The sequence below is a fragment of the Geothrix mesophila genome (assembly GCF_022808835.1).
In the GTDB taxonomy this organism is placed as follows: domain Bacteria; phylum Acidobacteriota; class Holophagae; order Holophagales; family Holophagaceae; genus Geothrix; species Geothrix paludis.
On record NZ_JAKZLD010000005.1, the window covers coordinates 112181 to 169059 of the forward strand.

Annotated in this window: 44 protein-coding genes and 34 tRNA genes (1 of these 78 cut by a window edge); 68 read left to right on the top strand and 10 right to left on the bottom strand. The window is 61.7% G+C overall.

Annotated elements, in window-relative coordinates; genetic code table 11:
- The 3 genes in view from MLG87_RS14845 to pgsA are tightly spaced (at most 42 nt apart) and all read right to left on the bottom strand, a layout consistent with a single transcriptional unit that may run on beyond the window.
- Window positions 1-852, bottom strand: the 5' portion of a protein-coding gene (locus tag MLG87_RS14845; protein ID WP_243295878.1) for a pseudouridine synthase. It extends 153 nt beyond the left edge of the window; only the first 852 of its 1005 coding nucleotides appear in the window; the start codon lies at window positions 850-852; its stop codon lies beyond the left edge, outside the window.
- A gap of 42 nt (window positions 853-894) precedes the next feature.
- A complete protein-coding gene (locus tag MLG87_RS14850) occupies window positions 895-1929 on the bottom strand; it encodes an AI-2E family transporter (RefSeq protein WP_243295879.1) in 1035 nt (344 codons plus the stop codon).
- Window positions 1926-2498 (bottom strand): CDP-diacylglycerol--glycerol-3-phosphate 3-phosphatidyltransferase, encoded by a 573-nt coding sequence (gene pgsA / locus MLG87_RS14855; RefSeq protein ID WP_243295880.1) that lies wholly within the window; start codon window positions 2496-2498, stop codon window positions 1926-1928. Before pgsA ends, MLG87_RS14850 begins: the two co-directional genes overlap by 4 nt.
- Before the next feature lie 89 nt (window positions 2499-2587).
- On the opposite strand from pgsA, the gene MLG87_RS14860 reads away from it, so the two are divergent.
- From MLG87_RS14860 to MLG87_RS14870, 3 genes are read left to right on the top strand one after another with little or no spacing between them, the layout of a single operon-like run.
- Window positions 2588-2833, top strand: a complete 246-nt coding sequence (locus MLG87_RS14860) for a FeoA family protein (RefSeq protein ID WP_243295881.1) — start codon at window positions 2588-2590, stop codon at window positions 2831-2833.
- Entirely contained in the window at window positions 2833-5004 is a 2172-nt protein-coding gene (gene feoB, locus MLG87_RS14865; RefSeq protein WP_243295882.1) for a ferrous iron transport protein B, read from the top strand. The genes MLG87_RS14860 and feoB overlap by 1 nt, the downstream gene beginning before the upstream one ends.
- Before the next feature lie 7 nt (window positions 5005-5011).
- Entirely contained in the window at window positions 5012-5155 is a 144-nt protein-coding gene (locus MLG87_RS14870) for a hypothetical protein (RefSeq protein WP_243295883.1), read from the top strand.
- A gap of 6 nt (window positions 5156-5161) precedes the next feature.
- On the opposite strand, the gene MLG87_RS14875 is transcribed toward MLG87_RS14870, so the two are convergent.
- A complete protein-coding gene (locus MLG87_RS14875) occupies window positions 5162-6034 on the bottom strand; it encodes a radical SAM protein (RefSeq protein ID WP_243295884.1) in 873 nt (290 codons plus the stop codon).
- Window positions 6035-6739, bottom strand: coding sequence for a hypothetical protein (locus MLG87_RS14880; RefSeq protein ID WP_243295885.1), 705 nt, complete (start codon window positions 6737-6739; stop codon window positions 6035-6037).
- A 126-nt stretch (window positions 6740-6865) separates the two neighbouring features.
- Here MLG87_RS14880 and MLG87_RS16330 point away from each other — a divergent pair, with 126 nt between their 5' ends.
- A complete protein-coding gene (locus tag MLG87_RS16330; protein ID WP_243295886.1) occupies window positions 6866-8194 on the top strand; it encodes an NfeD family protein in 1329 nt (442 codons plus the stop codon).
- Window positions 8191-8955: a slipin family protein gene (locus MLG87_RS14890; protein WP_243295887.1), complete on the top strand. Its 765-nt coding sequence runs from the start codon at window positions 8191-8193 to the stop codon at window positions 8953-8955. The genes MLG87_RS16330 and MLG87_RS14890 overlap by 4 nt, the downstream gene beginning before the upstream one ends.
- Here the strand turns inward: MLG87_RS14890 and MLG87_RS14895 are convergent.
- Entirely contained in the window at window positions 8939-10576 is a 1638-nt protein-coding gene (locus MLG87_RS14895; protein WP_243295888.1) for a SpoIIE family protein phosphatase, read from the bottom strand. The two genes, MLG87_RS14890 and MLG87_RS14895, sit on opposite strands and share 17 nt — an antisense overlap.
- A 185-nt stretch (window positions 10577-10761) precedes the next feature.
- Here MLG87_RS14895 and MLG87_RS14900 point away from each other — a divergent pair, with 185 nt between their 5' ends.
- Together MLG87_RS14900 and MLG87_RS14905 are read left to right on the top strand one after the other, a co-directional pair.
- The gene (locus MLG87_RS14900) at window positions 10762-11370 is read left to right on the top strand and encodes a DUF2239 family protein (RefSeq protein ID WP_243295889.1); all 609 of its coding nucleotides are present in this window, start codon (window positions 10762-10764) and stop codon (window positions 11368-11370) included.
- Window positions 11371-11402: 32 nt separating this feature from the next.
- Window positions 11403-11756 carry a GIY-YIG nuclease family protein gene (locus tag MLG87_RS14905; protein ID WP_243295890.1) on the top strand — a complete coding sequence of 118 codons (354 nt, stop codon included), beginning with the start codon at window positions 11403-11405 and terminating at the stop codon, window positions 11754-11756.
- Between the two features lie 629 nt (window positions 11757-12385).
- Here MLG87_RS14905 and MLG87_RS14910 read toward each other — a convergent pair.
- Both MLG87_RS14910 and MLG87_RS14915 read right to left on the bottom strand, forming a co-directional pair.
- Window positions 12386-12841, bottom strand: a complete 456-nt coding sequence (locus tag MLG87_RS14910) for a cupin domain-containing protein (protein ID WP_243295891.1) — start codon at window positions 12839-12841, stop codon at window positions 12386-12388.
- A gap of 305 nt (window positions 12842-13146) precedes the next feature.
- A complete protein-coding gene (locus MLG87_RS14915) occupies window positions 13147-14064 on the bottom strand; it encodes a LysR family transcriptional regulator (RefSeq protein WP_243295892.1) in 918 nt (305 codons plus the stop codon).
- Between the two features lie 101 nt (window positions 14065-14165).
- Here MLG87_RS14915 and MLG87_RS14920 point away from each other — a divergent pair, with 101 nt between their 5' ends.
- Window positions 14166-15455 (top strand): MFS transporter, encoded by a 1290-nt coding sequence (locus MLG87_RS14920; RefSeq protein WP_243295893.1) that lies wholly within the window; start codon window positions 14166-14168, stop codon window positions 15453-15455.
- A gap of 705 nt (window positions 15456-16160) precedes the next feature.
- Window positions 16161-19739: an SUMF1/EgtB/PvdO family nonheme iron enzyme gene (locus MLG87_RS14925; protein ID WP_243295894.1), complete on the top strand. Its 3579-nt coding sequence runs from the start codon at window positions 16161-16163 to the stop codon at window positions 19737-19739.
- Window positions 19740-20025: 286 nt separating this feature from the next.
- Here MLG87_RS14925 and MLG87_RS14930 read toward each other — a convergent pair whose 3' ends face one another.
- Window positions 20026-20922, bottom strand: coding sequence for an SDR family oxidoreductase (locus MLG87_RS14930; protein ID WP_243295895.1), 897 nt, complete (start codon window positions 20920-20922; stop codon window positions 20026-20028).
- Window positions 20923-21048: 126 nt separating this feature from the next.
- Here MLG87_RS14930 and MLG87_RS14935 point away from each other — a divergent pair, with 126 nt between their 5' ends.
- Window positions 21049-21975 carry an AraC family transcriptional regulator gene (locus MLG87_RS14935; RefSeq protein WP_243295896.1) on the top strand — a complete coding sequence of 309 codons (927 nt, stop codon included), beginning with the start codon at window positions 21049-21051 and terminating at the stop codon, window positions 21973-21975.
- Window positions 21976-22752: 777 nt separating this feature from the next.
- Here MLG87_RS14935 and MLG87_RS14940 read toward each other — a convergent pair.
- Window positions 22753-23529 carry an AraC family transcriptional regulator gene (locus MLG87_RS14940; protein WP_243295897.1) on the bottom strand — a complete coding sequence of 259 codons (777 nt, stop codon included), beginning with the start codon at window positions 23527-23529 and terminating at the stop codon, window positions 22753-22755.
- 96 nt (window positions 23530-23625) lie between these two features.
- Between MLG87_RS14940 and MLG87_RS14945 the strand changes: the two genes are divergently transcribed.
- The 58 genes from MLG87_RS14945 (at window position 23626) to MLG87_RS15225 (ending at window position 56817) form a co-directional block, all read left to right on the top strand.
- Window positions 23626-24693 carry a DUF1501 domain-containing protein gene (locus MLG87_RS14945; RefSeq protein ID WP_243295898.1) on the top strand — a complete coding sequence of 356 codons (1068 nt, stop codon included), beginning with the start codon at window positions 23626-23628 and terminating at the stop codon, window positions 24691-24693.
- Window positions 24694-25446: 753 nt separating this feature from the next.
- Window positions 25447-25950 (top strand): DUF5681 domain-containing protein, encoded by a 504-nt coding sequence (locus MLG87_RS14950; RefSeq protein WP_243295899.1) that lies wholly within the window; start codon window positions 25447-25449, stop codon window positions 25948-25950.
- A gap of 557 nt (window positions 25951-26507) precedes the next feature.
- Window positions 26508-26583, top strand: a tRNA-Gln gene (locus tag MLG87_RS14955).
- An 11-nt stretch (window positions 26584-26594) separates the two neighbouring features.
- Window positions 26595-26668 (top strand) — tRNA-Gln (locus MLG87_RS14960).
- A 10-nt stretch (window positions 26669-26678) separates the two neighbouring features.
- A tRNA-Ser gene (locus MLG87_RS14965) sits at window positions 26679-26772 on the top strand.
- 216 nt (window positions 26773-26988) lie between these two features.
- A tRNA-Asp gene (locus MLG87_RS14970) sits at window positions 26989-27067 on the top strand.
- Between the two features lie 5 nt (window positions 27068-27072).
- Window positions 27073-27148, top strand: a tRNA-Ala gene (locus MLG87_RS14975).
- A gap of 5 nt (window positions 27149-27153) precedes the next feature.
- Window positions 27154-27228: transfer RNA gene (locus tag MLG87_RS14980), tRNA-Glu, on the top strand.
- Between the two features lie 8 nt (window positions 27229-27236).
- Window positions 27237-27313, top strand: a tRNA-Leu gene (locus tag MLG87_RS14985).
- Window positions 27314-27317: 4 nt separating this feature from the next.
- Window positions 27318-27402: transfer RNA gene (locus MLG87_RS14990), tRNA-Tyr, on the top strand.
- 2 nt (window positions 27403-27404) lie between these two features.
- Window positions 27405-27479 (top strand) — tRNA-Pro (locus tag MLG87_RS14995).
- Window positions 27480-27481: 2 nt separating this feature from the next.
- Window positions 27482-27555, top strand: a tRNA-Gly gene (locus MLG87_RS15000).
- Window positions 27556-27563: 8 nt separating this feature from the next.
- Window positions 27564-27639, top strand: a tRNA-Lys gene (locus tag MLG87_RS15005).
- A gap of 123 nt (window positions 27640-27762) precedes the next feature.
- Window positions 27763-27841, top strand: a tRNA-Leu gene (locus MLG87_RS15010).
- Between the two features lie 95 nt (window positions 27842-27936).
- Window positions 27937-28030 (top strand) — tRNA-Ser (locus MLG87_RS15015).
- A gap of 81 nt (window positions 28031-28111) precedes the next feature.
- Window positions 28112-28189: transfer RNA gene (locus MLG87_RS15020), tRNA-Ile, on the top strand.
- 86 nt (window positions 28190-28275) lie between these two features.
- A tRNA-Ser gene (locus tag MLG87_RS15025) sits at window positions 28276-28369 on the top strand.
- 1 nt (window position 28370) lies between these two features.
- Window positions 28371-28442 (top strand) — tRNA-Arg (locus tag MLG87_RS15030).
- An 11-nt stretch (window positions 28443-28453) separates the two neighbouring features.
- Window positions 28454-28530, top strand: a tRNA-Arg gene (locus tag MLG87_RS15035).
- 13 nt (window positions 28531-28543) lie between these two features.
- Window positions 28544-28618: transfer RNA gene (locus tag MLG87_RS15040), tRNA-Asn, on the top strand.
- 28 nt (window positions 28619-28646) lie between these two features.
- Window positions 28647-28720: transfer RNA gene (locus MLG87_RS15045), tRNA-His, on the top strand.
- 4 nt (window positions 28721-28724) lie between these two features.
- Window positions 28725-28803, top strand: a tRNA-Phe gene (locus tag MLG87_RS15050).
- Window position 28804: 1 nt separating this feature from the next.
- Window positions 28805-28878 (top strand) — tRNA-Arg (locus tag MLG87_RS15055).
- Between the two features lies 1 nt (window position 28879).
- Window positions 28880-28956 (top strand) — tRNA-Arg (locus MLG87_RS15060).
- Window positions 28957-28958: 2 nt separating this feature from the next.
- Window positions 28959-29034 (top strand) — tRNA-Thr (locus MLG87_RS15065).
- Window positions 29035-29037: 3 nt separating this feature from the next.
- Window positions 29038-29115 (top strand) — tRNA-Pro (locus MLG87_RS15070).
- Window position 29116: 1 nt separating this feature from the next.
- Window positions 29117-29191, top strand: a tRNA-Val gene (locus MLG87_RS15075).
- 4 nt (window positions 29192-29195) lie between these two features.
- A tRNA-Val gene (locus MLG87_RS15080) sits at window positions 29196-29270 on the top strand.
- A 1-nt stretch (window position 29271) separates the two neighbouring features.
- Window positions 29272-29347, top strand: a tRNA-Glu gene (locus MLG87_RS15085).
- A gap of 6 nt (window positions 29348-29353) precedes the next feature.
- Window positions 29354-29429 (top strand) — tRNA-Lys (locus MLG87_RS15090).
- Window positions 29430-29432: 3 nt separating this feature from the next.
- Window positions 29433-29509: transfer RNA gene (locus MLG87_RS15095), tRNA-Pro, on the top strand.
- A gap of 88 nt (window positions 29510-29597) precedes the next feature.
- Window positions 29598-30764, top strand: coding sequence for an RtcB family protein (locus MLG87_RS15100; protein WP_243295900.1), 1167 nt, complete (start codon window positions 29598-29600; stop codon window positions 30762-30764).
- 472 nt (window positions 30765-31236) lie between these two features.
- Window positions 31237-32328: a slipin family protein gene (locus MLG87_RS15105; protein WP_243295901.1), complete on the top strand. Its 1092-nt coding sequence runs from the start codon at window positions 31237-31239 to the stop codon at window positions 32326-32328.
- 48 nt (window positions 32329-32376) lie between these two features.
- Window positions 32377-32450 (top strand) — tRNA-Gly (locus MLG87_RS15110).
- Window positions 32451-32455: 5 nt separating this feature from the next.
- Window positions 32456-32532 (top strand) — tRNA-Cys (locus tag MLG87_RS15115).
- Window positions 32533-32535: 3 nt separating this feature from the next.
- Window positions 32536-32611: transfer RNA gene (locus tag MLG87_RS15120), tRNA-Thr, on the top strand.
- 33 nt (window positions 32612-32644) lie between these two features.
- A tRNA-Thr gene (locus tag MLG87_RS15125) sits at window positions 32645-32718 on the top strand.
- A 2-nt stretch (window positions 32719-32720) separates the two neighbouring features.
- Window positions 32721-32798: transfer RNA gene (locus tag MLG87_RS15130), tRNA-Leu, on the top strand.
- Window positions 32799-32811: 13 nt separating this feature from the next.
- Window positions 32812-33315, top strand: a complete 504-nt coding sequence (locus MLG87_RS15135; protein ID WP_243295902.1) for an HNH endonuclease — start codon at window positions 32812-32814, stop codon at window positions 33313-33315.
- 164 nt (window positions 33316-33479) lie between these two features.
- The gene (locus MLG87_RS15140; protein ID WP_243295903.1) at window positions 33480-34349 is read left to right on the top strand and encodes a GIY-YIG nuclease family protein; all 870 of its coding nucleotides are present in this window, start codon (window positions 33480-33482) and stop codon (window positions 34347-34349) included.
- 210 nt (window positions 34350-34559) lie between these two features.
- Window positions 34560-34946, top strand: a complete 387-nt coding sequence (locus MLG87_RS15145) for a hypothetical protein (protein ID WP_243295904.1) — start codon at window positions 34560-34562, stop codon at window positions 34944-34946.
- A gap of 2 nt (window positions 34947-34948) precedes the next feature.
- On the top strand, window positions 34949-36277 hold the full coding sequence (locus MLG87_RS15150; RefSeq protein ID WP_243295905.1) for a nucleoside 2-deoxyribosyltransferase: 1329 nt from the start codon (window positions 34949-34951) through the stop codon (window positions 36275-36277).
- Window positions 36277-36897 carry a 7-cyano-7-deazaguanine synthase gene (locus tag MLG87_RS15155; protein WP_243295906.1) on the top strand — a complete coding sequence of 207 codons (621 nt, stop codon included), beginning with the start codon at window positions 36277-36279 and terminating at the stop codon, window positions 36895-36897. Before MLG87_RS15150 ends, MLG87_RS15155 begins: the two co-directional genes overlap by 1 nt.
- Complete coding sequence (locus tag MLG87_RS15160; protein ID WP_243295907.1) at window positions 36894-37544, top strand: HhH-GDP family DNA glycosylase; 651 nt, start codon at window positions 36894-36896, stop codon at window positions 37542-37544. The genes MLG87_RS15155 and MLG87_RS15160 overlap by 4 nt, the downstream gene beginning before the upstream one ends.
- Window positions 37545-37736: 192 nt before the next feature.
- Window positions 37737-38000 (top strand): hypothetical protein, encoded by a 264-nt coding sequence (locus MLG87_RS15165; protein WP_243295908.1) that lies wholly within the window; start codon window positions 37737-37739, stop codon window positions 37998-38000.
- Window positions 37982-38638: a hypothetical protein gene (locus MLG87_RS15170; RefSeq protein ID WP_243295909.1), complete on the top strand. Its 657-nt coding sequence runs from the start codon at window positions 37982-37984 to the stop codon at window positions 38636-38638. Before MLG87_RS15165 ends, MLG87_RS15170 begins: the two co-directional genes overlap by 19 nt.
- A gap of 289 nt (window positions 38639-38927) precedes the next feature.
- The gene (locus MLG87_RS15175; RefSeq protein ID WP_243295910.1) at window positions 38928-40457 is read left to right on the top strand and encodes a protein NO VEIN domain-containing protein; all 1530 of its coding nucleotides are present in this window, start codon (window positions 38928-38930) and stop codon (window positions 40455-40457) included.
- Between the two features lie 241 nt (window positions 40458-40698).
- Window positions 40699-42027 carry a DNA methyltransferase gene (locus tag MLG87_RS15180; RefSeq protein WP_279341336.1) on the top strand — a complete coding sequence of 443 codons (1329 nt, stop codon included), beginning with the start codon at window positions 40699-40701 and terminating at the stop codon, window positions 42025-42027.
- The gene (locus MLG87_RS15185; RefSeq protein ID WP_243295912.1) at window positions 42020-42424 is read left to right on the top strand and encodes a DUF5681 domain-containing protein; all 405 of its coding nucleotides are present in this window, start codon (window positions 42020-42022) and stop codon (window positions 42422-42424) included. The genes MLG87_RS15180 and MLG87_RS15185 overlap by 8 nt, the downstream gene beginning before the upstream one ends.
- Window positions 42421-43950: a phage terminase large subunit gene (gene terL / locus MLG87_RS16335; RefSeq protein ID WP_243295913.1), complete on the top strand. Its 1530-nt coding sequence runs from the start codon at window positions 42421-42423 to the stop codon at window positions 43948-43950. The genes MLG87_RS15185 and terL overlap by 4 nt, the downstream gene beginning before the upstream one ends.
- A 153-nt stretch (window positions 43951-44103) precedes the next feature.
- Entirely contained in the window at window positions 44104-44640 is a 537-nt protein-coding gene (locus MLG87_RS15195) for a DUF2924 domain-containing protein (protein WP_243295914.1), read from the top strand.
- Window positions 44627-45925: a recombinase family protein gene (locus MLG87_RS15200; protein ID WP_243295915.1), complete on the top strand. Its 1299-nt coding sequence runs from the start codon at window positions 44627-44629 to the stop codon at window positions 45923-45925. The genes MLG87_RS15195 and MLG87_RS15200 overlap by 14 nt, the downstream gene beginning before the upstream one ends.
- Complete coding sequence (locus MLG87_RS15205) at window positions 45912-46310, top strand: hypothetical protein (RefSeq protein ID WP_243295916.1); 399 nt, start codon at window positions 45912-45914, stop codon at window positions 46308-46310. Before MLG87_RS15200 ends, MLG87_RS15205 begins: the two co-directional genes overlap by 14 nt.
- 106 nt (window positions 46311-46416) lie before the next feature.
- Window positions 46417-47583: a DNA cytosine methyltransferase gene (locus MLG87_RS15210; RefSeq protein WP_243295917.1), complete on the top strand. Its 1167-nt coding sequence runs from the start codon at window positions 46417-46419 to the stop codon at window positions 47581-47583.
- Between the two features lie 56 nt (window positions 47584-47639).
- The gene (locus MLG87_RS16390; RefSeq protein WP_425250900.1) at window positions 47640-48065 is read left to right on the top strand and encodes a very short patch repair endonuclease; all 426 of its coding nucleotides are present in this window, start codon (window positions 47640-47642) and stop codon (window positions 48063-48065) included.
- Window positions 48066-48074: 9 nt separating this feature from the next.
- Window positions 48075-51227 (top strand): DISARM system SNF2-like helicase DrmD, encoded by a 3153-nt coding sequence (gene drmD, locus MLG87_RS15215; protein ID WP_243295918.1) that lies wholly within the window; start codon window positions 48075-48077, stop codon window positions 51225-51227.
- A 2-nt stretch (window positions 51228-51229) separates the two neighbouring features.
- Window positions 51230-55615 (top strand): Eco57I restriction-modification methylase domain-containing protein, encoded by a 4386-nt coding sequence (locus MLG87_RS15220; RefSeq protein WP_243295919.1) that lies wholly within the window; start codon window positions 51230-51232, stop codon window positions 55613-55615.
- 2 nt (window positions 55616-55617) lie between these two features.
- Window positions 55618-56817, top strand: a complete 1200-nt coding sequence (locus MLG87_RS15225; protein ID WP_243295920.1) for a restriction endonuclease — start codon at window positions 55618-55620, stop codon at window positions 56815-56817.
- Window positions 56818-56879 lie beyond the last annotated feature (62 nt).

Below are 56879 nucleotides of genomic sequence, written 5' to 3' on the forward strand. Positions count from 1 at the left end.
CTTGCCCTCGGTGAGGGTCACCTTCAGCCAGGGGTTGTCGCCCTTCTCGGCGATCTCGATGTGGCAGGGCTTCAGGCGCCGCCCGCTGAGCAGGAAGCCCTCCTGAAGCTCCTTCATCAGCTCGGGCTTCGGCGTGCGGTGCACCTTCACCAGGTAGACCTTGGGGATCTCATGCTCGGGCCCCATGAGCACCTGCGCGAGGGCGCCGTCGTTGGTCATGAGCAGCAGGCCCTCGGAGTTGAAGTCGAGGCGGCCCACCGGGTAGAGGCGGCCCGGCACGCCCTTGAGCAGGGCCATGACCGTGGGCCGGCCCTGGTCGTCCTTCACGGTGGTGACGTAGCCCTTGGGCTTGTTCATGAGGATGTAGACCGGCGCCTCCTTGTGGATGGGGATGAGGTCCACGGTGATCTCGTCCCGGCGCGGATCGGCGCGGGCGCCCAGTTCGGCGACGGTCTTCCCGTTCACCTGCACGCGGCCGTCGAGGATGATCTGCTCGCAGGCCCGGCGGCTGTCGATGCCCGCAGCGGCGAGGATCTTTTGGAGGCGCTCCTGACCGGCCTGGGCAGGGCGAGGCGAAGCGCCGCCGGGGCGGGGCGCAGCGGCCTTGCGAGGGGCCTGCTTGGCCGCGGGCCGGGTCTTGTCGATGGCGGGCCTCCGCGTCGGGGCGCCGGACGCCGAGCGGCTGGCAGGGGCCGAGGTGGGGCGGGAGGCCGAGGACGGGCGGGAAGTTGAGGATGGCCGAGCCGGACCTGCGGCCGGCCGGGCTGGCGATGATGACCGGGCCGGTCTGCCGGCGGCGGGCTTGCGAGTGGCGGGCGCGGTGCGGGGCCCCTTCGGGGCGGGCTTTCTCATGGCGGCTCCTTCGGCGTCTCCCGACGCGGAAGGCCCAGTCTATCAGGCTTCCTCGCCGAACCAGGGATGGGCCCGGTAGTCCGCCAGCAGCTCCTCGGCCACCACCTTCAGCACCACCGCCAACGGCACCGCGAAGATCAACCCCAGCACACCGAACCAGAAGCCGAAGGCCGTGAGGGCCAGCAGCACCTCCAGGGGATGCAGGCGGCTGGCGCGCCCCACCCAGACGGGCGTGAAGTAGAAGGCCTCGGCCTTCTGCACGGCGATGAACACGAGGGCGAGGGTCACGAGATGTCCCGTGCGCCCTCCGTCCAGGTAGGCCAGCACCAGGGCCGGCGGGAGGGCGGTCAGGTAGGGGGAGTAGGGCACGACGTTGGACACGCCGGCCACCAGGCCCAGCAGCCAGGCGTAGGGCACGCCGAGGATCGCCAGGGCCAGCCCCTGGAGCAGGGCCATGGCCGCGGCCACGGCGGCCTGGCCGCGGATGTAGCCGCCCAGGCGCTGGTGGATGGCTCCGGCCATGCGGTCCATGCGCTCCCGGTGCCGCGGGGGGGCCAGGCTCCGGAGGCTGGCGACGAGCCGGGGGCCCTCCAGCAGCAGGTAGTAGAGGATCAGGGGCACGAGGATGAGGGCGAGCAGGTCGAGGAAGCAGCCCAGGAGGCCGCCGCCCGTGGCGCGGAGGCCGCGGAGCAGCAGTCCCGGATCCAGGCCCTCCAGGCCGCGCTCCAGGCGGGCCTGCCAGGCCGGGTGGGCCTGGAACCAGGGAAGCAGCCTCGCCTCCAGGGCCTGTTTCCAGCCCGGCAGGGAAGTGGCGAGGCGTTCGCCCTGGTCCGCCAGCCAGGGCACCAGGATCATCAACAAGCCGCCGACGGCGACCACGAAGCCGCTGAGTACCACAACCACGCTCCAGGGCCGGCCCAGGCGCCCGGTCAGGCGATCCACCAGGGGGCCCAGCAGGTAGGCCAGGACCATGGCGAAGAAGAAGGGGGCCAGGGCCCGCCGCAGCAGCCAGAGGGCCAGCAGGGCAGTCGCCGCGGCCAGGGCGAAGCGGAGGGGAATCCGGCCCCGGTCCGTCATCCCGCGGCGGCGGTCCGGGTGGCCCGCACGAAGTAGTGGATGCCGGAGGCCAGCACCAGGGCCGCCACCACCCAGTACATCTCCGGGAGGAAGGGATCCATCCAACGCCGGTAGCCCAGGGCGTTGAACAGCAGGCCCAGGGAGACGGCGACGAGTTGGGCCGCCGTGCTCACCTTGCCCAGAAGGCTGGGGTGGAACTTGCTGTCGCTGAGCCGGTCCACGGAGGCGAAGGCGTAGAAGGAGATCACCAGGTCCCGCGTGATGGCGAGCATCGCCACCCACACGGGGATGGGCGCGGTCATGCCCTGGGTGCGCCAGGCCAGGAGCACGAAGGCCGTGGTCATGAGCAGCTTGTCGGCGGCCGGATCCAGCACGGCGCCCAGGTCCGATCCCTGGTCGAAGGCCCGGGCGATGAGCCCGTCCAACAGGTCCGTGAGCCCCGCCGCCCCGAAGATGATGAAGGCCTGCCAGTGGTGTCCGTACCAGACCGCGATGGCGAAAAAGGGGATGGCCAGGATCCGCAGCAGGGTCAGTGCGTTGGGCAGGGTCAGGGGGCTGGTCGTGGGCATCGGATCCAGTTTAGACGGAGATCACATCCTTTGACTTAGACCTTGTAGCACCCTAATGGGGAGTTAGACTATGGTCTGGAGTTGAGATTATGACTCAGAATCTATCAATCCCGCTGAGCGACCTCCAGCCGGGGGACCAGGGGGAGGTGATCCAGGTCAAGGCGCAGGGTCAGATCCGTCAGCGCCTGCTGGAGATGGGCTTCATCCGGGGCGCGCGCCTGAGGGTGGAGAAGCTGGCCCCCCTGGGCGATCCCATGGAACTCGTGATCAAGGGCTACCACCTGTCGCTGCGACGGGATGAGAGCGCCTGCATCCTCGTGCACCGGGTGGCCTGATGTCCCTCACCATCGCCCTGGCGGGCAATCCCAACTGCGGGAAGACCACGCTGTTCAATGCCCTCACCGGGGCCCGCCATCACGTGGGCAACTGGCCCGGCGTCACCGTGGAACGGCGCAGCGGCGCCTTCGAGCAGGACGGCCTGACCCTGGAGGTGGTGGACCTTCCCGGGACCTACTCCCTGGCGGCCCGCAGCGAGGATGAGCGGGTCGCCGCCCAGTTCCTGGCTTCCCCGGAGGTGGACCTGGTCCTGAACGTGCTGGACGCCTCGAACCTGGAGCGCAACCTCTACCTCAGCACCCAGCTCCTGGAGCTGGGCAAGCCCGTGGCCTTCGTCCTCAACATGGTGGATGACGCCGAAAACCGGGGTGTCCACATCGACGTGGCGGCCCTGGAAACCCTGCTGGGCGGCCCGGTCATCCCCACCGTGGGCAACCGGGCCCAGGGCATTCCCGAGCTCAAGGCCCTGCTGGCGGTGCTGGCCCGCGGCGAGTCCACCCGCTGCCGCCGCATCACCGTGGACTATGGCCACGACATCGAGGGCGAGCTGGCCAAGCTCGAGACGGAGATCTGCCGCGATGAGAAGCTCGAGGCGGCCATGCCGCCCCGCTGGCTGGCCCTCCAGCTGCTGGAGAACAATGCCGAGGCCAAGCGGCGCGTGGCGGAGAGCCACGCCAGCGAAGCCATCAGCCAGCAGCTCGCGAAGAGCTTCGCCTTCCTGGAGCCCCACCTGGGCGCCGATGGCGCGACGCTGATCGCCGAGCGCCGCTACGGGTTCGCCCACGGCCTGGTGAAGGAGGTGGCCACGGCGCCGGACGAGGGCCGCACCCCCACCGCCAGGCTCGACGCGGTGCTCACCCACCGGTGGCTGGGCATCCCCATCTTCGTGGGCATCCTGGCCCTGGTCTACTCGGTGTCCTTCATCCTCGGGAAGATCCCCCAGGACTGGATCGCCGAGGGCTTCAAGGCGCTGTCGGACTTCGCCGGGGCCCACCTGCCCGCCGGCGAGCTGACCAGCCTGTTGGTGGACGGCGTGATCCCAGGCGTGAGCGCGGTGATCGTCTTCGTGCCCGTGATCATGATCCTCATGGGCTGCATCGCCTTCCTGGAGGACACGGGCTACATGGCCCGGGCGGCCTTCATCATGGACCGCCTCATGCATGTCATGGGTCTCCACGGGAAGAGCTTCATCCCCCTCATCATGGGCAGCGGCTGCAACGTACCGGCCATCCAGGCCGCCCGCACCATCGAGAGCCGGCAGGACCGTCTCATCACCATCCTCGTCACGCCACTGGTGAGCTGCTCGGCGCGCCTCCAGGTCTACATCGTCATCGCCGGGACCTTCTTCACGCCCTTCAAGGCGGCCCTGGCCATCATCGCCATGCACTTCCTGGGCCTGGGACTCGCCGTCCTCATGGGCCGCATCCTGCGCAGCGCGCTGTTCGCCGGGCCCAGCTCGCCCTTCGTGATGGAGCTGCCGCCCTACCGGTTGCCGGTCCTGAAGGCCACACTCATCCACATGTGGGAGAAGGGCTCGGTCTTCCTCACCCGCGCCGGCACGACCATCTTCGCGGGCGCCACGCTGATCTGGTTCCTCTCGCGCTATCCCGGCATCGCCAACCAGGAGTGGACCGCCCAGTACCAGGAGCAGCGGCAGGCCGTGACCGCCCTGAAGCTGCCCGGGGCCGAGGAGGAGGACCGCCTCAGGGCGCTCCAGCTGGCCCACGAGAGCCGCATCGTGAATACTAGCCTGGCCGCGCGGCTGGGCCAGAAGGCCTCCCCCCTCCTCCGGCCCATCCTCGATCCGGACCACAAGCGCGCCGAGGCCTGGAAGGATGTCATCGCCCTCACCGCCGGTTTTGTGGCCAAGGAGATCGTGGTCTCCACCATGGCGGTCATCCACCAGGCCAGCGATGAGCCGAAGCCGGGCGAGCGCCTCAGTCCGCTCCAGGTGTCCCTCCGCGACAACTCGGGCCTGAGCCCCCTCACGGCCCTGGCCTTCATGGTGTTCACGCTCATCTACACGCCCTGCCTGGGCACCGTCGCCATGATCCGCCGCGAGGCGGGCAGCTGGGGCTGGGCGGGCTTCACCATCGCCTACGGCCTGGTCCTGGGCTGGGGCTTGGCCTGGATCACCGTGGCCGCCGGCCGCGCCCTCGGCTTCGCGTGAGGTGCCCATGAACCTCCAGCTCGTCCTCGTCGCGTCTGCCGTCAGCTGGTCGGCCTTCTACTTCCTGCGGGGCGCCTACCAGGACCTGAAGGCGGGGAACGCCTGCTCCCACTGCAGCTCCGGCGGCTGTCCCGCCGCCCGGCGGCGCTGAGGGGCCTCAGAGCCCCCGCGCCCACTCGGGCCGCAGGGGCACCTTGCCTTCGAGGGCGGCGTCGATGGCGGTCAGCATGGCCTCCCGGTCCCGCGGCAGCCGACCGCCGATGGGCAGGTAGTTCGAGGCGTGGTTGGACCGGAAGACGGCGTTGCCGGGGCGGGCCTCCTCCAGGAACCAGCGCAGTTCCATCAGGAGCCCCCGCGGGTCCGGAAGCTCGAAGCGCCCCTGGTCCTCCAGCGCGGCCAGCGGCGTGTGGGGCACCACCGTCAGGGTCAGCGTGGAGAGGAAGCGGGGATCCATGGCCGTCGCCAGGCGGCCCGAGGCGCGGGCGTGGGCTTCGCTGCGGTCGCGGCCCCCGGCGCCCAGCAGGAAGATGAGGGACTGGTCCATTCCCGCCTCCCGGGCCCGGCGGGCGGCCTCGACGTGCTCCTCCGCCGTGGCCCCCTTGGCGATCCGGTGGAGGGTCACCTCGTCGCCGGATTCCGGGCCGAGGTAGAGGAGGGACAGGCCCAGCTCCCGGAGCCGCTTCAGCTCCCCGGGCGCCTTCCCCAGGAGATTGCGCGCCGTGGCATAGGTGCTGACCCGCCGCAACCGAGGGAAGGCCGCGGCCAGAGCCCGGAGGGTGGGCTCCCACCGGTCCATGGCCATGCCCAGGGGATCCCCGTCCGCCACGAAGACGTGCCGCACCTCCTCCGCAAAGCGGGCCCCGGCCTCGGCGATGTCGGTCAGCACGTCCTCCAAGGGCCGCTCCCGGTACCGCTTCCCCCGGTACATGGCGCAGTAGGTGCAGGCGTTCCAGGAACACCCCAGGGTCGCCTGGAGGATGAACGAGTCGGCCTCGCTGGGCGGGCGGAAGAGGGGCTCGTCGTAGCGCACTCAGCAGCCCCTCCGCCGGGCCTCGGACACCAAGTCCAGGGCCAGGTCCACTGGGTCCACGGGGAGGTGGGGCAGGCCGGCCACGAAGCCCGGGCGTCCCACGCGATCATCACGGGGGGCCTGCGGGCAGAGGGTCTGGAACCGCGTGGTGAGCAGGGCGAGGTTGGCCAGGGTCGCGGGGCGCATGTCCGGGCCGAGGCAGCGGTAGTCCATGGCGTGTTCATAGATCATCAGGTCCGGGTGGCCATCCCCGCGCTGGACCAGGAGGAAGGGCTCCTTGGCGTGGGTGGTGCGCTCCTCCACCTTCTCCACCTTCTTGGTCAGCAGGAGCCCTCCGCTGAGGACGGCCTTGCCCAGGTCGAAGCGCGTCTCCTTGGTCTTGATGATCTCCGTGGTGCTCTGGGTCCGGGCTCCCCGCTGCAGGAGACGGACCGCGTCCAGGAGGCACGGGTGGGTCTGGCCCTTCGTGTCCACGGCCTGGAAGCCTCCCGGCTCCCAATCAAGGCTTCGCACCACCACGCGGGTTCCGTCCGTGGGAACGGCGGAGGGTTCGGCCGCCCAGGCGAGGAATCCCTCCGCCGTCAGGGCCGCCACCAGGCTCTCGCCGTCCGGCGTGGCCCGGACGAGGATCCGAGGCAGGGTGCCCGCCAGCATGCGCGCCGCGTCCGGCAGGGCGAGGCCCGCCAGCCGTGCCGCCCGGGCCACGACCTCGGGAGCTCCAGGGATCCGACCCACCGCCACGAACATGGGACGAGTATGAGGCCGGCTGGACGAGGGGGATTAAACTTGGTGTGTTCCCGCGAGGTCGCTGTGCGAACTGGTCGCGGAAGGGTGAAATCCCCGGAGTACCAGGCGGCTTGGTTCCGCCGGGTGGCCGCCTTGGCGCTCGCCATCCTGGCCGCGCCGCTGGTGTGGGCTCCCGGGATGCCGGATCGGCGGGTCTGCGTGGCCCGGATCCAGGGCACCATCGGCCCGGCCACGGCGACCTACGTGGCGCGGGCCATCGGGGAGGCCGCGGGCCAGAAGGCCCAGTGCCTGGTCATCCAGCTCGACACGCCGGGCGGGCTCCTGGACTCCACGAAGGAGATCATCCAGAGCTTCCTGCGCTCTCCCGTGCCCACCGTCGTCTACGTCTCCCCCCAGGGCGCCTGGGCCGGCAGCGCGGGCTGCTTCATCACCATGGCGGCCGACGTGGCGGCCATGGCCCCGTCCACCAGCATCGGGGCGGCCCATCCCGTGGGGATCGGCGGGGGCGAGAAGCAGGACGAGGTGATGAAGCAGAAGCTGGAGAACTTCGCCGCCAGCTACCTGGAGGCCATCGCCGGCAAGCGGCACCGCAACATGGAATGGGCCCGGGCCTCGGTGCGCGAGAGCGCAGCCATCCCAGCGGACAAGGCCCTCGAGCTGAATGTGGTGGATCTCCTCGCGGACGACATGCCTGATCTGCTGCGGCGGCTGGATGGTCGGCAGGTCGGGGCCTGGCGGCTGGAGACGGCCGGGGCGACCGTCGTCGAGATCCCCCTGTCGATGCGGGAGCAGGCGTTCCAGACCATCGCGCATCCGCAGGTGATGCTGATCCTGATGCTGGTCGTGGTGTACGGGATCATCGGGGAGCTGACCAGCCCCGGGGCCATCCTGCCAGGCGTGGCGGGCGTGATCGCGCTCCTCCTCCTGCTGTATCTGGCCTCCGTTCTGCCGATGAACATCACGGGGCTGGCGCTGATCGCTGTGGCCCTCGTGCTGTTCACCATCGACGCCTTCGCGCCGACCCACGGGGTGCTCACGGGGGGCGGCGTGATCGCGTTCTTCCTCGGGCTGTTCATGCTGTTCGACCGGAGCGAGCCCTTCCTGCGGCTCTCGCTGATGTGGCTGGTGCCGGCCACCGTCGTGACGGCCCTGTTCTTCATCTTCGTGGCCGGCGCGGGCATCCGCGCCCAGCGCCTCCCGGCCAGGGCCGGCGCCCAGACGATGCTGGGTCGGACCGTCGCGGCCGTGGAACCGATCGACGCCTCCCGGGGGAAGGTGTTCCTCGAAGGCGAATACTGGGACGCCGTCAGCGCCGTGCCCATCGCGGCGGGGCAGGTCGTGGAGATCGTGGCGCTGAACGGTCTGACCCTGACGGTGGAACCCGTGGGGACTTCCGAGGAGGAGCGGCCATGAACGCCTACGTGATGTACCTGGGACCCTGGATCGTCGTGCTGGTGGCGCTGGGACTGATCGTCCTGCCCCAGGCGGCCCGCATCCTGCGCGAGTACGAGCGGGGCGTGATCTTCCGCTGGGGCAAGCTCCGGGGCGCCAAGGGGCCGGGCCTGATCTTCCTCATCCCCTTCATCGACCGCATGGTGCGCATGGACCTGCGCGTGGTGACCATCGACGTGCCCAAGCAGGAGGTGATGACCCGCGACAACGTCCCAGCGACGGTCGACGCCGTGGTCTACTTCCGCGTGGTGGACCCGCAGGCGGCCGTGGTCAAGGTGGAGAACTTCCTCAAGGCCTCCTCTCTGATCGCCCAGACCACGCTGCGCAGCGTGCTGGGCCAGTCGGAGCTGGACGAGCTGCTGTCGCACCGGGAGATGATCAACCTCAAGCTCCAGGAGATCATCGACCGCCAGACCGAGCCCTGGGGCGTGAAGGTGAGCACCGTGGAGGTGCGCGACGTGGTGCTGCCCGACGGCATGAAGCGCGCCATGGCCAAGCAGGCCGAAGCCGAGCGGGAGCGGCGCGCCAAGGTCGTCAACGCCGAGGGCGAGTTCCAGGCCGCCGAGAAGATGGTGCAGGCCGCTGCCATGATGGCGGAACAGCCCATCTCGCTCCAGCTGCGCTTCCTCCAGACCATGGTGGAGATCTCCAGCGAGCACAACACCACGAGCTTCATTCCGCTGCCCAGCGAGCTGTTCCGGCCCTTCATCCAGAAGAGCTAGCGGTCCGCCGCAGCAGGAGGATGGTGCGGTCGTCCGTGAAGGGGGCGCCCTTCGCGTGGGCTTCCAGATCGGCCATGAGGCCGGCGTCGATGGCATCGAGCCCGAGGGTCAGGCTCGTCCGCAGGAAGGCCTGGAGGCGATCCTCGCCGTACTCCTCGCCGTCCGGGGCCGCGGCTTCCGTGATGCCGTCGGTGTAGAGCGCCAGGAGGTCGCCGGGCTCCAGGCGGAAGGAGCCGGAGCCGTACGGCTGTCCCGGCAGCATGGCCAGGGGCAGCCCCTGGGATTCCAACGCCCGGAAGGTTCCGTCGGCGCTCACCAGGTAGCCCGGGTTGTGGCCCGCGTTCGTGTAGGTCACCTCGCCGGTGGCGGGCTCGAAGAGGAGCAGGAAGGCCGTCACGAACCGCTTCCCGTCCGTGTGCCGGGCCAGGGATCGGGAGAGGTGGAAGGCGAGATCATCCGGCGCGATGTCCCGCTCGCCGAAGGCTTCGAGGAAGGCGGAGAGGCTCGCCATGAGGAGGCCCGGTCCCAGGCCCTTCCCGCTGACGTCGGCCAGGGCCATGAGCCAGCGGCCATCTTCCCGCAGCCACCATCCGAAGAGGTCGCCGCTTACCTGCCGGCTGGGCAGGTTGTTGCCATGGAGCTCGTAGCCGGGGATCTCCGGAGGCAGGCCCGGAAGGAGGTCCTGCTGGATGTGCCTGGCCAGGTCCAGCTCCTGATCCAGGGAGCGCCGCCTCTGGGCCTCTTCCTGCATGCGGACCTGCTCCAGCTTCGCCGAGGCCAGATGGGCGAAGGTGCTGGCGAGGCCCAGGTCCTGCTCGGTGAAGGGGGCGCGCGGGGCCTTGGCGTCCAGGTAGAGCAGGCCGAGGATGGCGCCTTCGAATTCCAGGGGCGCCACGATAGCCGTGGAGATGCCGCTGAGGAGCAGGGAGGGGCTCGCGGTGCCCGCCTCGACATCCCGGAACAGCACGGCCTGCCGCCGCGCCAGGGCGGATTCCACCAGATGCGTGGAGAGGCTGATGGGGGCGTGCCCTTCGCTGGCGCGGGAGGCCACGGGTTTCAGGTTCCCGCCGGGACCCGAGAGGAGGATCGCCGCCCGCCAGGGATGGAGCTGGTTCCAGAGGTGGTCCAGCACGTGGTCGAGCAGCGTCCCAGGCGGCACATCCTTGATGAGCTCCAGGCTGAGGTCCTGGAAGTCCCGGATCACCGCCCCCATGCGGTCCGACGCGCCCGAGGGCAGCCATGTCCGCCAGGCCTCGTCGATGGGAAGGACCACGCTCGACCGGGGCGAGGATCCGCTCTCGTCGCGGAACCGGACCTCGGGACCGAGGGTTCCGCCGGTCACCCGGATGTGGACGGACCCGAGATGCACCTCATCCCCGCCGCGCAGCGGGCGGGGGGCATGGACCCGCTCGCCATTGATGAAGGTGCCGTTGCGGCTGTCCAAGTCCTCGAGGAAGGGGATGCCCCGGTGCATCACGATCCGGGCGTGGCGCCGGCTCAGGGCCCCATCGGCGATCACCACGTCGTTCTGGTGCGAGCGGCCGAAATGCCAGGCCTGGCCGTCCTCTCCCTCCAGCAGGAGCGGGTCGAGTCCCGGAACATGCAGGGTCATGGCGGCCATGGCGGCAAGGATTGTGTCCGAGTCAGCCGGCGTGCGCCATGGTGAGTTTCCAGAAGAGCCACCTTTTTTTGCGGCCACCCTCGGAATGATCTGGCAAAAATCGCTGAGATTAATTTTATACGGATGTTATTGCGTGATGATTTTAATACGGGTAATAATAGACAGAGAGGAAAGGACATCCGCCCATGCTCGATCGCTCGCTGACGCTCTGCACCGCCTTCGACGGCCCGCGCCGTATCGCCTCTGGTCCCCTGGGGCAGGTGGCCGTGGCCATAAAGGGCCGTGTGGATGGCGGCCAGGTCGGGGGCGTGGCGGGCGGCGTGGCGCCCAGTGTGCTGGTGTTCGACGATGAAACGGGCCGCGTCATCGACCTCGACCTGCGCGGGACGCCCGAGGACGTGGTCGCCCGCCTCGGCGGTCCGCAGGAGCAGGCGGAAAAGCCCCGGGGGAGGGGCCGGCCCAGGCTCGGCGTCGTGCCAAGGGAGGTCACCCTCCTCCCGAGGCACTGGGAGTGGCTCAGCGTCCAGCCCGGCGGGGCTTCGGTGGCCCTGCGCAAGCTCGTGGAGGAGGCCCGCCGGACGGGGACGGCCGGCGAGCGCAGGCGCCTGGCCCAGGAGCGCGCCTACCGCTTCATGGCGGCCCTGGCCGGTGACGCCCCTGGGTACGAGGAGGCCCTGCGGGCGCTCTACGCGGGGAACGCGGCGGCCTTCGAGACGCACATCCAGCCCTGGCCGGTGGACGTCAGGGAGCATGCCCGGAAGCTCGCGCAGGCGGCATTCGAGCCCGGGCTCTGACGGCGGGGACCTGGGAGAGGGGAGGAAAGGGCATGGACGGATCCTTCGATCGGAAAGCGGCGCTTCGGGCCTACAAGGAGCGGAAGCCGCGCCCCGGCATCTATGCGGTGCGCCACCGGGCGTCGGGCCGCGCGTGGGCCGGCGCGAACCCGAACCTCGACACCACCCGGAACGGCCTGTGGCATCAGCTGAACGAAGGACGCCACCTGGACCGCGGGCTGCAGGCGGCTTGGAACCAGCACGGCGAGGCAGCCTTCGAGTACGTCATCCTCGAGGTTATCGAAGAAGAGATGAGCCCTCTGGTTCTCAAAGAAACGCTGAAAGCCAAGAAAGTCGAGTGGGCGGCCCTCCTCGCCGAAAGCGAAGGGATCTCGGGAGATGCCTGACGGCCAGGCCGCTGAGGCGCTGAGATGTCCTTCCGCCCGGGGGGAGTGGCATCTGCTGGCTTCCGCGTTGCTCCGCTCACAGCGCGCTTTAAAGGAACTGGAGTCGCAGGCCGCACATGCCAAGCAGAATGGCGGTGGCGATAAGGGCTGAAGCTAGGCGCCCCAGACCACCACGCCATCCGCCAATCCCCTCCGCGCGCCATGGGCCAGCATGATGGCCCGCAGGCCGCTGCCCACATGAGAAAGGACGAGGAACACTGCCAGCCAATAAAGCGGGACCAGACGGATGTTCCACGCATCATGAATCAGTCCCGTGGGGGCCCCGGTGGCGAACCCCCAGTCGGAGTCGATGTTGAGGATTCTGCGGGCCTCAGTTCAGCCGAGTTGGGTGCCTGGATTCCCCCCGAGGTGCATGGCGGCGAGCAGAGCTGCGACAGGCATGAGGAAGGCCAGCAGTAGCAAGGTGGCTGGGACTAGGCCGAGCCTGCCCCCTCTGTGTTCCAGGGACGTGTGGAACCCCACGAGCGCGTATGGATAAACGAGCGCCCCGATGGGAGGGATGAACCCAATGGATCGGTTCAATGCCTCCGATAAACACCAACCTGATGCTCTTGTTTGGTTACCTTGGCTCAGACTATCCCCGCGAGGGCTGGGAGCGGCTCCACGCCCTCGGTGTGGCACCAATCCAGATAGTCCTGGCGAGCGCCGAGAGCATCCGCGACGCGGATCAGATTCCCCTCCGCATCCCGGTATTCATTCCGGCCGTTCACTTCGATGTGGACAATGCAGGGCTCATCGCCGATGGCCTCCCAACTATCCTCATTCCCCGCAGGTTCGTGAACGTACATGCCGGGGCCTACGATCTCGCCGGTATCCAGCCGCCTTGTGCCAGAAAGGTTGAATGCGTGGACCTCTCCTGTGTGGCGATGGCGGGAGATGACCGTTCCAGGTTCCAGCCGAAGCAGGAGCTGCCAACCACTGAGGTCTGGGAATATATAAATGGGTTTGAAGGACAGCCCCTCGGAGAGTGGGATCCAACCGATCTGGGTGGTGTCCACAACAGTGGTAGGCGGAACGTTGCGCATGAAGATCCTTGGGAAGTTGGACCACCGGGTCACCTCCCAAGTCTCCAGTTGTTTGGTCTAGTAAAAAGTTCCATTTTTGAAATAGCTGCTAGGCCATCTCGAAGGGCTGATTGTCCGCTGGAACCCACGTGCCGAGGCCCAGGCGAGGCAGTCGGGCGAAGCCATCCGCAGCTCGAAAATGGCTCATACGCCCGCTTCCAGGACTGCGCGCAGGCCAGGAGGAGACCTGCCGCGAGCTCACGCGCCCACCGTTGGTGGAGCCGGGTGGACCAGACTCGAGCTTTGGCTGGCTGGTTGGAGCAGAGTTAGGAATGAGGGCCCCCCACCTCGATCGATTTCGCGTAGGCAGCCACCAGCGAATCGCGAAAGTGCCTGATCGGGAGTGAGAGCCAGCCTTCAGGTGACGTGTAAACAACCGAAATACCAATCGCCTTCTTCAGCTCAGGCACGTCAATCACCCGCACCAGGTCCCGCCACGGTGACGCCTGCGCGATTCGCAGGGGCACGATGCCAAGCCCGACCTTGCGGGATATGAGGGAAAGCTGGAGATCCTCACTCCTGGCTTCGACTGAGATCTCGAAGGGAAGTCCGGCCCGCTCGAGGGCCCGCCTGATCATCCTGCGGACGCCGCATCCTTCCTGATTGAGCACCCAAGGCATGTCGCGCAGCTGCTTCAACGGCACGCGGTCGGGTAAAGGGCTGTCCAGCGGGGCCACGACCGCGACCGCCTGCTCCCCCACCGGTTCTGAATGAAGGCCGATCGGGAGCTTCTCATCATGTGGCAAGTACACCACCGCGGCATCCAGCCGGCTGCGGCGGACCTGTTCCACAAGCTCGGGTGACCACGCGGAAGTGGCATGCACGGTCAGCAGGGGGAAGGAGGTCCGCAACTCATCGAGAGGTCCGGCAAGCGCGGTCTCGGCGACGAATTGAGAAATGCCCAGCCTCAATTCACCAGTCAAGGCATTCGATTGGACGACGGACGCACGCAGGTCTTCGATCGAACGAAGCACCCTTCGGCTGAGCTCGTAGACTCGGCGCCCAGCTTCGGTCGGCCGCAGGGGTTTCGACAGACGCTCCAGAAGCTGAACGTCCAGGAGCTGCTCGAGACTTTGAATTCGGCGGGTCACACCTGGCTGAGTAAGGTTCAGGCGCGTGGATGCCGCCACGACTGAGCCGGAGTCGACCACCGCGACAAAGGCTTCAAGGTCTCGCGTATTCATGCGTAATCCTCATGAGCATTATTCTAATTATTCAATAGACGCATGACAAACGCATTTTTAAGCTGAACCTCCAAGGCAACCCTTGGCCTAGGAGTGGAGTGATGCAGCCTCTTTCGGTAAAGGTTTCAAGCCTTTCAGAATCAACAAAAGAGAACAAAATAAAATCTAGTCTTCTACTCCTGCTCGCGGTATCGGCCGGCATCATCGTTTCAAATCTCTTCGCCTCTCAGCCGATCGTGGCGGAGATCAGTGCATCAATCGGCATGCCGTCACAATTGGCGGGCCTTGTGTCCACGCTGACCATGCTTGGTTACGCAACCGGCGTGGTCTTTCTGCTGCCGCTGACTGATCGGCTGGAGAACCGGAGGCTGATACTCGGGACACTGACCGCCTCGATCCTGGCCCTTCTAGGGGCCTCGTACGCCCGTGGGGCCGCAACCTTCCTTTGTGCTGTCTTCCTTGTTGGAGTGACCTCCTGCACCTTGCAGATGGTCGTCGTCATGGTGGCGACCCTTTGCGACGAATCGGAGCGAGGGAAGGTCGTGGGCACCGTGATGAGCGGTGTCATGGTCGGGGGCCTGCTGTGCCGACCTACTGGAGTGCTCCTTTCGGCTGCCTCGAGCTGGCGAAGCGTGTACCTGACCCTGGCCATTTTTTCGGCTGCATTGCTGTTCGCGCTGTCTCGGATGCTGCCAGTTGTCCAGCCCACAGGCGCTTTGCCCTATCTGGAGTCTCTGAAATCGCTAGGGCCCCTGCTCGCTCGTGTGCCCGTCCTGAGGCGACGCGCATCCTACCAGGCCGCCATCATGGTTTCCTTTGGCGCCTTTTGGACTTCCATCCCGTGGCGTTTGATCCAGCCCCCGTTTACGCTTGGTCCTCGGGGCGTTGCAATATTCGCCTTCGTTGCTGTCGGCAGCGCCATCATTGCCCCGGTTGCTGGCCAGGCAGGTGACCGCGGGCTCACGAGATCCGCCACGATATGGGCCCACTCGGCCGTGGTTGCGGGAGCCATTCTGGCCGCATACGCAGGGGCCTCAACAAACACCTATGCGGGGTCCATTGGGACGTGGTGGATCCCGCTTGGGCTGATGGCCGTTGCGGCCATGTTTCTGGACACGGGTGTCGTCGCTGACCAGGCTCTGGGCCGTCGTGCAGTCAACATGGTCCGGCCCGAGGCGCGCGGCCGCATCAATGGCCTGTTCACCAGCTCCTTCTTCGTGGGCCAAGCTCTGGGAGCGGCTCTCGCAAGGCCGGCATGGATGGCAGGGGGTTGGGTCGGTGTCTGTGTCTTGGTCTTGGTGCCGGCCCTTGTGGCTTTCGCCTTGCACCTCGGTGAGCCGTGGGCAAAGGCTTCGGAACCTCTCGAAACCGCCTTCCCTGCTGATTGGTGATGTCCCGGACCAGGCCATCTGGTTTCCCGGCTAGGAGTGTCATTGAGTTCGGGGAGTTCGGGCAGGTTACGAAACCAGAAGAACAAGTACAGCAGCTCGGGGTCTTGAGCTGGTCTGGGTCCGGCGTGTGTGACACGGTGACATCCTGGCGGCCGTAGCTCGGTGCAAACCGGAGCGCTTTGCGGAGTGAAACCCAGGCCCCGCCACACGCCACCTTTTCGTGACCGGATCCTCACAGGGGATACCGGGCTTCCGGGTCTCCGCCTCAACTCCGCCCTGTAATGAGAATCCAAGCAGCCCATTCCCATCAAACCCAAGCGGGGCACGGGATTTCTCGCTGGACCCCCACGGGACTTCAGTCGGGAAGTCGTGCGAAGACCCACGAACTTCTCTGGTACAGCCACTCAGGATCCTGAATATCAACCTCAGTGGTTGTCGATTCAGGTTCTCCGGCTGTGGCTCAATTATTAATTTGAGATGATTTTGGGCACAGCTCCATGAAAAAACCTTCATGTTGTTAAATTGTTACATAGTCGGTAACTCATTAATTTTCTTAACATTCCTTGACGAGAACCGGGCCAGAATTCACTGTATTCAACAAACCAGGAGCCGGTCATGTGTATGGCAGCGCAGAGGCCACCACTATCCATCAAGAGTGGGTCATCACCCTTCACCTGGCGTTCCGCGGGGCTGTTTCTGGCCCAGGTGGCACTCATCCTGACCATGGCCTGCGGCGGTGGTGGCGGAACTACCCCCTCAAATACGGCTCCCCTGATCACCACCCAGCCAGTGAACCAGACCGTGAACGCGGGTAGTACAGCCACCTTCACGGCCGCGGCCAGCGGTACGCCTGCGCCCACCTTCACCTGGCAGCGCAGCAACGACGGTGGCACCACCTGGACAGCGATCCCAGGTGCCACCAGCGCGACCTATACCACCGCCGCCACGGTCAAGGCGGACAATGCCGCCCAGTTTCGCGCCGTGGCCACCAACGCCGTTAGCCCGGATGCCACCAGCACCGCGGCCACGCTGACCGTACGGTGGCTCGCCATCACCACCCAACCCGCCAACGCGAGTGTGACGGCCGGTGCTACGGCCACCTTCACCGTGGTGCCGGATGCCAGCCCGATCGCTACCTACCAGTGGCAATCCAGCACGAACGGAACCACCTGGGCGAACGTGTCCGGCGGCACGGGCGCCACGAGCGCCAGCTACACCACTGCCGCCACCTCCTTGAGCGACACCGGCACCCAGTATCGTTGTGCCTTGACCAACGCCGCTGGGACGCTCAACAGCAGTGGGGCCACGCTCACCGTGATCGCGGCTCCTGTCATCACCAGCTTCGTCGCGGCCAAGAGCCCCGTGACCACGGGAACCGGCGCGACATTGACGGCAGTGTTCACAGGCGGAACGGGCACTGTGGACCACGGCATCGGCGTCGTGACCAGCGGTGTTGCCGTGCCCACGGGCAATTTGGCGGCCACAACGGTTTTCACCCTGACTGTGACCAATGCAACGGGTACCGCCGTCACCCTGCCGGTGACCGTGACCGTGGTGGCCGCGCCGACGACTCCCGTGGTCACGGCGCCCGCCAGCATCACTGCCAACCAGGCGGGCTACACCGCGTCGATCCCGGCCCAGGCGGGCAGCACCTATGCCTGGACCATCACGAATGGAACCATCACGGCCGGTGCGACCTCGACCAGCATCACGTTCACGGCGGGAGCATCCGGCAACGCCGTCCCGTCCTGCATCGTCACCAATGCCGCCGGCACGGCCTCCACCGCCGGAACCGCCACGTGCGCCATCGTGGCTGCGCCGACGACTCCCGTGGTCACGGCGCCCGCCAGCGTCACTGCCAACCAGGCGGGCTACACCGCGTCGGTCCCGGCCCAGGCGGGCAGCACCTATGCCTGGACCATCACGAATGGAACCATCACGGCCGGTGCCACCACGACCAGCATCACGTTCACGGCGGGCGCATCTGGCAGCGCCACACCGTCCTGCATCGTCACCAATGCCGCCGGGACGGCCTCCACCGCTGGAACCGCCACGTGCGCCATCGTGGCCCCGCCGACGACTCCGGTGGTCACGGCACCCGCCAGCGTCACTGCCAGCCAGGCGGGCTACACCGCATCAGTCCCGGCCCAGGCGGGCAGCACCTATGCCTGGACCATCACGAATGGAAGCATCACGGCCGGTGCGACCACGACCAGCATCACGTTCACGGCGGGAGTATCAGGCAGCGCCACGCCGTCCTGCATCGTCACCAATGCCGCCGGCACGGCCTCCACCGCCGGAACCGCCACGTGCGCCATCGTGGCCCCGCCGACCACTCCCGTGGTCACGGCCCCAGCCAGCATCACTGCCAGCCAGGCGGGCTACACCGCGTCGATCCCGGCTCAGGCGGCCGGTAGCACCTATGCCTGGACCATCACGAATGGAAGCATCACGGCCGGTGCCACCACGACCAGCATCACGTTCACGGCGGGAGCATCCGGCAGCACCATCCTGTCCTGCATCGTCACCAATGTCGCCGGCACGGCCTCCACCGCCGGAACCGCCACATGCACCATCGTGGCCGCGCCGGCCATCACCAGCTTCACCGCAAGTGGTGGCCTCAGCACCATCACCATCACCAATGGCTTTAGCACCACCCTGTCGTTCACCTTCAGCGGAGGCACGGGTTCCATCGATCAGGGCGTGGGCTCCGTCACAAGCCTCGGAACAAAGAACGTGAGCCCGACAGTCACCACGACCTATACCCTGACCGTGGACAACGGCGTGAGTACCCCCGCCACAGCGCAGGTGACCGTGAATGTGGTGGACCCGCCCGTGATCACCAGCTTCACGGCCGCGAACCCGCTCATCGCTCCGGGCACCAGCACGACCCTGACCGGGACATTCACCGGCGGAACGGGCTCTGTTGACCATGGCGTCGGGGCTGTGACGACCGCAGTTGCCGGGACCACGGGCAATCTGACGACCACGACCACCTTCACCTTGACCGTGACCAATACGGCGACCACTCCCGCCACAGCCACAGCCACGGCCACCGTGACCGTGGGCAACACCCTCACCGTGAACATCACGGGCCTGGGCAGCCTGCCCGGCAATGTGGTTGTCACTGGGCCCAGCGGCTACGCCAGCGGGGTCCTTACCGCCGCCACGCAAACGCTCTCAGGCCTGGCGGACGGCGACTATACGATCACCCCCGCCACTGTCACGGACCCGAGCCAACCTGGCCAGGGGCGAGGCGCGGATGGCACCGGCACCCCTGGTACCTTGGGGCCCGCCAACCTGCAGCGGTACCCAGCCGTGCTTGCGCTGACCCAGACCCTCGCCCTCGCTGGCACCAATACCGCCTCCGTGGCCGTGGATTATCCCGCCCCGTACCTCACCGTCACGGTGCCTGCGGACCCGATGGTACCGATCCTCAGCACCTCGATCGACTTGGTCCTGGTTCCCGCGGGAACCTTCACCATGGGCGAAACGGAGTCTGTCGTCGGGTCAGATCTCTCGACACAGCCTTCGCATGGCGTGACCTTGGGCAAGGCGTTCTACATCGCGAAGGCGCCCTGCACCCAGGCCCAGTGGGTGGCCATCATGAACAACAACCCCGCGCATTTCACAGCGGGCAATGGATTCCCGGATCCGGACGAGCTGACTCGGCCTGTGGAAACGGTGGACTTCGACGCCGTCACCACCCCCAGTACGGGCTTCCTGGACAAGTTGAACTCGGCTGCGGCGTCGGTTCTGACGGGCCCGCTAGCAGGCAGCTCCTTCCGCCTGCCCACGGAGGCCGAGTACGAATACGCCTGCCGGGCCGGGAGTGAATCCACGGTGCTGAACGTCCCAGATCCTTTGAACAATAACTATTATTTCGGTTCCTATGATCCAGGTGGCGGAGACCCGGCCGTCATCCTGCTCGTCCAGCAGTACATGTGGCATTCCGGCAACAGCAACCTGACCACTCAGCCGGTAGCCAGGAAACTCCCCAACGCCTGGGGCCTGTACGACATGATCGGCAACGTGTGGGAGCTCTGCCGGGATGATTGGCATGCCGATTATTCCGTCACTGGAGTAGGCATCCCCCCGCTCCCGGTTGATGGCAGTGCCTGGCTGGATGCCACGCCGAACATCCAGCACTCCTACAAGGGCGGGTCCTGGTCTGGCACCGCGAGCGATGGCCAGTCCAAGCGACGTGGGGCCTATCCCATCAATCCGGTTCCCACTCCCGCCAATGAATACGCAGGCTTCCGCTTGGTCCTGCCGCTGCCTTGATACCCACCCCTCTGGCCCCGGCGCACTGGATCCGGGGCCGACACGGGTTTGAGGCCTTCCTGAATACTCGATCCCCGCTGGTTCCCGGCTTTAGTTCCCGGCCTGGGCGAGCGGGGATCGGGACTTTCGACTGGTTTTGCGGTTTCCGCCAAGCTTTCCGCGCCCTGTACGCCTGAATTCCCTGAACGTTAGAACAGGGAATTTGAAGGCTAGGGCAGGGAATGCGGGGCGTTGGATGAACCCCGCCAGTGAGGGGGAGACGTGGAGGTCGGTTGCCGCCAACCCTTCAGTTTTCAGATGGCTTCATGTTCCGGAGATCGCTCAGGAGGTCGGGGCCCGTCGGGTGCCATCCCAGCTGCTCCCTGGTGCGCACGCTGGAAGCTGGGATATCCAAGGCAACAAAAGCAGCCAGCCAGCCGAAGTGGGTTTCAGCGTCCTTCGGATCCAGCCTCACGACGGGCAGCTTCAGCGTTTCGCCGATGGCTTCTGCAATCTCCCGGAAGGTGATCCCTTCCTCAGCCACGGCGTTGTATCGAGCGTTGGCCTCACCTTTTTCGAGCACGAGTCGGTACAGATGAGCCGTATCCAGCCGATGCGCCGCGGGCCAGCGGTTCAGGCCATCGCCCACGTAGGCTGAGATGCCTCTCGCCTGGGCAATCTGAATGGCGGGAGACACCAGGCCGTGCTTTGCCCGGTCATGGATTTGGGCCAGGCGCACCACTGACACGCGGACGCCATGTTCTGCAACAGCGTCCGCAGCCTCTTCGGAAGCCGCGCGGGGGACGCGCTTCGAGCTTGCGGGCGGATCCGTCTCGAGGGCGATCTGATCTGCTCCGGTTCGTGACATCCCGGTCCCCGAGGTGACGATCAGCGGGCGGTTGGTTCCAGCCAGCGTTGAGCCCAGCGTCTCGATGACTCGTCGATCGTCCTCGCAGTTCTGGAGGTAATGGGTAAAGTCATGGTTGAACGCGGTGTGGATGACCGCGTCAGCTTGCAGTGCCCCTGCGCGCAGGCTCTCAAGATCGCTCAGATCGCCACGATGTGCGCCTGCGCCCGCACGTCTCAGGGCCTCGACTCCGGCTTCGGAGCGCGTGAGGCCAAGGACTTGGTGGCCAGAGTTGATGAGCTCAGGGACGATCGCCGAGCCAATGAATCCCGTGGCACCCGTTAGAAAGATCCGCATATCCACCGCTCCCGGAATGAATGCCTGCGTCGTGATCGCAGGGCGCGATTGGAATGCTATGAGGCCAACCCGGGACGATCCATGTTACAAAGTCCATAATTTTGTAGTGATCGTCCGGGGTTGCCCATGGATCCTCTCTCATCTGTGCTATCCCTTCTGAAACCACGCAGCTATATGGCGGGCGGTCTGGATCTGGGCGCCCCTTGGTCCTTGGAATTTGGTCGTCACGAGGGTGTCAAGTTCCACGCCATCGTCTCGGGCCGATGCTGGGTGGCTGTGGAGGGACTCGGCGAGCCCGTGCTGGCCTCGGCCGGGGATTGCATCCTGCTTCCCTCGGGTCGCCCCTTCCGCATGGCGAGCGATCTCTCCCTGCCCAGCGTGGGGGCCCTCTCGGTCATTCCCTTCCCGCTGAATGGGGCCATGGCCACCATCAATGGAGGCGGCGACTGCCTGGGGCTTGGAGGGCACTTCGCGCTCTCGGGTGATGCGGATATTTTGCTGGGCTTGTTGCCTCCGGTGGTGCACCTCTCCAAGGAATCGGATCGCGCCGCCATGCGCTGGTCACTGAATCGCATGATGGAGGAACTCCGGGAGCCCCGGCCGGGAAGCGCACTCATCGCTCAGCACATGGTCGGTATGATGCTCGTGCAGATCCTCCGGTTGTATCTGGAGGACCAGGCCGGCACGGTCGGCTGGCTTTCCGCGCTGGCGGATAAGCAGATCGCTGCCGCCATGGGCTGCATCCACGGCGAACCCGCGAGGAATTGGACGCTGCAACTTCTCGCGGAGCGCGCCGGCATGTCGCGCTCCATCTTCGCCATGCGCTTCAAGGAAGTCGTCGGCATGTCGCCCATCGACTACCTGATCCGCTGGCGGATGCGTCTGGCAGCGGATCGCCTCACCCACTCCCGGGATTCCATCTCCGAGATCGCCGCTTCCGTGGGCTATGGCTCCGAGAGCTCCTTCGGCCTAGCCTTCAAGCGCGTGATGGGATGCTCGCCGAGGCAGTACGGGCGCAAAGGAGCTGGGGTGGAGGGTGCGGAGGCAGGCTAGAGACTCCGCTTCACATCCATAGCTCCCACCTGCGGCGACGATGGCCTTGTGCGGATCGCGCGGCATCCATCCGAGCTCACGATGGGTCTTCTCATCGGACGCCTTCTTCACATAAGGGGATGGAAGCCAGCGGGTTTCCCGCGCTTCTCGATCCGATCATGCAAACGGCCGACTGCCGCCGACCGCTGCACTTGGTGGTGGGGGCAGGGCTTGAACCGTTGCGGCTGAAGATTCGCGCCTGTCTCCGCTGCGGCAGCCTCCCAGGCTGCCTTCGCGGGGTGCTCACCGGGCGGCTGCCACTCGCAGGTTCAAATCCTGCCGCTTCCCGCCCTCCGCGCCGGCTCGTGCAGTTCTGATTTGAACTGGCCCCGCTGCGCGGTTCCCGGTCTTGCTCCGGCGGGCATCTAGTCCTGCCTCCGCAATCCCACTCGCAGGTCCAAATCCTGCCCGTCCGTTATGGGCGTACGCAAAGACCGGAGCACTCGGCTCCGGTCATCTGTTCGATTGGTAGCGGGGCCAATCCTTCGGGCTGACAGGAGTCCGGAAATCCCTGCGTTGGGGAATTTTACAGGGGTATCCTGAATTTCCGGGGTCTGAGCGGCACTACCTGAAGCAGGGAGTGAGTCGTGGCTGGAGTTTTTGGTTCTTGGATTATCGAATTCTCTAAACAGTCTGAACAGGGGATCTTTTTTCCTATCAGGGAGCACGAGGAAAATTCGAGGCGCCTTGGTAATCAGTTGGTGTCGATATCTTGGTGGATGTCGAGTGGTAGAGCCCTCATGCACGCGGATACATATAGCCTTCAGGGGCCTTCCCCAAATTCTGGCGGAACATGGCCGTAAATGCACTGGGGCTCTGATAGCCGAGTATGTTGGCGACTTCCTTGACTGTTTTCCCAGAGGCTAGCAGAGAGACCGCCTCTGAGAGCATCACTTGCTGCCGCCAGGCGACGAAGCCCATCCCAAGGTCTTGATGAAACAACCTCATTAAAGTTCGGCTACTGGCGCCGGTACCCCTGGCCAACACTTCGAAGCTCTCCTTCCTATTTGGCCGATCGAGGAGCGTGTTACAGAGCCTCACGAGCCTAGGGTCTGAAGGCATGGGAATTTGTAACGGGACCTGGTGAGCCCGTGGAATTTCAAGGAGTATTAAATTCATGATCAAACCACCACGGCCTTGCGGATCGTAATCGAGAGATTCATCGACAGCATTGAGAATGAGCTCGCGGAGTAGCAGCGAAACTTCGATTACAGTGCATTCCTTCGGGATCTCGGCGGAAGTGCCAGGTGTCAGGTAGAGGGTCCTCATCTGAACGGGACCTTTCATTGAGACCTGATGCCGGATCCCCGGAGGGATCCATACAGCGCGGAACGGCGGAACAATCCATCCCGTGGTTTCAGTCATCACGCGCATCAGGCCCGTGATTGCATACAGGAGCTGCCCCCGAGGATGAGAATGGGGGGCGATTACAAATCCGTCCGGATAATCCTTCGCCATCGCTACCACTGGCCGCGGCACCTGTTGGTAGTCCTCGCTGTTCCCGGTGCGAACCATGGTGTGTCCGATTTCCGACGAATGATGTCATAACGGCTATATTCGGACAACCCACACTTAGCGTGGCCGGGGCATTCCTCGCGCCTCGGAGGGTGCATGTCTCAATCCCTATACACACGCCGAACAATGCTGAAGGTGGGTGCCGCCTTGGCAAGTGCCGCCATGCTGCCAGCGGGTGAGTTCCGAAAGGATGATCCTCAAGGTGCGCATGAAACGCCCGCTCTTGTGGTGTTTTTCTTGAACGGAGGGCCTTCCGGGCTCTTCAACAGTGCCGGGTCCTTCCTTGAGAAGGGGAGCTTTGGCGTGAGGCCGGACAATGTGAAGGCCCTTGGCAATGGATTGGTGGTGGATGCGGCCACGTTTGGGAATCTTCCATCAATAGCCCTATCTCATATGGCATCCATTAATTTCCAGCACGGACACTACCGTCACGACCTCGCCAGGGCGGCGGTGCTCCAGACAGGCAACCGCAGCAACCTATTGCTGCTCGCAGGCGCCATGACGACGAAGGCGCCGATCCGCTGCGCCATTGTCAATTCGCTAGGATTCCCGGTGGGGATCTCATGGGATTCCCCGGCGGAGGGCGGAGCCGCATTTACCCGTGTGACTGATTTCCGCTCTGTTGAAACGGAATTGATGAGAGTTCCTGCCTTCGACCATCAGGAAGCCGCAGCCGCATACGGCTTGGCTCAGGGAATTCGGGAAATCGCGGACACACCGTCCACCTTCCTAGCTACGGAAATGCTCGTGCGCGGAGGTACCAGTATCGTCTTTTCCCAGCCAGCTTACTTGGGAAGACCTGATCGCCAGTTCGACATACACAAGGAGCTCAATGGCGCCACGGACCGAAAAATCATGTCCCAGCTCATACCATCTCTTCAAATCTTTCTGGATCGGATGCTCACGCTGTCGAATCGGAATGTAGTAGTGGCTCTATTTGGCGAATTTTCACGCACGGTCACGACCTCTGATCATGAACCTGGAGGCACTGCCACCATCATCGGGAAGCATGTGCGTTGCGGAACCGCTGGACCTCAGAATCCGGATGGGTCGATGCCTCCCAATACGCCTGGTACTGGAGCGCTCTGGGCATTTCTTGCGGATGCGCTGCGTCTCGAAGACCATCCGTTCGGGAGTAACCCCAATCCTGGACTTCTCCTTTAGCTAACCGGACCAGCCGCGTCTGAAACGATTGGCCGAGGCGGCTTCTGGTGCCGAGAGGAACTTGGGGCAGGCCCTCCCGGAAGGTTGATTCGGTCTCCGAATTCCCGATCGAATCTCGCCCAAATTCCTCTCAGAACGAGGCAATCCAGGCCCTGAAGGAGGGGGAAAGCGTAGCAAGGCCAGCCAAGCGAACTCCCCGCCGGCGCCCAGCCATTCGGCTCTCAGCTTAGGGGCCAGCGGGCCTCCTGCGATTCTCGATTCAGTAACACAAACGGCCAACTGCAGTCGGCCGTTGCTTTTGGTAGTGTGGCGAATCCTACTAACTGATCCCTGCATTGAGGACGGGCCCTGATTGCCTGTTTCAGGGAAATATACAGGGATCGCGCGCTTTCCCGACCTACCTTCGAGGATTACCCACTTCTCGGATGCAGGTAGGGCGGGCCTTTGGGACCGTTCGGAACGGGATTCCCTATCAACTCAATCAGGGAATATCCCTGCACTGATCAAGGAATCCAGCGCCGACATCAAGGAGCTACCTCCAGACGCGGCTGCCCAGCCAGGCGCTGGAATGTGAAACCGAACCACGGGGGCGGATCGAATCACAGCTCCTTTCTGGGGATAGAGCCTGGTTGTCGCTTTCGAACCCTAGCGGGCGTCCGCAAGGTAGAAGGGGCCCCCCGGTGGTCGGATTGATCAGCACTATCCACTTCCATTTTGGCTCGATTGGAGCGACGACATGGATTGGAGGGTGAAGTGACCGATGCAGATGATCCATCCGAGTCCTACGAGGTCGGCTTCGGGAGGCCTCCCAAGAACACTCAGTTCCAGAAAGGGGTTTCTGGAAACCCGCTGGGAAGGAAGCCCCAAGGGGCCCCTTCCGACTCGAACGGAGCAGACGAACTGACCACAACGTATGACATCGGATTCAAGCAGCCACCCAGGTCAACGCAGTTCAGGAAAGGAGTATCTGGGAACCCCTACGGCAGGAAAGCAGAAAGACATTTCGTTGAATCCATCCTTAGCAAGGTGTTGTTCAGTGCCACAGCGCCCACCGCAGCAACCCGGAGCCGGGCATGCACCAACCTGGAAGCTATGGTGCGGGCCATGGTCATGAAGGCCCTTGAAGGAGATGTCGTTGCGTTCCGCGAGGTGATGGAATGGATCTGCGAATTCGGCATCGGCATGGAGAGTCGGCTCGCCGCTCGGAAGCTCTCCCTTGAACTCCAGAGCCACCTGCTTGAGGCTCGAAAACGATAGGTCCCCGTTGCACTGTTTGGGACTCTGACAATGCCAAGGGTACCCTGCCGCACCTCCCCTACGGGACGTGCCGCCTGGCCCGTAAAGCCTAGGATCCCCAGCCAAAGTTGATAGCTAGAACCCGAGGGGCCAGCGGGAAGGTCGGCTTGATGCTAAGTTAGAAAAAAATTCTCCAAAAATATTGACTGGACGATATTCGATCGGCTACATTCTGAATCTGCCTGGTTGTCAACCGGCCCTCAAAGGAGATTCACCGTGTTCCTCAAATCCCACCTCAGCCTGCATGGCACAGCGAGCGCGCCTGCGCGTCGCGTGGCGATGCTCACGGCGCTGGGATTTGATACCCGGTGCTCGGAGTGGTCAGGTTCCCAGGAACCGAAGTCCCGAAGGGGCTATCGCCACCTAAAGAGTCAAGGGAACTTGATTCCGACCGTGTAAGGCGTTTCCAGACCGGGTTCACACCCCAGAACTGGCGCCACCGGAAGACCTGAAGAATCTAGGGGCATGGGTTCGCAGCATCAGGCATACCGGAACATGGTTGAAGCGAACGGCCCATAGGGGGCGTGGCCCAGCGGCTACGGCACCTGGCTCTGATCCAGGCTTTCAGAGGTTCGAGTCCTCTCGCCCCTACCACCATCCACTGATGGGGGATCGTTCAGCGGCAGGACGCGGGCCTTTGGCTCCCGAGACCCTGGTTCGATTCCAGGTCCCCCAGCCAATCCACCCACGGTGAGGTCAACCGAAATCGGTATCGGCCCCGGTTGCTATCCGGGTTGGGGAAGTTATATCCCTATGTGAGTTCGATCCTCACCCTCACCGCCATTGCATTTCATGAATTCTTGTTCATTGAAAACTTCATATTTGGGATAACTGCTATTTCTGGTCGTTTGAGGACGATCGGAAAGGTGGAAACAAGGGCAGGCGGAAGCCTTCTGGCCCGGCAGATCACCGCTTCAGGCATACCTGGGCGCATCACCGGCACGTGAGGACGTTTGTCTGCCCGCAGTACCCCTGTCGGTGTGCCCGACAGGGTTCTAAGGAGCGTTGGAGGAGTCTGGCCGTCCTCGGTGCACTGTCTATGCACACATCACGGGTTCGAATCCCGTACGCCCCGCCATTTTCGGGTCCGAAGTGTTGTCGCGTGGCATGCCTGCTTTGCACGCAGGAGGGCCGGGTTCGATCCCCGGCGGATCCACCAGTCTTGGGAGCATGGCCAAACGGTAAGGCACCTGGGTCTCAGCCAGGCAACCGCGGGTTCGAGTCCCGCTGCTCCTGCCAAATACAGTGCGAGTGTGGCGGAAACGGCATACGCCCACGGTTGAGAGCCGTGGTCATGAGGGTTCGAATCCCTCCACTCGTACCATCATGCCGCCCGCGCCTCACTGGACGGGGCACCGGATCGTAAACCCGGCGCAGAGATGCAACAGGGTTCGATTCCCTGGGGCGGCACCATTCTGGGCGTGGGCCAGTGGTTGGCCACCTGCCTTGGGAGCAGGCCTACACAGGTTCGAATCCTGTCACCCAGACCAATGAGGCTGTCGTCCAGCGGCAGGATCGGGCGCCGCCATCGCCCAGACACGGGTTCAAATCCCGTCAGCCTCTCCAATCCAAGCGCCTCCAAAGCTCATGTGGACGAGCAACCGGCCTTTAACCGGTGGGCAGCGAGTTCGAGGCTCGCTGGAGGCACCAATCCAATGCGGGTCCAGTGGTGGCCCTTGGGCTCATAACCCGAAGGTGGAAGCAGGGTTCAACTCCCTCACCCGCAACCAATTTCCCGAAGGCCAGGTCAACGCATCCAGCCCCAGGAACCATGCCCCAGTACGCTATCCGGTATCGCGGCCACTCTCAGAAAGTGGTGTTTCTGTCCGTTCGACTCGGATCTGGGGTACCAATCGCACGGCCCATCCGGTTCCCTTCAGTGTGGGGCTCTGGGGGGATCGTGAGGGACACGACCAGCCGTCCCCGATCGGGTCACGTCAAGACCTCGGTGAGTTGAGCGGAATGGCATCGCACCCGTCTGGAAGACGGTCTCGCCCTCTGTCCTGAGGGCGTCCCGGTTCGAATCCGGGACTCACCGCCACTGACTCGCGCGCCAGGGCGCAGGCTGGACTCCAAATCCAGCCGGGCGGGGTTCGATTCCCCGGTGGGTCGCCAACCTCAGTGCCGCCTAGCTCCAATCCGGTAGAGCGCTCGCCCGATAAGCGAGAGGGTCTGGGTTCGAATCCCAGGGCGGCAACCATTCATGGGTCCAAGGTGTTGCGGCGTGACACACGCGGATGGCATTCGCGAGAACCCGGTTGAACTCCGGGTGGATCCACCAATCAAGGCGAGTTGAGCGGAACGGTATCGCACCCGCCCCGAAAGCGGACTGGCCCTCTGCCCCGAGGGTCTGGGAGTTCAAGTCTCCCACTCGCCGCCATTCTGCCCCGTCCCAGGGAGGGCCAGGGTCTTCTAAACCCGAACGGCAGGTTCGACTCCTGCACGGGGAACCACCAACATTCAAGCGCCCGTAGCTGAACGGGATTAGCACCAGTTTACGAAGCTGGGTTCATGGGGGTTCGAGTCCCTCCGGGCGCACCAATCACGAACGTACGGACTGGAAGCTCAACGGTCGAGCAGCGCCCTGTTAAGGCGCCCATTGCGGGTTCGAATCCCGTCCAGTTCGCCAATCGGGCCCGGCGATGGGCCCCCAGAAGGTGACGTTAGCTCAGTGGCAGAGCACCGCGCTGTGAACGCGGGTGCATCGGTTCGATTCCGTTACGTCACACCACCACGGGTTGGAAGCTGAAACGTGGATGCAGCGCCGGACTGAAAATCCGGAGGATGTCAGTTCGATTCTGACCCAGCCCACCACACCCCCATAGTTCAGGTGAAGAACACGGCTCTCCGAAGGCCGAGGTCCCGGTGTCGAACCCGGTGGGGGTACCAGGTCCTCGAAGCCGAACCGCATGAGGCAGCCCCCTCCTAAGGGGCAGTTTGGCGGTTGAAATCCGCCCGAAGACACCATTGCCGCCTTAGCTCATCTGGCAGAGCGCCCGCCTTGTAAGCGGGGGGCACCCGGATCATGACCGGGAGGCGGCTCCACATCAGCCTGTAGCTTAGCCTGGAGAAAGCGGCGGTCTGGGGGACCGGAGACCGCCCGTCCAAATCGGGCCAGGCTGACCACACTCCTGTAGCTCAGAGGCAGAGCGCCTGGCCCACACCCAGGAGGTCGGGGTTTCGAAATCCCCCTGGAGTACCACTTGGCCCTCGTAGCTCATCGGCAGAGCGCCCGCCTGACATGCGGGAGGCGGCTGGATCGACACCAGCCGGGGGTACCACGGACCGTGACGCATCGGAGTAAGCGGCCAGCCCTTCAAGCTGGTGGAAGAGGGTGCAAGTCCCTCACGGTTCGCCAATCCACGCCGCAGTAGCTCAGGTGGAAGAGCACCCGGTTCTTACCCGGGAGCGCGCCGTTTCGACTACGGCCTGCGGTACCAATCCGGCGTGTAGCGCAGCCTGGGAGCGCGCCTGCTTCGGGAGCAGGAGGTCGCCAGTTCAATTCCGGCCACGCCGACCAGATCTCATCCGGGATCTCCCCAGGTGAGTCCACCCGGCCCGCAATGTGTGGGCTTCAACCCAAAACCCTGTTACGAAAGGAGGCGACCATGTCCCTCGCAACCCTCCAGGGGGCTGTCGCCCCCATCAAGATGTGGACTCCCGTCCACGAAGTCGAATCCCAGGCCCTCACCCAGCTCAAGAACATCGCGGCCCTTCCGTGGGTGTTCAAGCATGTGGCCGTCATGCCCGACGTCCATTTTGGGAAGGGCGCCACGGTGGGCTCCGTCATCGCCATGAAGGACGCCATCGCACCTGCCGCGGTAGGCGTGGACATTGGCTGTGGCATGGCCGCCCTGAAGACCAATCTTACGGCCTCGGATCTCCCCGAAAGCCTCAAGGCCCTCCGGCTCAGCATCGAGCAGGCCATCCCCGTGGGGTTCAACCAGTACCGGGACCCCCTGGATACCATCGAACGGCACGCCCTCTGGGACGAGTTCGAGGATCTGGATGCCCGGGTACAGAACCTCTTCGGGAAAGCCCGCCGTCAGGCGGGAACCCTCGGGAGTGGCAACCACTTCATCGAGGTCTGCCTGGACCAGGATCAGGGCGTGTGGATCATGCTCCACTCGGGCAGCCGGAACATCGGCAACGAGTTGGCCAAGATCCACATCGAGGTCGCGCAGAAGCTGGCCCACAACCAGGGCCTGCCCGACCGTGACCTGGCCGTGTTTCTCAAGGGCACGAAGGAGATGGCGGCCTACCGCCGGGATTTGTTTTGGGCCCAGCGGTATGCCTTCCTCAACCGCGAAGCGATGCTCGACCAGGTAAAGGATGTCGTGAAGGTCCACTTCCCCGAAGTGGCTTTTGAGGCACCTATCCTCTGCCACCACAACTACGTGTCGGAGGAAGTCCACTTCGGCGAGGAGGTCCTGGTGACCCGCAAGGGAGCCATCCGAGCCGGCCGTGGCGAATGGGGCATCATTCCGGGTTCCATGGGTGCGCGCAGCTTCATCGTCCAGGGCAAGGGGAACCCCGAGTCCTTCGAGTCGGCGTCCCACGGCGCCGGCCGGAAGATGAGCCGCAATGCCGCCAAGAAGCACTTCAGCGTGCAGGACCTCGCCCGTCAGACTGAAGGCGTCGAGTGCCGGAAGGACGCTGGCGTCCTAGATGAAATCCCAGGCTGCTACAAGGACATCGATGAGGTCATGCGGAACCAGGCCGATCTCGTCGAGATCCGGTTCGAACTGAAGCAGGTGCTCTGCGTGAAGGGGTAGTCCCTTCCTGGAGCAAGAAGACCACCCACGCCCGGGTTTCCAACCCGGGCGTGGGTCAGGAGGGGGGCCTGGCAAGTGCGGCGCCTCCGGCCCACGGAACCTCATGAGTTCCCGGTCGGCCGGAGGTGTCCCGCGATTCGACCCAGGAGGAGCCCTCCCGTACGGGGACGACGCACTGTCCCACGATCAAGGGGTTCGACTCCCCAACGGACTGTTAATCCGTGCACTGGTTGCATGCGCCTAAGAAGCGCTCGGAACCACCCACCACTTCCGCCCAGGCCCCAGCCCGAGGGATTCGTCCCGAGGGCAGGGGGCAGCCCAGCCAGCGGTCTCCACCTGCCCATGTGGGCAGGGGCCGGACCCGGACCTTCAGGCGCATGCCATTTCGCGCCCAGGTCCGGATCCCGCCGGAGACCCCGCTGGGAAGCCCCCGGGGCCTCGGCTGAAGTCTCACCAAGAAAGGATTTCAACGATGTATCAGCGTTATGTCATCTCCGACCAGGAGCGTGGTCTCCTGGTCCGCAACGGTCAGCTCGTCCGCTGGCTGGAACCCGGCCGTCACCGGGTGTTCCGGGGCCTGTCCCGCCTGGAGCTGCGTCTCTTCAACCGCGACACCCTTCAGACTCCGTTCACCCCGGAGCTGATGGCCGTGGCACCTTCCGGCGCTGCCGTGGAGGCCTTCGTGCCCGAGACCCACCTGGGTCTCCTGCGGGCGGATGGTGTGCCCAAGGCTGTCCTCCAGCCCGGCCGCTACCTGCTCTGGCAGCTCGCATCCAAGGTGACCCTGGATGTGGTGAGCCTCGAGCCCCTGCGGCCTTCGATTCCCGAAGGCTTCTGGGCCTTGGTGCCCACCGCCCAGGTCCAGACCGTCCTGGTTCTGCCCTTCGAGCGCGCCCTCGTCCACGTCGACGGTGTGCTTCGCGAAGTCCTCTCCGAGGGCCTTGCGATCTACAGCACCCTCAACCGCAAGCTTGAGGTCATGCGTGTGGACCTGCGCGAGCAGGAAGTGCAGATCCTCGGTCAGGAGCTCATGACCCGTGACAAGGTCACCCTGCGCCTGAACCTGGTCGTGAAGTTCCGCGTCACCGATCCCGTGAAGGCCGTGCAGTCCGTTGCCTCCCTGCGGGATGCGCTCTACAGCGAGGCCCAGATGTCGGCTCGGCACTTCGTAGCCGAACTGAACCTGGACCAGCTCCTGGAGCGCCGCTCGGAGGCTGTGGCCCCCATGGCGGAGGCTCTGCGGGAACGTGCCGCCTCCTGGGGTGCGGAAGTGTTGAAGCTCGACGTGAAGGACCTGGTCCTTCCCGGAGAGATGAAGCAGCTCCTCAACCAGGTCATCGAGGCCGAGAAGAAGGCTGCGGCCCAGGTCATCCTGCGCCGTGAGGAAGTGGCCTCGACCCGTTCCATGGTAAACACCGCCCAGATGCTCGAGCGCAACCCTGCGCTCCTGCGCCTGAAGGAACTGGAAGCCTTCAAGGAGATCGCAGCCGCGATCCCCAACCTCACCCTCGTGATGGGTCAGCCGGACCTGCTTCGCAGCCTGGGAGGCCTGAACAAGGACTGAGGTGTTTCGCCCTGGGGGTGCGAGTCCATCCATCGCACCCCCACCCTTGCGGGTCTGGTCCAGCGGCCGGGCCTCGGCCTTCCAAGCCGAAGAGAGGGGTTCGACTCCCCTGACCCGCTCCACCCTTGCACCAGAAGCCGAAGCGGACGAAGCGCGGGACTGCAAACCCCGTCTTAGGGGGTTCGAGTCCCTCCTGGTGCTCCATCCGCCCGAGGAGCTCGGTTGGTCGAGCACCCGCTTGGTAAGTGGGCGGTCGCCGGTTCGAACCCGGCCTTGGGCTCCAAGTTCCACCAGCAGTTATCCCGATGTGAAGTTCGCCTTCTTGGTCATGTGCCGTGTCGCCGCTCTCGTAAGGCGGAAGGCCGGGTTGGATTCCCGGAGAAGGCTCCAACGCGGGCGTGGCGGAAATGGCGTACGCCTCCAGCTCAAACCTGGAGTCTTTGTGGGTTCGATTCCCACCGCCCGCACCAACCGAGGTCCCCCATGTCCAGACACACCAAGAAGCACCACACCCAAACCGTCCTCGCCCTGGACTGCCACTACATGCCCATGGTCGAGATGTCGCGCCGGAAGGCCCTGAAGGCCATGGCGACGGGCCGGGCGCACGCGCTAGATCTGAAGACCTGGTCGAAGCTTGGCCTGCAGGACGTGGCCTCGCAGCCCTTTCATGCGGTGGTCTTTTCGAGGGCCAAGGCCGTGGCGGAATCGAAGCTCGGGTTCGGACGTGGCAATGCCAGCATCCTCCGGCGTGATGATCACCGCTGCCAGTACCTGGGTTGCACGCGACGGGCGACCACGGTGGACCATGTCATCCCCCGGTGCCAGGGTGGGGCGAGCACCTGGGCAAACCTGGTCGCCTGTTGCCGCGAGTGCAATGCTCACAAAGGTGGAAGGACTCCAGAGCAGGCAGGGATGCAACTCCGATCGGCCATTCGTTCACAACGCGCGCTCCTGATGGAACGCCTCCATGCACTGACAGACGGATGAACTAGAATGCATGGCCAGTGGCTGGTGAAGAGACATCTTCCTAGACCGCTGGCCTTCGCCCTTGAGGTGCCGGCGATAATTTGGGCCGACGGGAATTATTTGGCTCTTGATGCATGATGAGGGCCGACTGCTTGCAGTACCACCAAGACACCTTAGAGGGATCCATGGAATTCAATGACCTCCTGGCCAAGCAGAACATCGATCCCAAACAGGTGCTCGTCTTGCGGCATCGGCCCAAGGAACCACGGCTGCATAGGGCCCTTCCCTTAATGGCTGCTGATCGCCCGGACCTTTACAACGCATACCAGCAGACCCAGACCCCGCAGGTACAAGCGGCCATGCTGAAAGCTCCCTATGTGGCTTCTTTTGTGGGACATAGCGCTGGGAAAGCTTTTTTCGTAGGGCTTTATCGAAATGCGGGTTCACGCCCACTGACTTTTAAACAGTATTGGGAACTCCCCTGCCACAAGGAACTCAAGAAATTCGGCATGACTGGTTACCAAGGAGGCCGCGATCCAATTCTCTGGTTTGAACTTGAACGGATGAAGTTCTATTCCGAATGGGCCGGGAAGCTGATCGTGGACTGGCCCGGCATCGATCGCTCTTGGTGGCGATGGTCCGAACGTAACCACATACCCATCTCTGCCATTCTTGAGGAAGACTTATTGAACCCCGAAATGGCTGCTTGGAATCAGATTTCACTCGCGTGGGAAGAACTGAGCCTTCTGCCGGGGAAGTGGCGAGAAGCTCTAAAGCAGTGGCGTGGAATCTACCTGATCTTCGATGAGGCCGACGGCAAGGGTTATGTGGGATCAGCCTATGGTCGTCAGAACCTATTGGGGCGATGGACCAACTACGCGGCCTCAGGACATGGTGGGAACAAGCACCTAAAGGCCCGAGACCCTATCGGCTTTCGATTCACCATCCTCCAACTGGTTGCGCCGGATATGCCCGCCGAAGATGTCATTGCGTTGGAATCGAGTTGGAAAGATCGCCTACACACCCGGGAGCCTTTCGGGCTCAATGCGAACTAGCAAGCCCTCGTAAGCGCATGCGACACCCTTGGCATTATCGAAAGTAGGGTTCGAATCGCGGGCCTGAATCAGGAAAATTCTTGGTCTAGTTCTCCTGGGGGACGTCACCGGCCACGCCGCGGATCTGAAGGTGACGCTCGGCACAATATTCCCGGTGAAGCTTGATTAACATCATAGAATAGGGTCTGAACAACCGTTAGGAGGGCTGTGATGGGGTCTTCAGGCTCGGGTCAATTTTCAGACTATCCTGGTACCAAAGCCAAGGATGTCTCAGGAGATGGAGCTGGTAAGGCAGGTGGCAGTAGTGGCTATGATCCCTGCAGGCAGGCGTTCCACGTAGTGCTGGAGGATGTCGGGAATAGCGATTTTTATTCGCGGTTCAAAAGTGTTCCGGCTGTTCGGAGCCAGTTGGGTATTCTCTTCGACAAGAAACGCGTTTTTGCGGTGGATGTGAATGGAGTCAAAGTCGGAGCACTTCCCACAAAATTTAATTATCTCGTGGCATGCATGGAAGACGGCGTGATTTATGTCGGTGTGGTGACGTCCTCTGCGATGTTGCCTGTTCCCACTGTAACCGCCGACTTTGCGCCGCAATAATCATGGCCGACAGAAATGTGGTTCTCATTGTTGGGGAACTGATTGTCGACTACACAGTTGCCCAACAAGGTACATCGTGCAAGCTCCGTTTAGGTGGTGTCTGCCACGCCGCCAGAGGACTATGGGCCGCTGGGTTAGATTATTCGATCGCAGCCTTCTGCCCGGGGTACCTCGTTGATGAAGCAAAACATTACCTATCAGCGATCGGGTGCAAAGAGTTTATATGGCTTGGAGATATCGTCGGCGCTCCAAACGTTATTCTCATAGGTGACGTGACGGAGGTCTCGCACCAAGGCTACGAAGATTTAATGCGTGATACCAAAGTAGTGAAACTCTTCGATCCGATGCCTCCCCTCCACGCTTACCAGAGGGTCGTTATCTTCCCTGGTCGGTTTGATATCAACGCACTCCTCAAAGCGTTCTCAAAAGAAGCAAAGTTCTCGTTCGACATTGCGTATGATCTTGAGGACCTAACTTCACTTGAGCTATTCAGGGGGCGCTTGGAGGCTGTCATCATCTCAACATCGTCGGCGCTGTTCATGAAGCTTGGAAAGGATGATATCGACGGGCTGCTAGATGCAGTGAAAACCCTTTCGCCAGAAGTGTTTCTGCTCAAGGAAAATCGTGGTGGCAGTCGCCTTTTCGAGTTGTACAATGGAAACATCGAGGAGATACCGGCAACATTAGGTTCTACAGTCAACTCGGTTGGAGTTGGGGACGTCTATTCCAGTGTCATGGTGGGGCTCTCCCAGAAGGGATGGATTGAAGCAGCCTGGCGTGGATGCCAAGCCGCGACGGTGTACTCTCAATCGACATTTCCAGACGACATCAAGCGCGACATACAGCGCGGGTTCCGACTATCACTGAATATTCTGCAAGCGCTAGGCGGAACTTCACTTCCCTGGCATAGCCGACAGAGCTACTCGATTTACCTCGCAGGCCCAGACTTTTCGTACGTCAACAAAAAGGAGTTCGACCGTGCTGCTGATAGCCTTACCTATCACAATTTCAGGGTGAGGCGTCCCGTCCAAGAAAATGGAGAGCTGGAACGACCAGCAAGTAATCACGATATGCAACGTACGTATCACATGGACTTTAAGTTGCTAGAGGAATGTGATGCAGTCTTTGCGGTTCCTCTCGATCGTGACCCTGGCACACTCGTCGAAATTGGCATGGCAATTCAGATGGGCAAGCCAGTCATTACGTACGACCCTCGGCGTGAAAATGAGAACACGATGGTGGTTGTCGGAAGTTCCATGTACTCTACGGAACTTGATGTGTGCATTAACGGCACCTTCAAAGCTATTGCTGAATTGAAGGCCAGGACGTGATGGGAAAAGCGCTACTTCTAGCCTCTGGCGGTTTAGACTCAACAACTGTTGGATACCAGCTCATTGAACAGGGAGTTGAGGTGGTTCCTATCTTTTTTGATTACGGGCAGCACTGCATAGACATTGAATGGAGTCGTGTAAACGAAGTGCTACCTGTCCAAATGCAGCGGCCTGAGCGGTTTAACATTTCAGACATATTCCGAGGCTCGCAATCACGGCTGATTCGTGAAGCTGATCTCTGGACTGAAGAGGTCAAGGACGACGATTTGTACATTCCGTATCGAACGCTGCTGTTCTTTGCAGCCGCAGCGGCGCGCGCCCAGACCATAGGCATACTGGATGTCTATACTGGCTTTATCAACAGTAACCACGCCAAAGAAATTGACTGCACCGCTGCATTTATGAACAGTCTCGATGGACTAATATCGAGTATAGGTCCTGTTCGCTTTCACTCACCATTTCGCTATTCTTCCAAGGCTGATGTTGCGAGGGTAGCGGCCGACCTTGGTGTGCCTATTGGCCGAACATACTCGTGTCAAGCATCTGCGCAGTTTCCTTGTGGTGCTTGTCCAAATTGCGTAGAGCGCCTGAATGCTTTGAATGAGGCGAGGTTGGTATGAACAATTCTGCCTTTGAGATGTTGCTCGTTGCACGTCGCATCGCTAACCATGCGAAGGACGAAGGTGTATTTGTTAAGGAGAAACACCAGCGTACAGTTTGCGAGCACCTAGGTGCCGTTCTTGCAGATTCGGTGCTCCAAGCCGGGCTTAATTACACGACGGTGGTTCGCCCACGAGTGATAGCAATCATGCAGGTGCATCCGACATGTCAAACGATTTCCTCATTGTCGGCACTGATTCGGGCCGGTGAAACAAGTGCATTTTTGAACTGGCGCCACCATGAAAAGGTGAACCGTTTTGAGGCACTAGTGGTTTTTCTACAGGGGGCTGGAATCGAGGACATACACGATTTGCGCGCGAGTCTACTCTCCGAGCAATTCTGTAAGGCAATGCAAAGTGTTAATGGAATCGGCCCAAAAACCGTCGATTATATGGCATGCCTTGTTGGTATCGACTCCATCGCAGTTGATCGCCACGTTCGTGCTTTCGCTAAAGCGGTTGGCGTTAAGAATGAGGACTATCATTTCCTGCGAGAGTCATTTTGCTGTGCTGCTGACCTTCTCTCACTTCCACGTCGGGAATTTGATGCATGGCTATGGCGTCGAGCCGCAGCACCCGTCCAAGTGCAATTGGCTCTCGGAATCTAGTATTGAGTCCCAAGAAGTGTAGAGATCTAGTGTTATGTAACCGGGGGTTCGAATGGGATGGGACTCTTACGCCCAAATTGGCAATGCCCTTAAAAGGCGATCCGATCAGATGTCTCCTGAAGTGCTGTTGAATTTTTTCTTTGTTCTGCAAGCAGATTCGGCTATTGTTGTTTAACGACCCAGAGGAATAATATGGCGACCAACGACGATTTGATCCGTGCATTGCAGATTGCTGCAGAGCATCTACTGGGTCGTAATCTGACGACCCAAGAGCTAAGCGCTCTTCTGGATAGGTTTAATAAAACACCGGGAAGGCCTGTAGAGAAGGCACTCGGGGCACTTGAGGGGCTAGGCGGGCGCACAAGTAGAGAATTAGCAAAGACGGCCTCAGATAATAGTGATCGAATCATTAATGACTTGATTCAAGTTGCGAACTCATGGAATCCAAAGCCTTGATCTACATGTTAAGCGAGGCTCAAGATCCTACTTCAGGGCCATTTTGGTATGTCAGCGCGTTAATTGTTGGTGGAGTTCTAGGTTGGATCCTCAATGCTTTGCGGACAAAATCAGAAATTAATAAATTAAATACAGAGATTGGAAAGTTAAAAATTGAATCAACTAAAATGGCTGCGGAGTTATTAGATAAAATTTATGAAGCTGAAGATAAATACCGAATTGCTTGTGAGAAAATGGATAAAGAAACACTGGCGTTAGTTAAAAAAATTAAAACTGATGCTTCATCTGAAGAAATAAATATTTATCATGAAAATTTTTGCAAGATTTTACTAAATGAAGTAACTAATTCTCTCATTCGGCGAATTGACTACGCAGCATTGCGGCATACCAATAATCCAAATGCTGCCTACACGTTCGTACGTGATCATGTTTGTGTAGAACTCATCCGTCTGAAAAAGTGGGTTGATACTGCCAATCTAAAAATATTTACAGAAAAATTAGGAAAAAGTCCTGTCAAATTAAGCCCATATTCGTTCGATTGTCTAGATTCATTGCTGGATCTCGTGGGCCCAGAAGATAAGAGCTCTGCTAGAGATTTACTATCTGCGGCTAGATCTCAGCTATTCCCAGGTGTGTAATATATTCTGTTTAAAATTAATAAACACCGAATAATTTATGCAAATGAAAATTCGAATATTAATGACGAAATGCGAGTTGAGCTGGGTTGAGGGCTTAAAGACTGCGGCGTAGGCCGAGAATGGGGCTTATGCTGCGAGGGGTTAGAATCGGGCACTCGAATTGTTACAGCCAGGTGTGTAGCTCTTAATCGATTCTATTATCGATTAAGAGCTACTGACTCTGGACCAGTACCTTTCTCCAACCACCCGAGTTGGCTGCACCACTCGCCATGCGTTCGCAGGAGGCCGTATGACGCCTGATCAATTCCAGAAGCTGGCTTGGGCGACGAACCAATTGGCAGAGAGTTGGGATGGCCCAATGGGTAGCTTCCTGGATCTTCGCCGCCAGCTCAAGGGTGCCATCAAGGCAACAGCCCTGTTCGGGCCTGACAACATCAAAACAGACTACGCCTTTCATTGGGGAGGCCGGGGTGAGTTTCAATTGAGCACCGGCATTGAAACTGAGGGGGCGGAGCTTCGTGTTGGTCTTGCCTTCAGCCTAGAAGGTAGTGCGAAAACTCGAGGAGTGCCTGAAACTCTGAGACCTAAAATTGAACGATTCAATTCATTGGTTACCGGCAATCCAACCCTGCTCGCGAATGTAGACCACGCCTATTGGGTCCACACCAAGACTAAGGAGCATCATCGATTCGAGCCGGGTGTCATTCCAGAGGCAGCCATCCGGGAGAATGTTTTCATTTTCTTGGGGCATTTCTTCCCAGCAGCCACGGCAATCCCGGAGACCCTATTGGAATATTGGGACAAAGTTCTCCCGCTCTACGAGGCTGTAGAGCGCTCCGCGAGGATGTCTCAGAAAGCCTGGGCGTTGTATTCCAGTCAGGACGGTGAGCGGTCCTTTCAATGTAACGAAGGCTACGCGGACAAACTTGGTGAGTACCTCTCTTTCGACAACCAAGTTGCGAACTCGCTGCAGGTGAAGGTGGGAGATCGAATTCTGATCATCGACGGCTGCTTGGTCTATGGCACGTCCCTGGTCGATAAGATCACTTCCGGACCCGCCGACAAGATCATGAAGGTCTGCCCCGAGTGTGAGACCACCACTCTGAGCCCCAGGAAGACACTTCCGGGCTCCAAGTGCACGAAGTGCGGCAAGGTCTGGGATGCCCCGAAGACCATCACGAAGGTGGTAACCGCCTTCCGGGCCTTCTACGGAACTCAATGGGCTCCTTTCAACCCACCCCTCTCCCGGGACACGTTCGACATCCCATTCACTAACAAGGCCGTGCAGAATGCCATCCGCCCGCTCGATGGTGACGCGCTTGCTCGTCTCCTTGGCGGCCCATCTCCCGGGGACGAAGTTGAGCAGGAACTTTCACTCATCCTCGGAAAGCCCTCGAAGGGGAAGGGCTTTGCCCCTGGCCTCAGCTCGGCCCAAAAGAAGGCCGTTGAGAATCGCGCCATGGAAGTTGCCAAAAAGGCCCTGGAAGAGGAAGGGTGGGAGGTCGAGGACACGAGCCTTGGGAACCCCTTCGACCTACTTGCGCGGCGCTCTGACGTTGAGATGCACGTGGAGGTGAAGGGCACCTGCACGACAGGGGAGAAGGTGGTCTTGACCAGGGGTGAGGTCAAACACCACAACAAAACTACAGCGGTCTCGGCTCTGTACGTTGTCTCCGCCATCAAGCTTGGGGGTACCAAGGAAGCCCCAGTAGCCAATGACGGAACCCTTCGAATCATCAGGCCGTGGGCCATCGATCCTGCGGGACTGGAATCCCTTGCCTACGAGTACACCGTTCCAAGAGAGCCCATGAGCACCTAAACCTCAGCGTGCATGTACCTGGTGGAATGGCCCGGCATTCTATCTGAAGCCAGCACTGGAGTCTTTTCGCCTCGGCGAATAGAACAGGCTTAGACCTTCTGGAATTCTCCGATTGCACAGTCCCCGCGTTGGGGATGTCACCTCGGAGAACTTCATCATGGTGGGCAAGGCAGCAACTCTCGGGCGTGGGCCCGAACCAGCCGGGATCTCAAGTAACGAGAACACGGCTCTTCGCGTGGTCATGAGGTCGTTGGGAGAAATCACTCCCGACCCGCGCAACCCTCGGACGCACTCCCCACGCCAGATCACCAAGATCGCTCGGAGCATCGAGACGTTCGGGTTCAATGTCCCGATTCTGATCGACCGGAACGGTCAGATCGTGGCCGGACATGGACGCCTGCAGGCGGCAAGAAAGCTTGGGTGGGAAGCGGTGCCGACCATCATGCTGGAGCATTTGACCGAGGACCAGGCCAAGGCTTACCGCATTGCGGACAACCGGTTGACGGAGATCTCGGAGTGGGATGACCAGCTGCTGGCGGAACAGTTGAAGGAGCTCTCGCTGGTGGATCTGGACTTCAGCCTTGAGGTCACCGGCTTCGAGATGGGTGAGATCGACATTCGGATCGACGGCCTCGACTTTCGGGAGGCAGGTGAGAACGAGCCTGACCCCGCCGACGATGTCCCAGACACTCCCACGGAGGCCCCGGTCAGTTGCCTGGGTGACCTCTGGCTCCTGGGCCGCCACCGGGTGCTGTGTGGGAACGCCCTCGAGGAGGGGGATCTGGCCAAGCTGATGGGCGGACGGAAGGCGGCGGCCGTGTTTACGGACCCGCCCTACAACGTGCCCATCGATGGTCATTGCACCGGCCTAGGCTCAGTGAGGCACCGCGAATTCGCCATGGCCGCCGGGGAAATGAGCGTGGCCGAGTTCACGACCTTCCTCATGACGGCCATGGCGCGTCTCGCAGCCTGCAGCGAGGACGGGGCCCTGCACTACGTCTGCATGGACTGGCGGCACCTGCAGGAGGTCCTCGACGCCGGCCACCAGGTCTACACCGAGCTCAAGAACCTTTGCGTCTGGGCCAAGGACAACGCCGGCATGGGCTCCTTCTACCGCAGCCAGCACGAGCTGGTGCTGGTGTTCAAGCATGGGAAGGCGCCGCACCAGAACCATGTGCAGCTTGGTCAGCATGGCCGCTACCGCAGCAACGTCTGGCGGTATCCGGGCGTGAACTCGTTTGGCCGGGCGACGGAGGAGGGCAACCTGCTTGTGCTGCACCCCACGGTGAAGCCGGTGGCGCTGGTCGCAGACGCCATTCTGGACTGCTCCAGGAGGGGCGAGATCGTCTTGGACAGCTTTCTCGGCAGCGGCACCACGCTCATGGCGGCGGAGAAGGTAGGGCGGGCCTGCTTCGGCCTGGAGTTGGACGCCCTCTACGTGGACACGATCATTCGGCGTTGGCAGAAGCTGACGGGAGATTCCGCGGTGCTCGCGGAGGGCGGGGCGAGTTTCGAGCAGGTGCAGGCGGAGCGCCAGGCGACCGACCTGAAGGAGGTGGTCAATGGCTGAGGAGAAGGATTACCAGGTGGGCTACGGCCGGCCTCCGAAGGTCACCCAGTTCCAGAAGGGTCAGTCCGGGAACCCCAAGGGCCGGCCGAAGGGCAGCCTGAACGCCGCCACCCTGATGCAGCAGCTCATGGCCGAGCGGATTTCAGTGGTCGAGAAGAGCGGCCGGGAGAAGGTGATGCCCATGATGGAGGTGCTCCTGCGGCGCCTGGTGAACAAGGCGGCTTCTGGAGATCTCAAAGCCCTACCTCTGGTGCTCAAAATTGCGGAGCAAGGACTGGCCGACCTTGGAGATGAGACCCCCAGCACGGAGCGGGACCAGGCCCACCTCCAGGGGATCCTGCTGAGAATGCGCACCGAGCTGGCCAAGGGTGAGCCTGACCCCAAGGAGGCCCAGTGACGGGGAAGGCCATCAAACACCGCGCAACGAGGGCAGCTGGAGGTGATCCGTTCACCAAGGACGAATTCAACGCCCTGCTGCGCCAGGACCTCTACGCGTTCACGATCCAGAGCTTCCGGGAGCTCGAGAGGAAAACGGAATTTCTTCCCAACTGGCATCAGGTGCTCATCACGAACAAGCTCGAAGCCTGCATGAGGGGTGAATGCCGGCGGCTCATCATCAACCTGCCGCCTCGTCATTTCAAAAGCCTGTTCGCCTCCATCGCCCTTCCCGCGTTCTGGTTGGGAAGGGACCCTTCCGCCAAGATCGTCTGCGCCAGCTACACGCAGGACCTGGCGAATAAGCTGGCCCGGAGCTGCCGGCAGGTGATGGGGGCGGCATGGTATCGGGAGGCCTTCCCCCTGACCCGCATGTCGGCCAAGCGGGATGCCGTGGGCGAGTTCCTGACCACCGAAGGGGGCTATCGTCTATCGCTCGGGGTTGAGGGCGGCCTGATGGGCCGGGGCGGGGACATCATCATCGTGGACGACCCCTTGGACCCGAACATGGCTGCGTCGGATGTTCAGCGCGCCCATGTGAACGACTGGTTTGACCGGACCCTCTACTCGCGCCTCGACAACCAGAAGACCGGCGTGATCATCATCGTCATGCAGCGGCTCCACATGGATGACCTCGTGGGGCACGTGCTGGAAAAGGACGATTGGGAGGTGCTCTCCTTGCCGGCCATCGCCGAGGAGGAGGAGCGCCATGAGATCCGAACCTTAGGTGAGGTGATGACCGTGGTGCGTCGCCCAGGGGACCTCCTGCATGAGGCTCACCTGGACCGGGAGGCCCTGGACCGTCTCCGGAAGAACCAGGGCGAGTACGCCTTTTCGGCCCAGTACCAGCAGAGCCCCGTCCCGCCAGGCGGGGCGATGGTGAAGGCGGCGTGGTGGCGCTTCTATGAACGCAGGCCCGAATCCTTCAACCAGGTGATTCAGAGCTGGGACACGGCCTGCAAGAAAAGCGAGTATGCCGACTACAGCGTATGCACGACCTGGGGCATGAAGGACCGAAAGCTCCACCTGCTGGACGTATTCCGGGAGAAGCTGGACTACCCCGACCTGAAGCGGGCCGTGAAGCTGCAGGCCGAGAAGCACAAGCCGGCCGTGATCCTGATCGAGGATATGACCACTGGAAGCGCGCTGCTCCAGGAACTGCCCAGTGAAGGCATGCGGGGCCTCAAGGGTTGCAAGCCGGTGGGGGACAAGGTCACGCGGCTCTACACCCACCTCACGTGGATCGAGGGGGGCAACGTGCTGCTGCCGATGGAGGCGCCCTGGTTGGCGGAATACCGTCGTGAGCTTGAATCGTTCCCGCAGTCAAAGCGCAAGGACCAGGTGGATTCGACTTCGCAGGTCCTGGCCTGGGCGCAGGCCAACCGGTGGGTGGGTGTGGACATGATCCGGGTGGCCGGGACGCGCCTCTCGCATTCGGCCGCCTTGCATAGCTATGTCCACGGCTCATCGAGCTATTTCGGGCCGTGAGGTGCCAGTACCTGCGTGATTAAATCCACATGCAGGCTCAATGGCCCGTCTGGCGCCACTTTTTGGGGTTAAAGCAGAAGTGACTTGATCTCCGCGCCGCTCAGAGCGTTCCTGGAGCACCCCGAGAGCGGGGTTAACTCATGGAGGTATGAGATGGCGAAATTCGCCCAAGGCGAAGCCCTGGCCGAGGAGGCCGGTATCCTGCGACGGCTGGGGCACCAGTTGCAGGCCCTCGAGGGCATGGTTCTGGCGGAACTGCGAGAGCAATACAAGGCACTTTTCGGGGAGGAGGCTCGCTCCAAGAATCTCCCCTTCCTGCGCAAGAAGCTGGCCTTCCGGCTGCAGGAGCAGGTGGAAGGGGGGCTCTCCCCTGCGGCTTTGGCCCGAATCGAGGAGCTGGCCCCGGCAACCCTGCCGGTGGCAACGCCGAAGGAGAGGACCGGGGAGGCGGCCCGGTCGGCTCCGAGGCCTCCGCAATCCAGAGATAACCGGCTTCCAGAAGCGGGCACCGTCCTGAAGCGCGACTACAAGGGCTTCACCTATGAGGTCGAGGTGAAGGAGGACCAGTTCCTCTACCGGGGGCGAACCTACACGAGCCTCTCCAGCATCGCCAAGGAGATCACGGGGACCCCCTGGAATGGGTTCACCTTCTTCGGCCTCAAAAAGGAGCAAGTACATGGCGAAGCCTGAAGCCCACAAGGCGATGCGCTGTGCCATCTACACCCGGAAATCCACCGCGGCGGGGTTGGAGAAGGACTTTAACTCCCTGGACGCCCAGCGGGAGGCCTGCGAGGCCTACATCAAGACCAGGGTGCACGAGGGGTGGGAGGCCCTAACGGAGCCTTTCGATGACGGGGGCTATACCGGGGCCAACACCGACCGACCTGCCTTTCAGAAGCTGCTGACCTGGATTTCTAGGAAGCGGGTCGATGTGGTGGTGATCTACAAGGTTGACCGACTCTCGCGCTCCTTGGTGGACTTCGCCCAGGTCATGGAGCATTTCAACAAGTACGGCATCGGCTTCGTGAGCGTGACTCAGCACTTCTCCACCACCGAGCCAGTAGGCCGCCTCACCCTGAACATGCTCATGAGCTTCGCAGAGTTCGAGCGGGAGATGATTGCGGAGCGCATTCGCGACAAGATCCGGGCGACCAGACTGAAGGGGCAGTGGACAGGGGGTAATGCGCCTTTGGGGTATCGATCCGAAAGGTCTCACCTCCTGGTCCACGAAGAGGAGGCTCCCTGGGTCAAACAGATCTACCAATGGTATCTGGAGGGTGTGAGCGCACTGGTCATCGGCCAGCGGCTCAACGAGGCCAATGTGCCACTCAAGACCATCCAGCGCCCTCGCCCAAACCCGTGGACCAAGGACCTGGTGCTTCGAATTCTCCGGAACCGCCTCTACCTGGGCGAGATCTCCTGCCAGGGGGAGTTCGTTGTGGCCGAGCACCCAGGGCTGATTGATCAGGATACCTTCGACCGGGTTCAGCACATGCTGCTCCCCAAGAATCGGCGGGAGCGGCACGAGTGCCGGAACCCGACCTACCTCATGCGGGGGACGCTTCGATGTGGCCATTGTGGTGCGGCCATGACTAGCGCCAGCTCCTTTCGGATGGGGCGGCTGCACCGCTATTACCGCTGTTCGAATCGGGACAAGCAGGGGAAGAAGGTCTGCGCCACCCGGCAACTGCCGGCGGAGGCCATCGAGGCCTTCGTGGTGGAACGGATCCAGGGGGCGCTTGAGGATCCAGACATGAGGCCGCTCCTGGAGGCGCAGTTGGCGAACTTGGGGCTACAAGCGCCCAAAGGGGGGCTCTCGACGCTCTGGGAGGCGCTGACCCTCCCCAACCGCCGGCGGCTCATCGGGCTGATGGTTGAGGAAGCCCGGGTCGACCAGTTCAAGGGGAAGCTGAGCGTGCGGTTCCGGGACCTGAGAGGGCTCTCGGCGGAGGAGGAGCCCCATGCTGACCATTGAGGTTCCCCTTGTCAGGGTCCGGAAGGGGCGGTGTGTTGAGTTCACGGAGCACAAGCCCGAATCAAAGCCCAAGGAGGGGCGAGCCAGTGCTGCAGCGCGAGCCCTTGCCCTGGGCCACCGCATAGTCAGGGCGGTGGAGACAGGGGAGGTGCGGGACTTCACGGATGCCGCGCGGGTGATGGGTGTCAGTCAGCCTCGGGTGTCCATGCTGGTGGGGTTGACGTTCCTGGCACCGGACATTCAGGAAGAGGTTCTCCTCGATGGCACTAGGCGGAATGCGCCGAGCACCCATCAATTACTCCATCGATCCAGGCTAAACCAGTGGGAGGAACAGAGACGATTCCTCCGATGTTCTAGGACTGAGAATGCCTGTGTTGAATCATAAGTAATACAGGATCATTAATTCCATTTTCTTGGAGCTTGCTTTGAATGATACTGAGCCATGCATGTCTAAAGGTATTCAGACCTCATCTTCTAGGAACCACTCCGGTATGACCATCGCCGGCCTCTTCGCGGGGGTGGGGGGTATTGAGCGTGGCCTACATTTGGCGGGTCATGAATCCAAATTCCTTTGTGAATCCGATTCCTTCGCTGCAGAGGTGCTTGAAGAACGCTTCCCTGGAGTTGCTCTCCATCCAGATATCAAATCCCTGCATCGATTGCCTAAAGTTGACTTGGTGGCCGCTGGCTTCCCCTGTCAGGACCTGAGCCAAGCCGGCCAGACAAGCGGGATCAAGGGGGGGCAGTCAGGGCTCGTAGACTATCTTTTCGAATTGGTGAGGAAAGCTCGACCACGACCCGCATGGATCCTGCTGGAGAACGTCCCGTTCATGCTCTTCCTGCACAAAGGCCATGCCATGCAGCATGTCCTTGAGGGGCTCGAAGACCTTGGCTACACCTGGGCTTACCGCATCATCGATGCCCATGCCTTCGGACTTCCCCAGCGTCGGAAGCGCATGGTCATCCTCGCTTCTCGTTCCGGGGATCCCAGGAGTGTGCTGCTCTCGGAGGACGCAGGGCCGGTTGCCTCCCAGAGGCGTTCCGATTGGTGGTGCGGGTTCTATTGGACCGAGGGGAATAGTGGGGTCGGCTGGGCCGTGAATGCCCTCCCTCCGTTGAAGGGTGGATCACGGGTGGGGATTCCGAGTCCTCCCGCGATCTGGATCCCGGAGGACCATCGCATCGTCCTCCCGGACATTCGGGATGCAGAGAGGCTCCAGGGCTTCACGGCTGGCTGGACCAAGCCGAGTGGTGCGACCTTCCGTGACCGGCTGCGATGGCGCATGGTCGGGAACGCTGTGAGCGTCCCCATGGCTCAGTGGATTGGACTGAGACTGTCCAGCCCCTTCGAATACGATCACCGGTTGGATGTTCCATTCGAGCGGGAGAAGGGATGGCCGAAGGCGGCATGGGGCAAGCGCGGGTATCAGTTCGCGAGTCCCGTTTCGGCGTGGCCTGTCCGCCGAACGATGAAGCCGCTCAGCGGCTTCCTCCGTCACCCGTTCACTCCCCTCTCCGTGAAGGCCGCGAGCGGATTCCTGGGTCGCGCCAAGGCCTCGGGATTGCGCTTCGAACCAGGCTTTTTGGAGGACCTTGAAGCCCATATCGAACGGATGAGGGCTGGGGAGCGTTTGACGGTGAAAGAGCTGATCGGATGACCGCTGATCCTCTCCATCCCTCGAAAGCGGTGCCCGGTCCAGGCGTCAGCGAGCGGATGAAGAGGATTCGACAGCAGGACACTGCGCTCGAAATGGCCATTCGTAGGGCCCTGTTCGGGCGCGGTTGTCGATACCGGTTGCATGCTCAGGTGGTGCCAGGGACGAAGCGCAGCGTCGACCTCGTGTTCCTCGGGCCTCGAATCGCCGTGTTCCTGGACGGCTGTTTCTGGCATGGCTGTCCGACCCACGGGAGCATCCCCAAATCCAACACGGAATGGTGGCTCCGGAAGATCGACGCCAACCGAGCACGAGACATGGACACCAATGAAAGACTCACTCGGGCGGGCTGGCAAGTGCTTCGAATATGGGAGCATGAAGACACGAACCAAGCCGTCGAGCGCATCCTTTCCGCCCGCAGGTCGCGAGCGTCCAAATCTCGGCATCGTGGACCCAACGGTCCCGGCCCTGGTTCACCCTCATGAGGTCTTGAAATGTCGTCGTCAGCACTGGAAGGCACCATCACACGCCTGAGCGCCATCCCAGAGCCGGGCCAGCTCGTTGAAGTCAGGCGCAGGCACTGGATCGTCGGTGACGTTCGGGGCTCAGAACTCCGTGAGGGTATCACCTCGGAACCGCAGCATCTTGTGACGCTTACGTCGATGGACGAGGATTCCACGGGAGAGGAGATCACCGTGCTCTGGGAGATCGAGCCCGGAGCCCAGGTCATCGAGCGGGCCGGATTGCCCGCCATGGACTCCTACGACGATCCCGCAGTGGTCGAAGCCTTCCTGGATGCCGTGAGGTGGGGGGCGGCGACCAATGCCGACCGGTCCTACCTCCAGGCTCCCTTCCGGAGTGGAGTCTCCATCGAGGACTACCAATTGGATCCCTTGGTACGTGCCATCGACATGGCTAGGGTGAGCCTCCTCATTGCCGATGACGTGGGTCTCGGCAAGACCATCGAAGCAGGTCTGGTGATTCAGGAGATGATCCTGCGCCATCGGGCCAGGACTGTGCTGGTCGTCTGCCCGTCGTCCCTCCAGATCAAGTGGCAGATGGAGATGCAGGAGAAGTTCGGATTGGAGTTCCGGATCGTGGATTCGGAGTACCTGAGGACCCTGCGCCGAGAACGTGGCATCCACGCGAATCCGTGGACTTCCTACCCACGCCTGATCACCTCCATGGACTGGATCAAGGATGGGGAAGCCCTCCGCTTCATGAAGAGCGCTCTTCCGGTCCGCCCCACCTATCCCAGGACCTTCGACATCTTGGTGGTGGACGAATCCCACAACGTGGCCCCGTCCGGAACGGGGAGCTATGCCCTGGAGAGCCAGCGCACCCGGTTGATCCGGACGCTCGCCCCCCATTTCGAGCACCGCCTCTTCCTCACGGCCACGCCCCACAACGGCTACCAGGAGTCCTTTACATCGCTCCTGGAACTCCTGGACGACCAGCGGTTCGCCCGCACCTTGATGCCCGATGAGAAGCAACTCCAGCGCGTGATGGTCCGTCGGCTCAAGACCGATCTGGTGGACGAGAACGGGAACCGGATCTATCCCGTCCGGGATCTCCAGGCCATGGAGGTCGACTACACCCCCGAAGAACTGGAGGCCCACCAGCTCCTCCAGGAATACACGAAGAGTCGGAATCAACAGGCGGGCGGACGAGGACCAGCGGGGGAGTTCATCAACATCCTCCTCAAGAAGCGGCTCTTCTCTTCGCCTGCGGCCTTCGCGACCACGCTGGCCAAACACCGGGAGAGCCTCGGCAGGAGCAGGAGGAGCGCCGGTCCGCGCTCCTTTGAAGAGCGGATCCTGCGGAAAGCCCTCCTCCAGAGCCAGGAGGACTACGCCGACGACAGCCGCTACGAGGAGGTCCTCGAAGAGGTGACCGAGGAGCTGACGCTGAACGCTCCGGCCCTGACCGCCGATGAGAGAGGTCTCCTCGACCGGTTGACCGGCTGGGCGGAGCGAGCCCGGAACCGCAAGGACTCCAAGGCTGAAGCCATCCTCAAGTGGCTGGAGGACCACCTCCGCCCCGGAGGGAACTGGAACCACGAGCGGGTGATCCTCTTCACGGAATACCGCACCACCCATGGCTGGCTCCAAACGATCCTGGCGAACCATGGGTTCGGAGGCGACCGCCTCATGTGCCTGCACGGCAGCATGGACCGGGATGAACGCGAAGTGGTGAAGGCAGCCTTCCAGTCCTCTCCGGCCGTGGCACCGGTCCGGATCCTCCTGGCCACAGACGCAGCCTCGGAAGGCATCGACCTCCAGAACCACTGCCGCTACATGATCCACGTCGAGATCCCGTGGAACCCGAATGTGATGGAACAGCGGAACGGTCGTATCGACCGACACGGACAGAAGGCATCCGCCGTCGAGATCTGGCACCCCGTCGGACGAGGCTATCGGGACCTCCCCGACGAAGCCCAGGTCAAGGTCGGGCATACCCAGGGGGACGGCGAATACCTGATGCGGGCGGTGAAGAAGATCGACCGGATCCGAGAGGACCTCGGCAGCGTCGGCCCCGTGATCGCCCGGCAGATCGAGGAGGCCATGCTAGGCAAGCGCAGCATCCTCGACACCCGTGATGCCGAACAGAAGGCCGAGAAGAGCCGGAAGTACCTCCGGGTGGAGCGGGACTTGAAGCAGAAGATCGCTCGACTCCACCAGCGGCTGCTTGAAGCGCGGGACGAGAATCATCTGTCCCCGGAGCGGATCGAACGGGCCGTCAGGGTGGCTCTCAGGATCGCCCACGGGCTCGAACTCGAATCCATCCACTTGGCGGGTGTCCCTGATGGAAAAGCCTTCAAGGTCCCGATTCTGCCGGGGTCATGGGAGAAGGCGACGGCTGGGCTTGCCCACCCGCATACGAAGGTCCGACGCCCCATCACCTTCGACCATGAGGTCGCGAAAGGTCGCGACGATGTCGTCCTCGCCCACCTGAACCACCGCCTCGTCCAGATGTGCCTCCGGCTCCTCAGGGCCGAGGTCTTCGCGCTGGAGGACCGGAAACAGTTGCACCGTGTGAGCGTCCGGACACTCCCGGATGGCGAGATCCAGGATCCCGTGGCCATCGTATGTTCCCGCCTCGTGGTGACGGGGTGCAACCACCATCGGCTCCACGAGGAACTCACGTTCGCGGGCGGATTCCTGAAGGAGGGATCCTTCGCCCGAATCCCGCAGGTGACCAAACTCGAGACCTGGGTTCGGGAGGCTGCGGCCCTGGAACCCTCCGAAGCCCTCTTCTCGCTCCTCGCATCGCGGTTCGAGCGTTCTAGGACCAGCATCGAGGACGCGATCCGGGCGCGATCCAGGGACCGCATCGAGTTCCTGGGGAACACCTTGGATCGACGCAAGACCACCGAGATCGAGGATGTCACTTCGGTGCTGGATGAACTGGAGAAGGCCCTCCGCAAGGAAATCGGAGGAGCCCAGCAACAGCCACTCTTCTCTGCGGAGGAGCTAGGCCAAGTGGAGAAGGACATGGACTACCTCCGCGCCCGTCTGGAGCGCATCCCCGAAGAGAAGGTGGCCGAGGTGGAGGCCATCGAATCCCGCTACCGGGGCTTCCTGCCGCGTGAGTTCCCCGTGGCCGTCTTCTTCTTCGTTCCTGAATCCCTCGTTCGTCGGGTTTGAAGATGTCCCAACACATCGAATGGCTGAACCTGATCGATCGCTCCGGCGCGTTCCTCGAGCCCGGAGTGCTGGACGATGCCCTGCCCCAGGGCCTGGAGGGCGTCGATTCCGAGCGCCGTCGGAACTTGCTCTCGGCCTACGACGAGTGGCGCGAGGCCGTGGACGCTTGCGACGCCGACGCCGAGGCACTCCATCGAGCCTGGATCGATTTCGTGCTCAAGGAGTTCTTGGAATACGAGGACCGTGTCCTGCTGCGTGGTGAATTCGTCCCCGAGTCGCTCTCGTTGTCTGTGGCCGAACACGGCGGGATTGTCCGTCCTGGAATGGCAGTGATGAAGGGCGATTCGCCCCAACTCCTGATCGATGTGCTACCACCAGACACGGACCTCGAATCCATTCGCTCTTACGAGGGATGGAACACGAGCGCCCTGGATCGGATGATCGCCCTCTGCCGGGGAGCCAAGGTCACGATCGGCCTCGTGACGAATGGTGAACGCTGGTTGGTGGTCCATGTCCCCGAGGGTGGCACGGTGGGACACGCATCCTGGTATGGACGGATCTGGAGGCCCGAGCCCGTCACCCTGAGGGCCTTCCAGACCCTCCTTGGCGTTCGCCGCTGTTTCGGCCCCCAGGAGAAGACGCTTCCTGCACTCCTCTCTGCATCCCTGGAATACCAGGACGAGGTCACGGACACCCTCGGTCAGCAGGTCAGGCGCGCGGTGGAGGTGCTGATCCAGAGCCTCGATCGGGCGGATCACGATCGCCACGATGAACTTCTTAGGGACGTGGAACCCCGCGAACTCTACGAGGCGGGCCTAACGGTCATGATGCGGCTCGTCTTCCTGATGTGCGCGGAAGAGCGTGGTCTGCTCCTCCTCGGCGAGGGGATCTACGACCAGAACTACGCCATTTCCACCCTGAGGTCCGAACTGCGGGAGTGGCAGAGCCGTCATGGGGATCAGGTCCTGGAGCGTCGACACGACGCCTGGTCCAGGCTTCTGGCGACTTTCCGAGCCGTCTTCGGGGGAGTCGCCCACGAGACCCTCAGGATGCCCGCCCTCGGTGGGTCCCTCTTCGATCCGGACCGTTTCCCCTTCCTGGAGGGACGTCCCACGGGCAGTTCCTGGCGTCAGAGCGTCGCCACACCGCTGCCTATCGACAACCGCACGGTGTTGCTCCTCCTCTCCTCCCTCCAGGTGCTCGAACAGCGCCAGGGTGCGAGGTTGCTCTCCTATAAGGCCCTCGACGTCGAACAGATCGGTCACGTCTACGAAGGCCTCCTGGAATGTACCGTCCAGCGCCTCCCGGAGATCACCCTCGGACTCGAAGGAGCCTCCAGCGCCAAGGATCCGAATGTCTCCCTTTTAGACCTGGAACGAACCCAGCGGGAGGGTGAAGCCTTCGTCCTGGCCCTGCTCACCGAGGTCACCGGACGGTCGGAATCGGCACTGCGCCGTGCGATGACTCGGGATGTGGATGAGGCCTTCGAAAGCCGATTGCTCCTGGCCTGTGGCAGTGACACAGGGTTGCTCCGACGGGTGAAACCCTGGGCGAACTTGCTCCGGAAGGACATCTGGGACCATCCTCTGGTTTATCGGAAAGATGCCTTCGCGGTGACCCTCGGCAGCGATCGCCGTGAGACGGGAACTCACTACACCCCCAAGTCCCTCACTGAACGGATCGTCCGGACCACGCTCGAGCCCTTGGTCTATGGGGGGCCCTCGGATGGAAAGCCCCGAGAGGCATGGATCCTCAAGACACCTCATGAACTCCTAGACCTCAAGGTTTGCGACCCCGCCATGGGATCGGGGGCCTTCCTGGTGCAGGTCTGCCGCTACCTTGGGGACCGAGTGGCAGAGAGCTGGATCCTCGAAGAAGCATCCGGGAAGGCGATCACGGTCGATGGCGAGGTGATCGAAAGCCTTGGTTCGAGCGAATCCGTGCCCACCGATCCTGAGGAACGAGTAATCCTTGCTCGGCGACTGGTTGCCGAGCGGTGCCTATACGGTGTCGACATCAACCCGATGGCCGTGGAGCTCGCCAAGCTTTCCATTTGGCTTGTGACTTTGGCCAAGGGACGTCCCTTTGGGTTCTTGGATCACAACCTGAGGTGTGGTGACAGCCTCCTAGGAACCCACCACCTCGATCAGATTACAGACCTGACGATGGATCATTCCAGAGACCGGCAACCCCACCTGTTCGGGCAATCGATCAGAACGATTGTGAACGAGGCACTCCACTTTCGTTTAGAAATCAGAAAGATCCCCGTGCGAGATCTCAATGACATCAATGCGAAAGCAAAAAGGTACTCCCAAGCGCGGGAAATTGTCGAGGCAGCAGAACAAATCGCTGATGCACTTGTCGGCGAGGCCCTTCGTACTGCGGGATCGGACTCGGCCCAGAGGTCAGCCTTGGAAGAGTTGGCTAGGGAAGCTCAGAGAATGCTCGATGGGGAGAACGAGGGAAGACAGGCCGTTATTCATCGAGCGTATACAAATCTCACCGTAGATTGCCCGCCGGAGAAGCCAATTCGTACTCCCTTTCATTGGTCACTCGAATTTCCAGAAGTATTCGAAAGAGAGAATGGCGGTTTCGATGCGATTGTTGGCAACCCTCCCTTCCTGGGTGGTCAAAAAATCTCAGGGGTTCTCGGCTCCTCGTACCGAAATTATCTAGTAGCCCACCTTGCCGGAGGACAGCGCGGTTCAGCCGATCTGGTGGCCTACTTTTTCCTGAGGTCGTATTCCTTGATTCGGATGGGCGGTGATATTGGGTTGCTTGCAGTAAATACAATTGCGGAAGGCGATTCTAGAGAAGTCGGGCTCGAATCATTGTTAACAAATGGTGCTGTCATCTACGCCGCCTATCCAAACGAACCCTGGCCTGGGGTAGCAGCTGTTGTGACCAGTCGAGTGCACATGCACAAAGGATCCTGGCAAGGAACACGACTATTACAAGGTAACGCCGTTCCGTTTGTCTCTGCGTTCCTTACTAATAGAGACGATTGGACTCCGAGGCGTTTAAAGGCAAACGATGGGAAATCATTCCAGGGGTCCATCACCCTTGGAATGGGGTTCGTTCTCACACAATCCGAAGCGAGAGAAATGCTAGACGCCGATCCCTGCAATGGGGAAGTGATTTTCCCCTACTTGAATGGGGAAGATCTGAATTCAGATCCCGAACAGCGCCCAAGTCGATGGGTCATTTGCTTTTGGGACTGGCCAGAGGAGAAGGCCCGTCAATTCAAATTACCGTGGCTGTGGATTGAGGAGCGTGTTAAACCCGAACGACAGCGTTGCAATCAAAGCGGCGAATTTGTATTGCGGCGCCCGCTTCCGCAAAGATGGTGGCAATTTGCGGAAAAGCGGCCGGCACTTTACCACTCAATTGGACGTGGACATCTCTTTGAACGCCATCCAAGTAACTGGGACACACAAACAGCACCAAAGACTAAAATAATAGCGTTTGCTACACAAGCAAGTAAATATCCTGGATTTTCCTTGATTTCTAATCACAGTATTTTTTCAAATGCAGTTGGAGTAATTGCTACTGATAATCCAGCTCGATTAATGGAACTATCTAGCTCATTCCATGCGCACTGGGCTTTTACATTTGGTGGGCGGCTTGAAACCCGATTGCGTTATGCACCAACAGATTGTTTTGAGACATTTCCATTTCTTGATGATGTTGATTCCCAGTTAATTAATCTAGGTGAGTTATTCCATAATGAAAGATTAAAATTATTAATCGAGTTAAATATTGGCTTAACGCAACTTTATAACAGATTTCATAATTTTCTGGATAACGACGAAAAAATAGAAAAATTACGTGGTATTCAGATAAAAATTGATCAACTAATTGCCAATAATTACGGATGGAATGACCTTGATCTAGCCCATGGATTTCACAAGATCCATTATTTGCCGGAGAATGACCAAATTCGATTTACTATTTCTGACTCTGTATGGGTGGAAGCACTGCGAAGACTCTCCGAACTTAACCGGGAACGGTACCAAGATGAAATTGCTCGCGGGCTTCAGCGGCCCCCTCGACTACTCCGAGGAGGTAGGGAGATGTTGCAACCGCAAATTCCATTTTCCAATCCAGGGTTAAATTTCGACGAGAGTGGCCAAGAGGGCCCGGGTGCGGGGCCAACAGCGCTCCTGCGGTCGAACCCTGGCCCAAATCCTTTGGAGTTGAACCCTGCTAGTGCAATCCTCAACCTCCTTCGAGGAAATACGGGTTGGCATGCAAAGAGTGATGTCACCGCCGCAACCGGCCTCACAGATAGCCAATGGAATGCTGGCATTGGAGACCTGGTTGCAAGAGGCCTTGTTGAACGCCAGGGTGAACGCCGTAGTGCTCGATATCGTGGCATTGGGGTTTGAGCGTGAAAGTTATTTCTTTCGGTGACCTTGCCGCCTCCGATCTGGTGGTGGATGCCATTTACGAGAGCAGCAGGGATGGCCAAATGGCTGGCGAACCCATCGCCAGGCTCCTTCCAGGGTCTGGTAATCAAGGCGGCTTCAGGGCCGCAGGTCGCGGCGAAGAGAAGAATTGGGTCGTCCTGACCACCAGCGGTGAAGACCCCGACTGGCCAGATGTTCTGAATCTGAACACTGGCGAGTTCGTCTACTTCGGAGACAACAAATCGCCTGGTCGTGAACTGCATGACACGGCCCGTGGCGGAAACGCGATCCTCCGCAAGGTCTTCGCGCAACTCCACGATCAAGGCAATCCAAGGCAAGGAATTCCGCCCTTTTTCCTTTTCCAAAAAAACCCGACGGTGCACGGTGCCAGATCGGTTCGCTTCTTGGGTGTTGCTGCTCCTGGTTTCCCAGGCATGTCCGCACTAGAGGATTTGATTGCAGTGTGGAAGGCGACTAGCGGGGAACGTTTCCAGAATTACCGAGCTGTATTAACAGTTTTGGATATCCCCGTGGTCCAGCGGGCCTGGCTTATCGATCTTGCAGTCGGAGTCCGCGACTCTATCCATGCTCCAAATGCTTGGCGCTCCTGGTTGCGAGATGGTCGGTATCGTCCCCTCACGGCTGAACCCACCACCAACATTCGATCTGCAGAACAGCAAGTTCCAAGTGGCGCTCTCCAGATCGAGATCCTCAGAGCAGTTTGGGAATATTTCCGGGATACTCCGGTGGCTTTCGAAGCCTTTGCAGCTCGGATATACCAATTGGTCGACCATCGGGTGGTCATTGATGAGATCACCAGAGGATCCGTGGACGGTGGACGGGATGCTATCGGTCGCCATTTGTTGGGTCTGAATGATGATCCCGTATATGCGGAATTTTCATTAGAAGCAAAGTGTTACCAGCCACCGATCGATGGGCATTCGGCGAATACAGTCGGCGTGAAGGAGGTATCTCGCCTCATTTCCAGGATCCGGCATCGACAATACGGCGTACTCGTCACGACCTCTCTCGTAGCTCGCCAGGCCTACGAGGAAGTAAGGGAGGATCGCCATCCGATCATCTTCATTGCAGGAAAGGACATAGCTGAAATTCTGGTGCGAAATGGATATTCCACAGCGGAACACGTACGGCGGCTTCTCCTCGATGAGTTCCCGTCATGAGTCGTATGTTTGATCGATCGACACCAAGGCATTTCAGGCAAATGATTTAAAGAACGAATCCA

What these genes read in the sequence shown, in the direction of transcription:
- MLG87_RS14850 (WP_243295879.1), bottom strand. Translation starts at nt 1,929, where the DNA reads ATGACGGACCGGGGCCGGATTCCCCTCCGCTTCGCCCTGGCCGCGGCG.
- pgsA (WP_243295880.1), bottom strand. Translation starts at nt 2,498, where the DNA reads ATGCCCACGACCAGCCCCCTGACCCTGCCCAACGCACTGACCCTGCTG.
- MLG87_RS14860 (WP_243295881.1), top strand. Translation starts at nt 2,588, where the DNA reads ATGACTCAGAATCTATCAATCCCGCTGAGCGACCTCCAGCCGGGGGAC.
- feoB (WP_243295882.1), top strand. Translation starts at nt 2,833, where the DNA reads ATGTCCCTCACCATCGCCCTGGCGGGCAATCCCAACTGCGGGAAGACC.
- MLG87_RS14870 (WP_243295883.1), top strand. Translation starts at nt 5,012, where the DNA reads ATGAACCTCCAGCTCGTCCTCGTCGCGTCTGCCGTCAGCTGGTCGGCC.
- MLG87_RS14890 (WP_243295887.1), top strand. Translation starts at nt 8,191, where the DNA reads ATGAACGCCTACGTGATGTACCTGGGACCCTGGATCGTCGTGCTGGTG.
- MLG87_RS14895 (WP_243295888.1), bottom strand. Translation starts at nt 10,576, where the DNA reads ATGGCCGCCATGACCCTGCATGTTCCGGGACTCGACCCGCTCCTGCTG.
- MLG87_RS14900 (WP_243295889.1), top strand. Translation starts at nt 10,762, where the DNA reads ATGCTCGATCGCTCGCTGACGCTCTGCACCGCCTTCGACGGCCCGCGC.
- MLG87_RS14905 (WP_243295890.1), top strand. Translation starts at nt 11,403, where the DNA reads ATGGACGGATCCTTCGATCGGAAAGCGGCGCTTCGGGCCTACAAGGAG.
- MLG87_RS14910 (WP_243295891.1), bottom strand. Translation starts at nt 12,841, where the DNA reads ATGCGCAACGTTCCGCCTACCACTGTTGTGGACACCACCCAGATCGGT.
- MLG87_RS14915 (WP_243295892.1), bottom strand. Translation starts at nt 14,064, where the DNA reads ATGAATACGCGAGACCTTGAAGCCTTTGTCGCGGTGGTCGACTCCGGC.
- MLG87_RS14920 (WP_243295893.1), top strand. Translation starts at nt 14,166, where the DNA reads ATGCAGCCTCTTTCGGTAAAGGTTTCAAGCCTTTCAGAATCAACAAAA.
- MLG87_RS14930 (WP_243295895.1), bottom strand. Translation starts at nt 20,922, where the DNA reads ATGCGGATCTTTCTAACGGGTGCCACGGGATTCATTGGCTCGGCGATC.
- MLG87_RS14935 (WP_243295896.1), top strand. Translation starts at nt 21,049, where the DNA reads ATGGATCCTCTCTCATCTGTGCTATCCCTTCTGAAACCACGCAGCTAT.
- MLG87_RS14940 (WP_243295897.1), bottom strand. Translation starts at nt 23,529, where the DNA reads ATGGTTCGCACCGGGAACAGCGAGGACTACCAACAGGTGCCGCGGCCA.
- MLG87_RS14945 (WP_243295898.1), top strand. Translation starts at nt 23,626, where the DNA reads ATGTCTCAATCCCTATACACACGCCGAACAATGCTGAAGGTGGGTGCC.
- MLG87_RS15100 (WP_243295900.1), top strand. Translation starts at nt 29,598, where the DNA reads ATGTCCCTCGCAACCCTCCAGGGGGCTGTCGCCCCCATCAAGATGTGG.
- MLG87_RS15105 (WP_243295901.1), top strand. Translation starts at nt 31,237, where the DNA reads ATGTATCAGCGTTATGTCATCTCCGACCAGGAGCGTGGTCTCCTGGTC.
- MLG87_RS15135 (WP_243295902.1), top strand. Translation starts at nt 32,812, where the DNA reads ATGTCCAGACACACCAAGAAGCACCACACCCAAACCGTCCTCGCCCTG.
- MLG87_RS15140 (WP_243295903.1), top strand. Translation starts at nt 33,480, where the DNA reads ATGGAATTCAATGACCTCCTGGCCAAGCAGAACATCGATCCCAAACAG.
- MLG87_RS15145 (WP_243295904.1), top strand. Translation starts at nt 34,560, where the DNA reads ATGGGGTCTTCAGGCTCGGGTCAATTTTCAGACTATCCTGGTACCAAA.
- MLG87_RS15150 (WP_243295905.1), top strand. Translation starts at nt 34,949, where the DNA reads ATGGCCGACAGAAATGTGGTTCTCATTGTTGGGGAACTGATTGTCGAC.
- MLG87_RS15155 (WP_243295906.1), top strand. Translation starts at nt 36,277, where the DNA reads ATGGGAAAAGCGCTACTTCTAGCCTCTGGCGGTTTAGACTCAACAACT.
- MLG87_RS15160 (WP_243295907.1), top strand. Translation starts at nt 36,894, where the DNA reads ATGAACAATTCTGCCTTTGAGATGTTGCTCGTTGCACGTCGCATCGCT.
- MLG87_RS15165 (WP_243295908.1), top strand. Translation starts at nt 37,737, where the DNA reads ATGGCGACCAACGACGATTTGATCCGTGCATTGCAGATTGCTGCAGAG.
- MLG87_RS15170 (WP_243295909.1), top strand. Translation starts at nt 37,982, where the DNA reads ATGGAATCCAAAGCCTTGATCTACATGTTAAGCGAGGCTCAAGATCCT.
- MLG87_RS15175 (WP_243295910.1), top strand. Translation starts at nt 38,928, where the DNA reads ATGACGCCTGATCAATTCCAGAAGCTGGCTTGGGCGACGAACCAATTG.
- MLG87_RS15180 (WP_279341336.1), top strand. Translation starts at nt 40,699, where the DNA reads ATGAGGTCGTTGGGAGAAATCACTCCCGACCCGCGCAACCCTCGGACG.
- MLG87_RS15185 (WP_243295912.1), top strand. Translation starts at nt 42,020, where the DNA reads ATGGCTGAGGAGAAGGATTACCAGGTGGGCTACGGCCGGCCTCCGAAG.
- MLG87_RS15195 (WP_243295914.1), top strand. Translation starts at nt 44,104, where the DNA reads ATGGCGAAATTCGCCCAAGGCGAAGCCCTGGCCGAGGAGGCCGGTATC.
- MLG87_RS15200 (WP_243295915.1), top strand. Translation starts at nt 44,627, where the DNA reads ATGGCGAAGCCTGAAGCCCACAAGGCGATGCGCTGTGCCATCTACACC.
- MLG87_RS15205 (WP_243295916.1), top strand. Translation starts at nt 45,912, where the DNA reads ATGCTGACCATTGAGGTTCCCCTTGTCAGGGTCCGGAAGGGGCGGTGT.
- MLG87_RS15210 (WP_243295917.1), top strand. Translation starts at nt 46,417, where the DNA reads ATGACCATCGCCGGCCTCTTCGCGGGGGTGGGGGGTATTGAGCGTGGC.
- MLG87_RS16390 (WP_425250900.1), top strand. Translation starts at nt 47,640, where the DNA reads ATGAAGAGGATTCGACAGCAGGACACTGCGCTCGAAATGGCCATTCGT.
- drmD (WP_243295918.1), top strand. Translation starts at nt 48,075, where the DNA reads ATGTCGTCGTCAGCACTGGAAGGCACCATCACACGCCTGAGCGCCATC.
- MLG87_RS15220 (WP_243295919.1), top strand. Translation starts at nt 51,230, where the DNA reads ATGTCCCAACACATCGAATGGCTGAACCTGATCGATCGCTCCGGCGCG.